Source organism: Streptomyces sp. NPDC058683 (genome assembly GCF_042716195.1).
Classification (GTDB): Bacteria; Actinomycetota; Actinomycetes; order Streptomycetales; family Streptomycetaceae; genus Streptomyces.
Genome location: NZ_JBHXSK010000066.1, coordinates 1 through 54,766, shown reverse-complemented (window position 1 = coordinate 54,766; position 54,766 = coordinate 1). Strand labels below are relative to the sequence as shown.

At 70.8% G+C, this 54,766-nt stretch carries 63 protein-coding genes and 3 pseudogenes; 21 read left to right on the top strand and 45 right to left on the bottom strand.

Translation table 11 applies throughout. The features are described 5' to 3' along the window. Window positions 1-276 precede the first annotated feature (276 nt). On the top strand, window positions 277-759 hold the full coding sequence (locus ACFWXC_RS46340) for a hypothetical protein (protein ID WP_384489124.1): 483 nt from the start codon (window positions 277-279) through the stop codon (window positions 757-759). Between the two features lie 105 nt (window positions 760-864). Here the strand turns inward: ACFWXC_RS46340 and ACFWXC_RS46335 are convergent, their stop codons facing one another. Further along, complete coding sequence (locus tag ACFWXC_RS46335) at window positions 865-1,083, bottom strand: response regulator transcription factor (RefSeq protein ID WP_384489122.1); 219 nt, start codon at window positions 1,081-1,083, stop codon at window positions 865-867. A 657-nt stretch (window positions 1,084-1,740) separates the two neighbouring features. Here ACFWXC_RS46335 and ACFWXC_RS46330 point away from each other — a divergent pair. Continuing rightward, a pseudogene (locus ACFWXC_RS46330) lies at window positions 1,741-1,983 on the top strand (YcaO-like family protein); the annotation flags it as partial. A gap of 1,100 nt (window positions 1,984-3,083) precedes the next feature. After that, a complete protein-coding gene (locus ACFWXC_RS46325; protein ID WP_384489120.1) occupies window positions 3,084-3,980 on the top strand; it encodes a DUF5655 domain-containing protein in 897 nt (298 codons plus the stop codon). 174 nt (window positions 3,981-4,154) lie between these two features. On the opposite strand, the pseudogene ACFWXC_RS46320 reads toward ACFWXC_RS46325, so the two are convergent. From ACFWXC_RS46320 to ACFWXC_RS46305, 4 genes and pseudogenes are all read right to left on the bottom strand, one after another. Next, window positions 4,155-4,382: pseudogene (locus tag ACFWXC_RS46320) on the bottom strand (DUF317 domain-containing protein); the annotation flags it as partial. A gap of 39 nt (window positions 4,383-4,421) precedes the next feature. Further along, window positions 4,422-5,522, bottom strand: a complete 1,101-nt coding sequence (locus ACFWXC_RS46315) for a DUF317 domain-containing protein (protein WP_384489118.1) — start codon at window positions 5,520-5,522, stop codon at window positions 4,422-4,424. Between the two features lie 65 nt (window positions 5,523-5,587). Next, a complete protein-coding gene (locus ACFWXC_RS46310; RefSeq protein ID WP_384489116.1) occupies window positions 5,588-6,706 on the bottom strand; it encodes a DnaB-like helicase N-terminal domain-containing protein in 1,119 nt (372 codons plus the stop codon). Further along, window positions 6,706-7,971: a DNA cytosine methyltransferase gene (locus ACFWXC_RS46305; RefSeq protein WP_384489139.1), complete on the bottom strand. Its 1,266-nt coding sequence runs from the start codon at window positions 7,969-7,971 to the stop codon at window positions 6,706-6,708. The genes ACFWXC_RS46310 and ACFWXC_RS46305 overlap by 1 nt, the downstream gene beginning before the upstream one ends. Before the next feature lie 89 nt (window positions 7,972-8,060). Between ACFWXC_RS46305 and ACFWXC_RS46300 the strand changes: the two genes are divergently transcribed. Beyond that, window positions 8,061-8,336, top strand: a complete 276-nt coding sequence (locus ACFWXC_RS46300) for a hypothetical protein (RefSeq protein WP_384489114.1) — start codon at window positions 8,061-8,063, stop codon at window positions 8,334-8,336. Window positions 8,337-8,486: 150 nt separating this feature from the next. Next, entirely contained in the window at window positions 8,487-9,113 is a 627-nt protein-coding gene (locus tag ACFWXC_RS46295; RefSeq protein WP_384489112.1) for a hypothetical protein, read from the top strand. A gap of 22 nt (window positions 9,114-9,135) precedes the next feature. Here ACFWXC_RS46295 and ACFWXC_RS46290 read toward each other — a convergent pair whose 3' ends face one another. Continuing rightward, entirely contained in the window at window positions 9,136-9,609 is a 474-nt protein-coding gene (locus tag ACFWXC_RS46290; protein WP_384489110.1) for a hypothetical protein, read from the bottom strand. 18 nt (window positions 9,610-9,627) lie between these two features. Between ACFWXC_RS46290 and ACFWXC_RS46285 the strand changes: the two genes are divergently transcribed. Then, window positions 9,628-9,930 (top strand): hypothetical protein, encoded by a 303-nt coding sequence (locus ACFWXC_RS46285; protein ID WP_384489108.1) that lies wholly within the window; start codon window positions 9,628-9,630, stop codon window positions 9,928-9,930. A gap of 9 nt (window positions 9,931-9,939) precedes the next feature. On the opposite strand, the gene ACFWXC_RS46280 is transcribed toward ACFWXC_RS46285, so the two are convergent. From ACFWXC_RS46280 to ACFWXC_RS46145, 28 genes and pseudogenes are all read right to left on the bottom strand, one after another. Beyond that, a complete protein-coding gene (locus ACFWXC_RS46280) occupies window positions 9,940-10,524 on the bottom strand; it encodes a hypothetical protein (RefSeq protein WP_384489106.1) in 585 nt (194 codons plus the stop codon). A 102-nt stretch (window positions 10,525-10,626) separates the two neighbouring features. Next, on the bottom strand, window positions 10,627-11,433 hold the full coding sequence (locus tag ACFWXC_RS46275; protein WP_384489104.1) for a hypothetical protein: 807 nt from the start codon (window positions 11,431-11,433) through the stop codon (window positions 10,627-10,629). A gap of 24 nt (window positions 11,434-11,457) precedes the next feature. Beyond that, window positions 11,458-11,859 carry a DUF317 domain-containing protein gene (locus ACFWXC_RS46270; RefSeq protein ID WP_384489102.1) on the bottom strand — a complete coding sequence of 134 codons (402 nt, stop codon included), beginning with the start codon at window positions 11,857-11,859 and terminating at the stop codon, window positions 11,458-11,460. A gap of 212 nt (window positions 11,860-12,071) precedes the next feature. Continuing rightward, window positions 12,072-12,656, bottom strand: a complete 585-nt coding sequence (locus ACFWXC_RS46265) for a GNAT family N-acetyltransferase (RefSeq protein WP_384489100.1) — start codon at window positions 12,654-12,656, stop codon at window positions 12,072-12,074. A 109-nt stretch (window positions 12,657-12,765) separates the two neighbouring features. Next, window positions 12,766-13,553 (bottom strand): annotated as a pseudogene (gene istB, locus ACFWXC_RS46260) (IS21-like element helper ATPase IstB). Further along, window positions 13,550-15,190, bottom strand: a complete 1,641-nt coding sequence (gene istA, locus ACFWXC_RS46255; protein WP_384489098.1) for an IS21 family transposase — start codon at window positions 15,188-15,190, stop codon at window positions 13,550-13,552. The pseudogene istB and the gene istA overlap by 4 nt, the downstream one beginning before the upstream one ends. 153 nt (window positions 15,191-15,343) lie before the next feature. Next, window positions 15,344-15,733: a DUF317 domain-containing protein gene (locus ACFWXC_RS46250; protein WP_384489096.1), complete on the bottom strand. Its 390-nt coding sequence runs from the start codon at window positions 15,731-15,733 to the stop codon at window positions 15,344-15,346. 867 nt (window positions 15,734-16,600) lie between these two features. Continuing rightward, a complete protein-coding gene (locus ACFWXC_RS46245) occupies window positions 16,601-17,359 on the bottom strand; it encodes a hypothetical protein (RefSeq protein WP_384489094.1) in 759 nt (252 codons plus the stop codon). Then, window positions 17,356-17,892 (bottom strand): hypothetical protein, encoded by a 537-nt coding sequence (locus tag ACFWXC_RS46240; RefSeq protein ID WP_384489092.1) that lies wholly within the window; start codon window positions 17,890-17,892, stop codon window positions 17,356-17,358. Before ACFWXC_RS46240 ends, ACFWXC_RS46245 begins: the two co-directional genes overlap by 4 nt. Window positions 17,893-17,956: 64 nt before the next feature. Next, a complete protein-coding gene (locus tag ACFWXC_RS46235; RefSeq protein ID WP_384489090.1) occupies window positions 17,957-18,448 on the bottom strand; it encodes an XF1762 family protein in 492 nt (163 codons plus the stop codon). Then, window positions 18,445-20,235, bottom strand: coding sequence for a type IV secretory system conjugative DNA transfer family protein (locus tag ACFWXC_RS46230; protein WP_384489088.1), 1,791 nt, complete (start codon window positions 20,233-20,235; stop codon window positions 18,445-18,447). Before ACFWXC_RS46230 ends, ACFWXC_RS46235 begins: the two co-directional genes overlap by 4 nt. A 32-nt stretch (window positions 20,236-20,267) precedes the next feature. Continuing rightward, entirely contained in the window at window positions 20,268-20,912 is a 645-nt protein-coding gene (locus ACFWXC_RS46225; RefSeq protein WP_384489086.1) for a DUF317 domain-containing protein, read from the bottom strand. 135 nt (window positions 20,913-21,047) lie between these two features. Further along, entirely contained in the window at window positions 21,048-21,560 is a 513-nt protein-coding gene (locus tag ACFWXC_RS46220; RefSeq protein WP_384489084.1) for a hypothetical protein, read from the bottom strand. Between the two features lie 77 nt (window positions 21,561-21,637). Continuing rightward, window positions 21,638-22,456 (bottom strand): DUF317 domain-containing protein, encoded by an 819-nt coding sequence (locus ACFWXC_RS46215; protein WP_384489082.1) that lies wholly within the window; start codon window positions 22,454-22,456, stop codon window positions 21,638-21,640. Further along, a complete protein-coding gene (locus tag ACFWXC_RS46210; RefSeq protein WP_384489080.1) occupies window positions 22,447-22,803 on the bottom strand; it encodes a hypothetical protein in 357 nt (118 codons plus the stop codon). Before ACFWXC_RS46210 ends, ACFWXC_RS46215 begins: the two co-directional genes overlap by 10 nt. A gap of 29 nt (window positions 22,804-22,832) precedes the next feature. Further along, entirely contained in the window at window positions 22,833-23,633 is an 801-nt protein-coding gene (locus ACFWXC_RS46205) for a DUF317 domain-containing protein (RefSeq protein WP_384489078.1), read from the bottom strand. Next, a complete protein-coding gene (locus tag ACFWXC_RS46200; protein WP_384489076.1) occupies window positions 23,630-24,013 on the bottom strand; it encodes a hypothetical protein in 384 nt (127 codons plus the stop codon). Before ACFWXC_RS46200 ends, ACFWXC_RS46205 begins: the two co-directional genes overlap by 4 nt. Before the next feature lie 211 nt (window positions 24,014-24,224). Next, window positions 24,225-24,875 (bottom strand): hypothetical protein, encoded by a 651-nt coding sequence (locus ACFWXC_RS46195; RefSeq protein ID WP_384489075.1) that lies wholly within the window; start codon window positions 24,873-24,875, stop codon window positions 24,225-24,227. After that, on the bottom strand, window positions 24,872-25,621 hold the full coding sequence (locus tag ACFWXC_RS46190) for a hypothetical protein (protein WP_384489073.1): 750 nt from the start codon (window positions 25,619-25,621) through the stop codon (window positions 24,872-24,874). Before ACFWXC_RS46190 ends, ACFWXC_RS46195 begins: the two co-directional genes overlap by 4 nt. A gap of 25 nt (window positions 25,622-25,646) precedes the next feature. Continuing rightward, entirely contained in the window at window positions 25,647-26,348 is a 702-nt protein-coding gene (locus ACFWXC_RS46185; RefSeq protein ID WP_384489071.1) for a hypothetical protein, read from the bottom strand. Window positions 26,349-26,396: 48 nt separating this feature from the next. Next, window positions 26,397-26,822 carry a hypothetical protein gene (locus ACFWXC_RS46180; protein WP_384489069.1) on the bottom strand — a complete coding sequence of 142 codons (426 nt, stop codon included), beginning with the start codon at window positions 26,820-26,822 and terminating at the stop codon, window positions 26,397-26,399. A gap of 100 nt (window positions 26,823-26,922) precedes the next feature. Next, window positions 26,923-27,414 (bottom strand): hypothetical protein, encoded by a 492-nt coding sequence (locus tag ACFWXC_RS46175; protein WP_384489067.1) that lies wholly within the window; start codon window positions 27,412-27,414, stop codon window positions 26,923-26,925. A gap of 208 nt (window positions 27,415-27,622) precedes the next feature. Then, window positions 27,623-29,422, bottom strand: coding sequence for a hypothetical protein (locus ACFWXC_RS46170; protein WP_384489065.1), 1,800 nt, complete (start codon window positions 29,420-29,422; stop codon window positions 27,623-27,625). After that, a complete protein-coding gene (locus tag ACFWXC_RS46165; protein WP_384489137.1) occupies window positions 29,419-30,561 on the bottom strand; it encodes an AAA family ATPase in 1,143 nt (380 codons plus the stop codon). Before ACFWXC_RS46165 ends, ACFWXC_RS46170 begins: the two co-directional genes overlap by 4 nt. Before the next feature lie 194 nt (window positions 30,562-30,755). Beyond that, the gene (locus ACFWXC_RS46160; protein WP_016572176.1) at window positions 30,756-30,977 is read right to left on the bottom strand and encodes a hypothetical protein; all 222 of its coding nucleotides are present in this window, start codon (window positions 30,975-30,977) and stop codon (window positions 30,756-30,758) included. 68 nt (window positions 30,978-31,045) lie between these two features. Then, window positions 31,046-31,588 (bottom strand): hypothetical protein, encoded by a 543-nt coding sequence (locus ACFWXC_RS46155; RefSeq protein WP_384489063.1) that lies wholly within the window; start codon window positions 31,586-31,588, stop codon window positions 31,046-31,048. Then, complete coding sequence (locus ACFWXC_RS46150; RefSeq protein WP_384489061.1) at window positions 31,585-32,280, bottom strand: hypothetical protein; 696 nt, start codon at window positions 32,278-32,280, stop codon at window positions 31,585-31,587. The genes ACFWXC_RS46155 and ACFWXC_RS46150 overlap by 4 nt, the downstream gene beginning before the upstream one ends. A gap of 52 nt (window positions 32,281-32,332) precedes the next feature. After that, window positions 32,333-33,091 (bottom strand): hypothetical protein, encoded by a 759-nt coding sequence (locus ACFWXC_RS46145; RefSeq protein ID WP_384489059.1) that lies wholly within the window; start codon window positions 33,089-33,091, stop codon window positions 32,333-32,335. A 160-nt stretch (window positions 33,092-33,251) separates the two neighbouring features. Here ACFWXC_RS46145 and ACFWXC_RS46140 point away from each other — a divergent pair, with 160 nt between their 5' ends. Next, window positions 33,252-33,374 carry a hypothetical protein gene (locus ACFWXC_RS46140; protein ID WP_384489058.1) on the top strand — a complete coding sequence of 41 codons (123 nt, stop codon included), beginning with the start codon at window positions 33,252-33,254 and terminating at the stop codon, window positions 33,372-33,374. Window positions 33,375-33,391: 17 nt separating this feature from the next. Here ACFWXC_RS46140 and ACFWXC_RS46135 read toward each other — a convergent pair whose 3' ends face one another. The 11 genes from ACFWXC_RS46135 to ACFWXC_RS46085 all read right to left on the bottom strand — a co-directional run bounded on the left by ACFWXC_RS46135 (window position 33,392) and on the right by ACFWXC_RS46085 (window position 43,165). Next, window positions 33,392-33,904 (bottom strand): hypothetical protein, encoded by a 513-nt coding sequence (locus ACFWXC_RS46135; protein WP_384489056.1) that lies wholly within the window; start codon window positions 33,902-33,904, stop codon window positions 33,392-33,394. Window positions 33,905-33,960: 56 nt separating this feature from the next. Continuing rightward, entirely contained in the window at window positions 33,961-34,746 is a 786-nt protein-coding gene (locus ACFWXC_RS46130) for a hypothetical protein (RefSeq protein WP_384489054.1), read from the bottom strand. 140 nt (window positions 34,747-34,886) lie between these two features. Next, a complete protein-coding gene (locus ACFWXC_RS46125) occupies window positions 34,887-36,401 on the bottom strand; it encodes a VirB4 family type IV secretion system protein (protein WP_384489052.1) in 1,515 nt (504 codons plus the stop codon). 44 nt (window positions 36,402-36,445) lie between these two features. Beyond that, window positions 36,446-36,805: a hypothetical protein gene (locus ACFWXC_RS46120; RefSeq protein ID WP_384489050.1), complete on the bottom strand. Its 360-nt coding sequence runs from the start codon at window positions 36,803-36,805 to the stop codon at window positions 36,446-36,448. Between the two features lie 24 nt (window positions 36,806-36,829). Further along, complete coding sequence (locus ACFWXC_RS46115; RefSeq protein ID WP_384489048.1) at window positions 36,830-37,300, bottom strand: DUF6238 family protein; 471 nt, start codon at window positions 37,298-37,300, stop codon at window positions 36,830-36,832. Between the two features lie 59 nt (window positions 37,301-37,359). After that, entirely contained in the window at window positions 37,360-38,829 is a 1,470-nt protein-coding gene (locus tag ACFWXC_RS46110; protein WP_384489046.1) for an SCO6880 family protein, read from the bottom strand. A gap of 85 nt (window positions 38,830-38,914) precedes the next feature. After that, window positions 38,915-40,273: an ATP-binding protein gene (locus ACFWXC_RS46105; protein WP_384489045.1), complete on the bottom strand. Its 1,359-nt coding sequence runs from the start codon at window positions 40,271-40,273 to the stop codon at window positions 38,915-38,917. A gap of 36 nt (window positions 40,274-40,309) precedes the next feature. Next, window positions 40,310-40,996: a hypothetical protein gene (locus ACFWXC_RS46100; RefSeq protein ID WP_384489043.1), complete on the bottom strand. Its 687-nt coding sequence runs from the start codon at window positions 40,994-40,996 to the stop codon at window positions 40,310-40,312. Continuing rightward, window positions 40,996-41,304 carry a DUF6112 family protein gene (locus tag ACFWXC_RS46095; protein ID WP_384489041.1) on the bottom strand — a complete coding sequence of 103 codons (309 nt, stop codon included), beginning with the start codon at window positions 41,302-41,304 and terminating at the stop codon, window positions 40,996-40,998. Before ACFWXC_RS46095 ends, ACFWXC_RS46100 begins: the two co-directional genes overlap by 1 nt. Before the next feature lie 243 nt (window positions 41,305-41,547). Next, a complete protein-coding gene (locus ACFWXC_RS46090; protein WP_384489039.1) occupies window positions 41,548-41,916 on the bottom strand; it encodes a hypothetical protein in 369 nt (122 codons plus the stop codon). A 133-nt stretch (window positions 41,917-42,049) separates the two neighbouring features. Then, entirely contained in the window at window positions 42,050-43,165 is a 1,116-nt protein-coding gene (locus ACFWXC_RS46085; protein ID WP_384489037.1) for a C40 family peptidase, read from the bottom strand. A gap of 527 nt (window positions 43,166-43,692) precedes the next feature. Between ACFWXC_RS46085 and ACFWXC_RS46080 the strand changes: the two genes are divergently transcribed. The 14 genes from ACFWXC_RS46080 (at window position 43,693) to ACFWXC_RS46015 (ending at window position 54,615) form a co-directional block, all read left to right on the top strand. Then, complete coding sequence (locus ACFWXC_RS46080) at window positions 43,693-44,448, top strand: DNA-methyltransferase (protein WP_384489035.1); 756 nt, start codon at window positions 43,693-43,695, stop codon at window positions 44,446-44,448. Window positions 44,449-44,698: 250 nt separating this feature from the next. Beyond that, the gene (locus ACFWXC_RS46075; RefSeq protein WP_384489135.1) at window positions 44,699-45,241 is read left to right on the top strand and encodes a DUF4913 domain-containing protein; all 543 of its coding nucleotides are present in this window, start codon (window positions 44,699-44,701) and stop codon (window positions 45,239-45,241) included. Then, a complete protein-coding gene (locus ACFWXC_RS46070; RefSeq protein WP_384489033.1) occupies window positions 45,238-45,723 on the top strand; it encodes a hypothetical protein in 486 nt (161 codons plus the stop codon). Before ACFWXC_RS46075 ends, ACFWXC_RS46070 begins: the two co-directional genes overlap by 4 nt. Before the next feature lie 19 nt (window positions 45,724-45,742). Beyond that, entirely contained in the window at window positions 45,743-46,444 is a 702-nt protein-coding gene (locus ACFWXC_RS46065; protein ID WP_384489031.1) for a hypothetical protein, read from the top strand. A 57-nt stretch (window positions 46,445-46,501) separates the two neighbouring features. Then, a complete protein-coding gene (locus ACFWXC_RS46060; protein ID WP_384489029.1) occupies window positions 46,502-47,212 on the top strand; it encodes a hypothetical protein in 711 nt (236 codons plus the stop codon). Between the two features lie 150 nt (window positions 47,213-47,362). Beyond that, entirely contained in the window at window positions 47,363-47,722 is a 360-nt protein-coding gene (locus ACFWXC_RS46055) for an SH3 domain-containing protein (RefSeq protein WP_384489027.1), read from the top strand. 103 nt (window positions 47,723-47,825) lie between these two features. Beyond that, window positions 47,826-48,296, top strand: coding sequence for a hypothetical protein (locus tag ACFWXC_RS46050; protein WP_384489025.1), 471 nt, complete (start codon window positions 47,826-47,828; stop codon window positions 48,294-48,296). Between the two features lie 23 nt (window positions 48,297-48,319). Then, complete coding sequence (locus tag ACFWXC_RS46045) at window positions 48,320-48,742, top strand: hypothetical protein (protein ID WP_384489133.1); 423 nt, start codon at window positions 48,320-48,322, stop codon at window positions 48,740-48,742. 10 nt (window positions 48,743-48,752) lie between these two features. Continuing rightward, on the top strand, window positions 48,753-49,163 hold the full coding sequence (locus ACFWXC_RS46040; RefSeq protein WP_384489023.1) for a hypothetical protein: 411 nt from the start codon (window positions 48,753-48,755) through the stop codon (window positions 49,161-49,163). A gap of 52 nt (window positions 49,164-49,215) precedes the next feature. Continuing rightward, window positions 49,216-50,064: a winged helix-turn-helix transcriptional regulator gene (locus ACFWXC_RS46035; RefSeq protein ID WP_384489021.1), complete on the top strand. Its 849-nt coding sequence runs from the start codon at window positions 49,216-49,218 to the stop codon at window positions 50,062-50,064. After that, the gene (locus ACFWXC_RS46030) at window positions 50,061-50,576 is read left to right on the top strand and encodes a regulator (RefSeq protein WP_384489019.1); all 516 of its coding nucleotides are present in this window, start codon (window positions 50,061-50,063) and stop codon (window positions 50,574-50,576) included. Before ACFWXC_RS46035 ends, ACFWXC_RS46030 begins: the two co-directional genes overlap by 4 nt. Window positions 50,577-50,668: 92 nt before the next feature. Continuing rightward, window positions 50,669-51,796 carry an MFS transporter gene (locus tag ACFWXC_RS46025; protein ID WP_384489131.1) on the top strand — a complete coding sequence of 376 codons (1,128 nt, stop codon included), beginning with the start codon at window positions 50,669-50,671 and terminating at the stop codon, window positions 51,794-51,796. A gap of 402 nt (window positions 51,797-52,198) precedes the next feature. Continuing rightward, window positions 52,199-53,461: an ATP-grasp domain-containing protein gene (locus ACFWXC_RS46020; RefSeq protein WP_384489017.1), complete on the top strand. Its 1,263-nt coding sequence runs from the start codon at window positions 52,199-52,201 to the stop codon at window positions 53,459-53,461. Beyond that, a complete protein-coding gene (locus ACFWXC_RS46015; RefSeq protein ID WP_384489015.1) occupies window positions 53,458-54,615 on the top strand; it encodes an MFS transporter in 1,158 nt (385 codons plus the stop codon). Before ACFWXC_RS46020 ends, ACFWXC_RS46015 begins: the two co-directional genes overlap by 4 nt. Window positions 54,616-54,766 lie beyond the last annotated feature (151 nt).

The following is a 54,766-nucleotide window of genomic DNA, read 5'->3' as shown; positions in this document are numbered from 1 at the left end:
CGCACGGCTTTCCCCGGAGGTATCCCGCAAGGAGAACTCTTCACGTCGGCGCCACCGTTTCGTCCGCTCGGGGCTGTCCTCGCTCCGACCTCCGCCACGGCGGTCGGAGCCGCAGCCCTTCCGGTGGATCTGCTGTCGTAGTGTCTCTCCTCGGGTGCCGGTGGGACCGCAACACATCGAGGACGCCCCCTCCCGCGACAACGCTTCGACGGAGCAGCGCCTTTCTCCGGCTTTCGAAAACATGTCTGCGTGAGCTGAAGAGTCAAGGAGACACGCATGGCCGCGGCTTCGTCCTTCCAGGACGAACTGGACAGATTCCTGACCGACATTGCGATGTCCTTCGCCACGCACCGCAGCCGAAGTGCCGCCGTCGTCTGGCCGAGGGGCGAAAGCCTGGTGCTCCAGGCCGTCACGGCCTCGCACGGTCGGGCGGAGCCGTCCCGGGACGGCTCCGCCTCCGCCGTCGGACGTCGGCTCGGCGAGCTGCTTGACCGGCAGGTCCAGGTCGGCCTCCGCACCGTGGAGGCCGGGCACGTCGAGGAAGATCAGCACATTACGGCCGATACCTTCGTCGTCATGGTGAAGGGCGTTGTGGAGGTACGGCTCCAGCCTCTCGGCGCCGACTGGCCCGCCGAAGTCACGGAGTTCCATCACCGGCTGCTGGCGGGTCAGGTCCTCTACGCGCCTGCGCAATTCAGCTGTTCGGTGACCGGGCAGCACAGCTCCGCTCTGCTGCTCGAACTGACTCTCGACGCCTGAAACGGAAGCGCCGGCACTGCCCCTCCCGGCGGCCCGATCCATGGCCGTGCGCCGGCCGACACTCCCTCTTGACCAGCGAGGGAGCGCCGACCGTGCGCAGGGCCGTCAGTCGAGGTAGCCCTCCTGCAGCGCCAGGACAACGAGCTGCGTCCGGTTCGCCGTTCCTGTCTTGCCCCGTATGCGGCGCAGATAGGTGTCGACGGTATGGCGACTGATACCGAGCTTATGGGCGATGGCCCAGTCCGTAGCACCTTCCGAGAGAAGGGCCAGGACTTGCCGTTCGCGGGAAGTGAGTGGGGGTGGCGCTGCCTGCGGTCCTGTCATGTCTCGACTCCTCATGTGCGTGAGTTCAGTTGGTCACCCGGGCGATTGCGGATGCGGGTCAGCCGCCCCAGGAGGTGTCGTCGCAAGCGGGAAACTCCGGAGTGCTGACGCAGACTGCCTCACTGGTGGTCCGCTGCGACCGCTCGGACTCGTTGGACTGGGTGGAAACCAGCAGGGCAACGGCGATCAGGGCGGTGACTGTCGCACAGACCCGGACACGCTGTGTGCGAAACAGACGCTTCATGCCACGTTCTCCTGTATCTCGGGCGGTCTGCTGGGGGGCGACCGCCATGTAGGAACGCAGAACAGCGTGTGCCGTCAGAGGGCATCGTGGCGACGGGAGGGAGGCCTCACCTAACTGCATGGCAGCAAGGCGACAATTGGCGATCAACCCCCAATGTCAACAGGTGGTGACAAGTGCGACATCTCGGGGGGTGTTTGATCTAGGGGGATTACCCTTTACCTCCCGGTGGGTTCCTCCCCGGGTGGGTGTTGCCGGACGTCGCGGCGATAGCGCGAGGGGCGCGAGAGGCGGAATAACCGCCTCCGGCATACGGCGTCCGAACCCCCGCCGGGCCGGTCTTCGTCGGGCCAGCCACCTGGAAGGCAGCGTCACATTTAGATGCGGGCTCGGACGGAGACCGTGCGTCCGCGCCCTTCGACGAGAACCGGCCCGGCGAGTAGACCCCGGTCTGGTCGCTCACCGCCGGCCGGCAGCGGCTGCTGCCCACCTCCCTGCTCTACTTCGACCCGAGGGACGCCGACAGGGACGGACTGCGCGCCGATTCAAACGGCAACGCCGCGGGCGGCAGTGTGGAGGACGCCGTCCTCCAGGGCTTCATGGAACTCATCGAACGCCACGCAGTCGCCCTGTGGTGGTACAACCGGGCACGTCGGCCGATCCGGTCGCCGCGCTGATGTTCACGCCGGTAAGTGGGACCGCTACGGCCGCACCGCACCCCGCTGACGTAGTCATCACGCACGATGACACCTTCTTGTCATCACCCAGGAGGCTGTCGTGCCTCCAGCAGTCACGAGAGCGGCGGAGCGTGGATGCTCAGCCCGCCACGAGGTGGACGCGAACAGCACCGCGCGGGTCGCCGGTCGGGGCCGAGGGAGAGATCCTTCGCCTCAGCTAGACGCCACAAGAACTCGTCCGTTCAGAGGCCCCGGTAGCGGCCATTCCCTCCCCGCCGGGCTACGGAGAGAAGCTGGATGAGCACGGCGATTTGCTGAGCAAGGTTGGGATCATCCCCGCGGGTGCGGGGAGCAGCGGTAGGCGAGGAACGGATCCCGCAGCCGGTCGGGAACATCCCCGCGGGCGCGGGGGTGGACCGATGCCCATGCGTGAAGCGATCTTGACCGCCTTGTGTTTCCCGTCGACGCGGGAGTCATCCGCACGTTGCGACGTCCCGCTCGGGGGCAAACTGGCGGGGGCCGCCACCCCTGGCCGCATCGAGCTCCAATATGCCTCTGAGCAGGCACTTTGCTGTTCCGGTGCAGGGCTACGTCTACCGCCTGGATCGGGCCTCATCTGGGTGTTTCTGGCTGTTCCTGACCGCTGTTGGTCACGCGTTGGTCATGCGTTGGTCATGCGACCAACCATCGGCTCGGCCCCTGCGAGCGTTCGCGCCAGAGGGGCCGTCTCGCTTATGAGAAGGCTCGCATGGAGGCCGACCAGCCCGTGGTGCGGGGCTGGGGATGTGAGCGAGTTCCGGTTCAATATCTAGCCCGTCACTAAGCGTCACGTCGCTGATCTGGCGCGCGTGCAGTTCAAATGGGGTCTGGCTCTTCGGGGGCAGGCCCCTTGATTTTTACCGTGCTGGATTCGTGCTGGATGTCTGTGTGGCCCGCTGGCATGCGGGGGTGCTGTGTCTCTGCGACGGTTCATTGACCCACCGCGCGACCGTTCGGCACACGTTCTTCGCAGGCTTGGCGGCCGTTGCGGAAACAAATCTTGGCCCGCTCGACGTTGTCGATCCCCTACGCGGAAACGGGGGGTGGTCAGCTTGAAGTTGTTTCGTACGCACACAACGAGACGCGGCGTGACCGAGGTCACGCCGCGTCTTGCTGAGGTCGAGGCCGATGTGCAGGGCATCGTCGAGGCGCACATGGAGACGCTGCTGGGCGTGCGGTTCCTGGCGAGCGAGTACAGCACTGGACCCGTACACGGGGGCCGGATCGACTCGCTCGGCCTGGATGAGAACGGATCGCCGGTCATCGTCGAGTACAAGCGGGGTGTCGACGCGGGCGTCATCAACCAGGGCCTGTTCTACCTGGCCTGGCTGATGGACCACCGGGCAGAGTTCGAGCACCTGGTCCGCGACCGGCTCGGGGTGACGGCCGCGTCCCAGGTCCTGTGGAGCGGTCCGCGCCTGATCTGCATTGCCGGCGATTTCACCCGCTACGACGTGCATGCCGTGCGCGAGCACCGGCGCTCAATCGACCTGGTCCGCTACCGACTTTTCGGCAGCGACCTGCTCGGGCTTGAGACCGTGGCCTCCGTGAGCGGCGGCATGAAGGTGGCCCGCCGGGCACGGCGCCAGCCAGTTGCCCGGGCAGCGGCCGACGTCCAGGGCGCGGCGATGACGGAGTTGGCGGGCGCGGTCGACGAGGTTCTGCTCGGGCTCGGGGACGGCGTGAACCGCGTGGAGCGCAAGACCTACCGGGCGTATCAGCGGCTGCGGAACTTCGCCTGCATGTGCCCGCCGCAGCGCAGCAAGCTGCTGGTCTACCTGAAGGTCGACCCGAAGGACGTCGACCTCGTTCCGGGTTTTACCCGGGACGTGTCCGGTCTGGGTCACCACGGGACGGGCGACCTGGAGGTCCAGCTCCGTACGCTGAGGGACGTGGAGCGTGCGCAGGATCTGTTCCGGGCGAGCTACGCGGCGGCGTGAACGGCTACCGCTGCACGGCACCTGGCGGATTGCGCTTCGAGTCGTGTCGGTTGTGGGCGGTTCCTTTCGGCGTCCGGGCAGGTGATGGCGGTGGACTATCTATGGTCCGCGGGATCGCCGGTTTGGCCAACCGGCGATCCCAGGCTATGTTGCCCCGCTCGTGCGAGCCGATGATCAGCGTGATCGGCTGGCGGGATGGCCGGTCGTGACCGCCGGAGTCGCCGGCGCACTGGTGGCGAGACGGGTCATGTGCTCGCGGCCTGGCCGGACCTGGCGTGTGCCGGTTCCGTGGGTGAGTTCCTCGGCGAGGTCAGCGAGGAGAGCGGCCGGGGTGTAGACGGAGGCCCGGATGGCCCAAGTGGTGTTGTTGACGTCGCTGCCGGCCCAGATGGTCCAGGTGTCGAGGGGGCTGTTGGGGTTCTGGGCGGCGAAGGCGTCGAACTATACTCCGGCGTCCTCGGAGGGATTCGTCCACCGGATCCAGCGTCCGTCGACGGTATGCGTCCAGCCGGCGTCCGTGAGGGGTTTGGTGGCGGCGGTGACGGTCTTGTCGGTGATGGGGCTGCCGAGGGCGGTGTCCGAGGCGTCGCCGTCGGCGAGATGGGTGAGCAGGGTCTGGAGTACGGGTTCGGGTGTGGTTCCGGTCGCGGTGAGATGCCACATGCGCTCGGACACGGGTGTCTCGTAGGCGGCCACGGTCCAGGCGGTGTCGCGGGGGCCGGCTTCGTGCACCCGCTCGATCCGAAGGGTCTGGTCCTCGTGGATGGCGTGGGTGGTGTGGTCGGACCAGGTGCGCCACTTCTCCCAGTCGCCGTGGCAGTCGAGGAACGCGTCGAGGAGCGCGTCGTGGTCGCCGGCATCGGCCAGGTAGACGGGGACGGTCTCCGGCTCCGTCAGCGAGGGTTGGGATTTGGCCGTGGTGACGTCGAAGACGGAGCGCGCTGCGATGGCGGCGTGCTCGGTGTCGGTCAGGGGTGCCGGTCCGGGGCGCATCTCGGCCGCGTGGACCTTCTCGAAGACCGCCAGCGCCTGGGCGGGTGAGTCGAAGGTGTCGGCGACCTGACGCAGGTGGTCCTCGCCGTGCAGGTAGACGGACTTGCCGCCCGGGTGGAGGTAGGTGCCGACCGCGACGGTGGTGTGGCCGTCGTGGGCGTGTGCGTGTACGAGGAGGTAGCCGTGGCGGATGTCGTCGTGGATTTTCTGCGCCTGGTTGGAGATCTCGCGGATTTCGCTGCGGGTGCACCACGGCATCGGGTAGTCCGGCCAGGTCCATTCCTCGTCGATGGCTTCCTGGAGCCGCGGAGTGATCTCGACGGTGATGCCTTCGGCGGTCAGGTGCTTGGCTGCGTCGTCGGCCCAGTAGGGCTCCTCGTGATCGATGCGGGCCAGGACCAGGACGTTGGTGGCGGCGACGCTCCAGTCGGCAGCCTGCAGAGCCACGGCGGCGACGTGGGCTTGGCTGCCGGTCAGGAGGGCCTGCACGGCGCTCGGGTGAGTGGGGTGGGTGTCGAGGCGGACGTGGGCGTCGATGGCGGGAGTCACGTGGGGGTCTCGTCTGTTCTGTCGGTGGCCGTGCCTTCGGGTCCGGCCACCGGCGTACTCGGGAGCTATCGGGTTGCTCGTGTGGACCGGGCGGCGTGCGCGACCGTGGTGGTCGGCGGGCCGGCGCGGGTGGTGGGCGCGGGTTGCTGCCGCTGTGGCGGGGTGGCTGCGGTGGCGTGCTGCCAGCGGGTGCGGACGGCGGAGATGTCGGCGAGGGAGCGGCGGGCGCCGACGACGAGCTGGAACGGGGTGTTCGCCGGGTCGCCGGCGTATGCCTCGATGCGTCGGCCGGTGTGCTCGGCGACAGCCAGGAGAGAGCGCTGCAGGGCGCGCTCGCCCCAGTGCTCCACGGAACCAGCCGGTTCGGCCAGCATGCGGAGCACCTCGCCGGGGTTGCTTGCGTCGTCGAGCAGGCCGCGCTGCTGGGCTTCCCACAGGACCGTGACCGGGTCGATGGGCTCGCGGCGGCGGGCCAGGGCGGTCAGGCACTGCCACAGGCCGACGTGCAAGGGCAGGGTGAAGTCGTCCGGGAGCAGCCACCGGACGGACTCGATGTCGGCGGGGTAGGCGGTAGCGGTCGCGAGCAGCAGCTGCTCTTCCTCCACCGCCTCCGTGCACTCGGCCGGAACGGGCGGCGAAGGTGCCCCGGCCCGGGGCAGCACGCCTGAGCGGGGCGGGAAGCGGGCTGCGATGTCGTCCACGACCGCGGCGAGCGCGCCGGCCTCGGCGAGCACCGTCTGGACAGGGTGCGGGAGGGAGGCATTGTGGATGGTCTGGACGAGGCGTTCGGCGGCGGCCTGCAGGCGGCGGCGGGCGTGTTCGGCCTCGACCATCCGTGCGTAAGCCGCTGCGTGGCGGGGCCAAGGGCAGACCTGGACGAAGGCGTGCAGGTCGGAGGCGGTCAGTCCGCGTGCCTGCTCGCGTGTTCTGGCGAGCACACGCGCGAGCCACGTGGTGTTCGTCGCGTGCTCGGCCGGGTCGGGCGGCTGCAGGGTGCTGATCGCGGCGAACACGGCGGCGTGCGCGGCGGTGGAGAAGGAGTCGGCGGCGATGCCGGTCACGTCGCCGAGACGGTGCGGATCGAGGAGGAGGGCCCCGAGGAGGGCCTGCTCGACGTGGAACACCGGCTGCGGCCGTGCGCTGGTGTAGAGGTCGTCTTCGTCGGGTTCGGGGGTGTGGGACATCAGGCGGCGAGAGTGAAGTCGTCGGGGTTGAGGCGGGCGCCGAGGTGCGGGGCGAGGAGGTGGCTGGCGAGCAGCGGCGGTACGGCGTTGCCGATCTGCGAGAACTGCTGGCCCTTGTTGCCCGCCCAGGGGTAGTCGGCGGGGAAGGTCTGCAGGAGGCCGGCCTCGCGGGCGGTGATCCGGATCGGCTCCGGCACCGCCAGTGCGTCCGTGTCCTTGGTCGGAGGCGAAGTAGCTTCGGCAACCCAGGTGCACTCGTTGGCCCGGTGCCCGAAGAACAGCGTGCCTGCCGGCTCGGACAGCGGACGGACGGTGGCGTTGGCCTGGTTGTTGCTGCGCAGGGACCAGGACCAGCCGTGGGCCTGGGCCGTGAACGCAGTCGCCGGAAGGCCGGCAGCCCGGTTCTGGCGGGTGCCGTGCCGGGCCGCCCATCCGGCGCCTTCTCGACGGGACTGCAGGATCACCGGCCGGGGCATCCAGGTGCCGCGCTCCCGGGCCTCGGAGAGCGTCTTGCGGGAGCCCGACGGGAACGGCTCGGGTCCGCCGCCGGGCCCGCCGCCGGCGCAGACGGTAGGAACGGGCCGGTCGGTCGCGCCCCACCCCAGGGCCTCGGCCATGCTGACCCAACGGGCGCGGCCCGGCCCGAACAGCGACTCCGGCTCGGCGACTTGAGAATGCGTGGGCGTGGGAGGCTGCGCCGTACGAATCCGGGAGGCCAGCAGGATCGCCCGCCTCCTGGTCTGGGGGACGCCGAAGTCGGCGGCGTTGAGGATCCCGCACCAGACGGAGAACCCCCACCCGCGCAGGACGGCCGCGTACTGCTTCCACAGGGGCAGGACGTCGGGGACCTCTTCCATCACCACCCACTCGGGCTCACCCACGGCGTTGAGGGCGTACAGGTAGCGCATCGGCTCGGCGGCCAGCAGCGAGCGAGCGTCCGCGCAGGCCGTAAGGAGTCGTTCACGTGTGTCGCGTCCGGCGGCGAGGTCGGCGACGGCCTGGTGGACGAGCGGCTGGTCGACGAGCCCGAGCCGCTTGCCGGCCATCGACCATGCCTGGCACGGAGGGGAGGCGATCAGCCCGATCACCCGTCCCGAGAAGACCCCCACCGGGTAGGCGGCGACATCGGTGCGGATCGTCAACTGACCAGCCGCGGTCCGGGTCTTGCAGGCCCACTCATCCCATTCCAGGCCCACGTCGCGCGCGCCGAGGACGGTGAGGGCGTGGCCCCAGCCGCCGGGGCCGGCGAACAGGTCGAGGACGATCCGTCTCACGTGGCGAGCCCGAAGTCGTCCTGCACCGGCTCTGTTTCGGCTCCGCGACAGGCCCAGGGGGAGCAGCCGTCGACCACTCTGTGCTCCAGCTCCTCCACGACGGCTGCCTGGTCGTCGAGTTCCTGCCGGCGGGCGGCCCACTCGGCGGCGGTGACGTGGTCGATGGGTGCGTGGTCGAGCGGGACACGGGAGCGGTGCAGGAACGCCTGCCCGAGCAGCCTGTTCCCGGAAGCGTTCGCGCGGGCGTTGCCCTGGCGGATCGCCGCGTCGAAAGCGACGGCATCCGCCCATTCCTCCGGGCTGGTATCCCGGATATGGCGCCACTGTGCGTTTCCGTGAAAGGGGCAAGTTATTGAGAATTGAGACAGGGCTGTGACCTTTCGATTGGAGGACGATGGACCTTGGTGATGGGCGATGAAGAGCAGCAGGTAGGAGACGCCTCAGGTGCAGGCAAGGGACGTCTCTTGCCCCTTCAGTTCAGGCAGCCAGATCGGTAGCGTGTGGTCGTGAGGGAGCACCCATACGACGCGGCTGACATCAAGGTTCTGGAGTTCGACGACGCAGTGCGCAAGCGGGTGGGCATGTACTTCGGGGTGGCTCGTGGAGATTCGAGGCTGCCGACCCACGTGCTGTGTGCCGTGGCGCGCCACGCGCTTCATCCGGCAACAAGGGTTGCTGCGGAGCACACGCTGCGCGCTGTCGTTGAGATCACTGGTGATCTCAGCTTCACCATGGTTATGGACCAGCCTCATGCTTGGGACGGCTCGGATACTCCCGCCCTGGGTTACTTCGACTCTCTCTTGGGTCCTGAGTGGTGGCTGTTGGCAGCCGCGGCGGCGCTGTCTGAGCGGGTCACGGTCGAGATGTGGTCCGCAGGACGTGGCTTTGGCCAGGACCTCGTTGGTACTCGCCCACTCTCTGGTCCCCAGGAATTCGATTCGCCGGAAGGCAGCGGCACGAAGGTGGCCTTCGCTTTCGACCCGACGCATGTCGGTCCGGACTTTGTCCTCCCCACGGATCTTGAGAACCTCGACCTGCATGGCCCGCACTGCTCAGCGCCTGCCGGCTCCGGACATGTGCTGATCCGGGATCTCCGCCACGCTTCGGCTGGGCAGGAAGTTATGCACCGTTAGCTGTGCTTCCGGTTGGGCGGCGTTATTTGTTGGACTGCTTTCCCTGCATCGTCCCGCGCCCTTTTTTTGGTATTTCTGTGTCTTCTGTGCCGGTGCTCATGCGTCGGCTGGCCGTGCCCATGAGCTCGGTGAGCGGGATGAAAGCGGCGTCGGCCCCCCGTTCCGTGGGCGTAGGGCCAGCCGGGGTTGGAATGTCGGCGAGTCGTTGTGCGAGGGCCGTGACGGCGTCGCGGTCGCCTTCGAGGGCTTCACGTTCGTCGTCGGTCAGGTCGAGCTGTTCGAGCATCTGCTCGATACCGCCCTTGACCTTGAGGAGCTGGCCGCGGGTGGACTCTTTGGGGACGTAGAACGGGCAGCGTGCGCAGGCCAGTCGGTGGGGGCACTTGGCGAAGAAGTCGTAGCTGCAGCAGCCCTCGCCCAGGTCGTAGTACTTCCAGGGCTGTTCTCCGCCGGCGGCGGCGCCGGTGAGGATGGACTCGCGGTTACTGTCTGGCAAGGGACTGGGGAGGGATGCGTGGGGGAGACAGCCACATACGAGGTCTGGCGTGGCGACACCTTGATCGGCGCGCTGTGGGACGTGAGCATCGATCAACCGTGGTTTCTCTGCCGCTTCGTGCCAGGAGCAGGCTGGGATGAGCTCGGTCCGCTCTTCGCCGCTCAGGAGGAGGCGCGACGTCAGCACTTTCCTGAGCACCTGATTGGGGCGATTGCCGCCGTGCGAGATCTCGGGGTGGAACTGCGGCCTGTGGCGGGTGGTGAGCTGATTCGCCCCTGGATGATCTATCTCAGCGAGGGGCGAGCCAGCTTTCGGTACTGACTCTCCTCGTCAGCTCCTGTGTCGGCGTGGAGTCGGGATGCCAAGGTCAACGGACGGTCGCTGGGTTCGGCGTTGTGTTTCGTCGCGCTTGGAGCGGAGGAAGGTGAGGGTGAGGTCGATGCCTTCGGTCTCGCCGACCCAGCCCTCGGCTTCGGCGCGTGCTCGACGGTCCAGGAGGTCGGCCTCCAGTTCCACGAGGCGGGCAGCATCTTGGGGTTGACGTGGAGCATCGGGCAGCGGATGCAGGCGTGCTCGTGTTGGCAGGGGGTCCCGTAGGGGCGCCCGCAGGAGCCGAAAGTGCAGGTCTGGTGCGCCTGCCGGCTGGCCGGGACTCCGGCGGGTCGCCCAGGCCAGGTCGACGAGGTCGTGGGTGTGGGCCAGGAGCCTGTACATCGCGATGCCGGCACGCTCGCGTACGTCCCGCGTGGTGTCCGGTGGCAGCAGGTAGAGCGTGCGGTCCAGGTGTTCACGGGGGAGCAAGCCGGCCGTGGTGAGCAGCCGGTGGGCGTCGCGGATGTGGCGGTTGAGGATGACGAAGGTGTGCCCGTCGTCGGTGGACCCGATGAATACGTCGGGGACGTCCAGAATTGACACGGTGGCCCGGGAGATTCGGCGAGCGGAGCGGGGAGGGACGGCAGTGGACTCGCGGAGACGGACGGAAAGGGGGCCCGCAGCAGGGCGGGAAGCGAGACAAGATCAACGGGTGGCGGCGCGTGTTGCCTTGGCGCTCAGGCTGGTGGAGGGCCGGGCAGCGGTGAGGGCAGGGGCCCGTGGCCGGCCGAAGGCGGCCGCCAGGCCCTGACAGCCGTCAGCGGTGAGGCGGACGCGTTCGGCCTGGAGCCGGAGCGGACAGGGTTCGCGTGACACCAGACCGCGGCCCTCCAGTGACCGGATGGTGCTGATGGAGACACGCAGGTCGTCGCTGCGGAGGTACGGCTTGCCGCCCGCGATCGTCACCTTGCCCTGGGCGACGGCGCGCAGCGCGGCCTCCTGAGCGTAGGAAAGCGTCGGCGGCTGGTGCGTGGGGCGAGCGCCCTGGCGGCGCCGTTCGGTGACGAACACCTCGGCGGTCGTGAAGGCATCGGGGGCGCCGAGCGCCGTCAGGTTGCGTACCAGGGCGAGGCGGCTTCCGGCCTCTCCCACGGCCTGCTGGTAGGTCAGCAGCGGGCCCCCGTCCGGCAGCGGGATTCCGGCGCGGGCAAGGTCGAGGATGTCCACTGCGTCGAGGAGATGGCCAGATGCGTCCGTGGTGAGCTGGGCGAGCTGTTTCACCCGCGCGTAAACGGTGTAGATCGCGGGGCTGTGATGCATCGACTGCGCGTTGAGGATGTCCACGATATGCAGGGCCGAATCGGCGAGGTGCTGGGTGGAGTCGACCTGTTGGGTGAGTGCCGTGGTGGGGCTGGAGTCGGTCAGCCGGATCCGGGTCAGGGCGTCGTTGTGTCGGGTGAAGTCACAGGCCAGGAGCAGGAGGTGCTCGGCCGGTGCGGTCGGATGGTTCATCGGGGGGTCTCGTTCGGCGGCGGGTCAGCGGCGGCGGACGGCGAGGTTGATCTGGGCGTCGGCGTGGTCGACGTGTGGATTCACGGTGGAGGGGCGCACGGCGGTGATGAGCACGTCGTCCAGGTCCTGCACGAGGTAGGGGAGGTCACGGAAGGTGCGCTCGACGGGCGTGGTCGTCGCTAGGTGAGTGAAGAACTGGGCGATGACCTCCTCGGGGGTCTCCTGGGTGAAGGAGGCGCCCCAGTGGGTGTCGAAGCCGTCGTACACGTGGTGCCGGAAGCGCCACGGGGTCTGTTGTGCCGGGGTGTGCTGCAGGTGGCAGTGACCATCGGGCGAGGTGAAGACGCCGCCGCCCTCATGGCGCCTGGCTAGGGCGACGTTCAGCGGCCCCACCAAAGCGACTCCAACTGGCTCCAGCTCACGCATGATTCGTGAAGATCAGGCGTCGTGAAGTGGCTCCGGAGGGCGGTTTGATCTGGGACCACCGGGCGGCTGATCAGGACGCCGGCACCCAGTAACGATGCTTCTCTCCGGCCCTGTCAACGAACTGGCCGCCGGTCGTTTCGATCACGCGGTGGGAGTAGGCGGTGTTCATCTCATCGCAGGCCAAGGGGAACTGCGGGATGGATCGGGAAGCCTCAGTCTCCTCGGATGCGGGCATGCAGATGCATGTCGTGCCGGCCATCGTCATGCACGGCGGCGCTGCGTTTGGTGCCTTCCAGGAGGTAGCCGGACTTGGTGGCGACCCTGCACGAGGCGTGGTTGCGGGTGGAGTGGTCCAGCTCCAGACGGTGGAAGCCGATCTCGTTCAGGGCCCAGGCTGTGAGGGCATCGAGGCCGTGCGAGGCGACACCGGCGCCGCGGGCTGCCGGGAGTACCCAGTAGGCCATGCCGGCTATGCCGTCGTCGAAGTCCAGGCCGCGTAGCGCCAGCCGGCCGAGTACCTCGTCGCCGTCGCGGGTGATCGCCCAGTGGCCGCCCTTCTCGTGTTTCCAGTCCTGGCGGTATGCGTCGAACCATTCCCGGACCTGGGCTTCGGAGCAGGGCCGCCGCGTGTGCCAGCGGCGGATCTCATCATCCTGGTAAGCAGACAGGAACGCTGGCACGTCGGCTTCTTCCCAGGGGCGCAACAGCAAGCCGCCGGTGGCGGGGAGCACGGGTTGGGGGGAGCCACCGAGCAAACCGGAGGCAATGACGGGCGGCGTCGACAGAGCGCGAGTCATGCACCATGATCACCCGACGCCGACCACACACGTCAACAATGAGCCGGTCGCCAACGCGTCACGACCGCCACGGCGGCTCGCCAGACCCTGCGGACTCGTGCGCTGGACGCTACTTGATCCCGTTGGTCTTGTTCGCTTTGGTGCGGGCCAGGCGGTAGGACTCCGTTCCGGTCTCGATCAGGGTGGCGTTGAAGGTGAGCCGGTCGACGATGGCCGCGCAGAGCCGGGGGTCGGTGAAGGTCTTGGACCAGCCAGTGAACGCCTCGTTGGAGGCGATCGCGATGCTGTTTTTCTCCTCCCGCTCGGTCAGAACCTGGAAAAGCATCTCGGCGCCGCGGCGGTCGAGTTCGAGGTAGCCGAGTTCGTCGATTTCGAGCAGATCGACGCGTCCGTAGCGGGCGATGGTCTTGCCGAGCTGCTTGTCGTCGGCGGCTTCGACGAGTTCGTTCACCAGGCTGGCTGCGGTGGTGTAGCGGACGCGGTAGCCGGCCATGGCGGCTGCGGTGCCCAGGCCAATGAGCAGGTGGGACTTGCCGGTTCCGGAGTCCCCGATCAGACAGAGCGGGTAGCCCTTGGTGATCCAGTCGCAGGTGGCGAGGTTGTGGATCACGGCCGGGTCGACGTTGGGGTTGGCGCGGTAGTCGAAGTCGCGCAGGGACTTCTCGCGCGGGAAGTGGGCGGCGCGGATGCGGCGTTCGGCCCGACGGCGGTCGCGGTCCTCGCACTCGGCCATCAGCAGCTCGGCGAGAAAGCCTGCGTAGGACAGGCCCTCGCGTTCGGCGCGGGCGAGGTGTCGGCGGCCTGGGCTCGCATGGTGGGCAGCCGGAGCATGCGGCAGGCGGTGTCGATCGCGGCGTCGGACGCCTGGGCGGTCAGGGCGTGATGAGCGGCAGTCATGAGGAGTCCTTCCGGCGCAGGTGGAGCAGTTCGTCCCACTGCTCCAGGCGGGGCAGGGGGCGGGCGTCTTCGGGCAGGGGCCTGGCCAGGCGGTGCGCGGTGAGGTGGCTGACCTGCGGCAGCTGCGGGTCGGCAGGCTCCGGCCGATGGGGGGTTGCCGGAGCGGCGGTGACGGTGGGGGCCCGGCCATCGGCCTGTGCGGACTTGCGGGCCTCCAGAGCCACCACGTCCTCGCTGCAGGTGCCCAGCTTGAGCGCGGCGCGAAGGCCCGCAATCACGTTGGCGTGCTGCTGATGGCGGTGCAGGAGCAGGATCCTGACCAGGGCTTTCGTTCCGTCAATCTCGCCGAGCCGCTGCTTGGCCAGAGCCCAGAACGCCTCGTGCTCGGCGGTGAAGGTGCCCTCGGCGCGGGCCTGATGCAGCGCCTCGGAACGGTCCAGCGCGCCGGGCTTGCGCAGCAGCACCTCCAGGTAGTGGTCCAGGACCAGGTGCTCCAGGCCCCGGCCGGCGAGCCGGACATGGCGGGCGATTTCGCGGCGGCCCTCGAAGACGACCAGCATGTCGCCGGTCAGGTGGACGGTGACCTTGCGGTCGATGAACCGGACCGGGACGGAGTAGGAGCACATCTTGACGGTGATCCGGCTGTAGCGGTCGACCCGTGGCTGGAAGGTCATCGCCGTCTCGAACGGCTCCGGCGGCAGAGGCAGCAGGTGCGGCGCCTCACGGGTGAAGTCCTGTCCGATGGTGCGGATCCGGGAGCCGATGCGGCGCTCCAGCTCTCGCTGTTCGAACCCGGCGATCTGCCCGTTGAGGTCCTCCAGCGTGTCCACTCGTGGGACCGGGGTGAGGTAGTTGCGGCGGAAGTAGCCCACCTGCCCCTCCACTCCGCCCTTCTCATGGGCGCCGCGCAGTCCCGGCTCGCAGTAGAACGCGGTGAACCCGTAGAACTCGCGCAGCGCGGTCCACTTCGGGTTTTCCTCCCGCAGCCGGCTGCGGAACATCACCTTGCTGACCGCCGGGGTGAGATTGTCGTAGCGGACCTGCCCGGCCGGCACCCCTCCCAGCACAGACAGGGCGTGCACGTGGCCCTCGAAGAACGCCTGCTGCCCGCATGAGCGCGAGAGCCGGTGCACCGCCCGGCCCGAGTAGGCCAGCCGGAACGCGAACAGGAAGCACTTCACCCGCTCCCCGGCCAGGTCGACCCACACCTCCCCGAAGTCCACCTCCGCATCCGCGCCTGGCGCGTTGTGCCGGATCAAGTAGCCCTCGGCCGCGACCCCACCCTCTTCGGCGATCGCCCGGCGGCGGGCGGTGACGAAATCACGCACCGTCGTGTAGGGCAGGGTGACGCCGAACTCCTCCTCCAGCCGCGTACCGATCCGCTTGGCGGTGTGCCGCTGCTTGCGCGGCGCTTCAAGGTCGGCGCGGAGCCACTGGTCGACCGTCTTCTTGTACGGCTCCATCCGCGGCGAGGTCCGTACCGGCCGCTTCCGCGGCTTCGGCACCGGCGAGGCCAGCGCCTCCCGCACCAGACGACGGTGCACCCCGTACTTCTTCGACAACGCCCGGATCGACAGCCCCCGCTGCCAGCTGTCACGGCGAATCCGGTCAAACAACTCCTGCTTGGACAAGGACATCCACAGCACCCACCCTCGGCGGACCACAACCACCGTGGCACCGCAAGACCCGAGGTGGGGCCACTTCGCCTCGCCACAACCCCTCAGTACCCCCAAACGCCCCTCCCACTGGAGCCAGTTGGAGTCGCCTTGGTGGGGCCGGTGAACGTCGCCCTAGCCATGGCGCCAGTGGTTCAGGTCGGCGATCTCGGTGAGCGCGCTGGTCGTGAGCGGGATCCGGTCGGCGTGACGGAAATCGCCTGCCAGTTGGGGCAGTACCTGGGTGACGGCGGCGATGGCCTCGATCGGGGTCTGCCGCGTGAACCGGGCCTCCCAGAACGGCTCGTGGTGCGCGATGGACCACCACTGCCCGTGTGTGTGGCGGGAGCCGAAGGTCACGAACAGGCTGGTGACGGTGATGCGTCCGGCCGCACGGTCGTGTTCGCCCGGCCAGCCGAACAGGTGGATCAGCGGACCGATCGCGTCGGCGAGCCGGTCGATTCCGGCGCCTGCCAGATGGCGTGGTGAGACCAGGACGCGGTCCTTGGGCGCGAAGTGCGTCACCGGCGTGCGCCGCGCACCGCAGAAGGCGTGGAGGAGGCCCGAGCGGGCTGGCCGCAGCTGTGGGGCGCGGCCTGGCCAGAGCCTGGTGTCCCAGCCTGGTGACGGTGATCTTCTGCCCGCGCGACAGCCGGGTGCTCATGTCCCGGCCGACGAGCCCGCGCTTGTTCAGGGCCCGGAAGGTGGCGATCGAGATACGGGTGCCGTCCGCGGTCGCCACACGGATCACGCCCGGCCCTCGCCGCGCCCCCTCGTACAGCATTCCGTTGCCGCGAGCGAGGGACTTGAGGGCGTCGTACTGGGTGCCGGTCAGAGCGGGGACGGCAGCCTCCTGGGCCGAGTCCGTTGTGTCGCGGGCGGCGCGGAAGGCATGGGCGATGGCGGTGGCGACGGAGTGGCATCCGGTCGCGCTCAGGTCGAGCTGGTGGCAGGCGTCGGCGAGGAGCCCGGTCATCTTCGGGAGGGCCTCGGTATGGCGAGCGGTGCGCGCCGAGGCGTCGTCCGCGGGATAGCCGTCGAACGGCGCCCCGTCGTAGGGGTTGGCGAACAGCGCGCCGGCGAGGTCGTTACCGGCCACGGTGGAGGCGACCGCGACCGAGGCCAGGCACTCCAGGCTGGAGCGGCTCCCTGCGACGAGGGTGTAGGTGCTGGAGCCGAGCGTGCTCAGACGCACGAGGACAGCGGCTGTCAGCTCCTGGGCCTTGAGTAGGAGAGGGCTGATCTGACATAGCGCGTCGGTGCCGGGGGTGTAGGAGACGTCCCTGACGCGGGTGTGCAGGGCATCAAAGTCATCGGCCAGCGAGTGGAGTTGTCGTCCTTGTTCTGCCAGGTCGAGCGGGGGCATGGCGCAGTGTGGCTCCGGAGGGTCGGTCAGCGGGTTCGAGTGGCTGCCTTCGCGGCGGCGGGGACGGACGCCGGGGTTGTACGGGGCGTCCTGGCGGTGGGCGGGCGGCTGATCGCGGCGGCCAGGGCAGTGGTGCCGGCGGCCGTGAGGCGGACGCGGTCCTGCAGCGATCCGCCGATGTGGGCGGAGGGCGCGGACGTGGGGACGCGTTCGGCCAGGCCGTCCGCTTCCAGCGCCCGCAGCGTGCCGATCAGCACGCGCTCGTCCCGGTAGTGGACGTACTGCCGGCCCAGGGAGTTGGTGGCCACGACGTTCCCGCAGCCGATCTCCCACAAGGCGGTGTGCTGCGTGCTGGTCAGTGGATGCTCCGGAGCGTCAGGGGTGCTCCCACGGCGGTGTCGGACCTCGAAGGCGAGGGTGTCCGCGCAGCTCATCGCCGCTTCGGGTGCCAATGCGGTCAGCATGCGTGCCGTGGGGAGCTGCTGGTCTGCGGAGGCGTTGCTCAGGAAGGCGAGCTGCTGGAGGCGGAGCACCGCGTCCGACAGGTCGTGGCTGCGGAAGAGGCGTTCGTCGGTGACTGCCTTGATGGCGGAGCAGGTCGCGGCGGCGAGGCGCTGCGCGGAGCCCGCGTGGGCGTCGGGGTCCGGCGATGGCCCGGAGCGCAGGAGCCGGTCGAGCATGTCGTTGTGCTGCACGTACTGGTCGGCGAGCAGCAGCAGCCGCTCGACCGGAGTCGGCGGGGCGGCCACGTCGAACAGGAGGCCCTCGTCGGGCGGTGTCGTCATGCTCGCCGCCGGACCGTCGGGGGGTGCCGCGGGGCCGGGGCCGACGGCTTCGCATGGGCTTGCGGTGAGCCGCGGTGCAGGACCTGAGGGCGCGTCGCGACGGAAGCGAGGCGGCGGGACAACTGCTGCGCCACGGTGCGATAGGTGGTCGCGGCGCGTCGCATCTCCTCACCAGCACGGCGAAGTTGATCGGCGCTGGCCGCGGGAGTGGGGTCGGCGTCCTCGGACAGCAGGATCTCGGTGCGGTGATGGATGGCGAGGTTGCACAGTGTCGCGGCGAGCGAGATCTGGGCGCAGGCGCCGGCCAAGTGCGCCAGGGACTCGGCGCCGCCCTCCATCGCGGGGAACTGGCTGACCGCCAGGTCGTGGACCTGGCGCGTGCACTCCACGGCCAACTCGTGCACGCGCAGGCTGAGGGGCGCGATCTCGCGGACAGGCTTGGCGATCTCGCCCTTTCGGATACGTCTGGTCTCGGCGGACAACTCCTTCAGAGTGGGGGAGACCTCGGCGAGCAGGCGGGTGTGTTCGGTCAAGTCGACGATGAGCAGGGCTACTCCGATCCGGACGGTCGCGCTGGGAGACCGGTTCAGGGGTCTGTCAGTTGCTGGGCAGGTTGTCTGCCGACGTCTGATCAGGGGCTTGCCACAGGAAGCGGGCGACGTGGTCGTTGCCGTGGCCGGTCCGGGGCCGGGAGGGGGTGTGCCATCCGGCCCGGGGCGGGCGGCGGGCGATCAGGCGCCAGCCGGCGCCGCGCAAGGACGCGCCGCTCTCGCCTTCCTGGGTGAAGGTGATCAGGCGCCGGTACCCGAGGGCCTTCGCCGCACGCCACGATGCGCCGTAGAGCAGGGAGTTGGCGTTGCGTGCGCCGTCGCTGGCGGTCCGGGTGACTTCGAGGGTGGCGCCGTCGTCGAGGTGGCGGGCGACAGGCCGGCCGACGACGGCGACGGCGCGCAGGATGCCCCTCTCGTCGGCGGCACCGACGGCGAAGATCTGCCCTGCGGGCGGCGGGTGGTGACGGTGCCAGGTCCGCACGAACTCCTTCGCCTGGCGTGAGCGGACCGGCACCAGATGCAGCGGGGTCTCGCTCACGCGGCCTTCTGGAAGTCGGACTGCGTGGGCGTGTGCTTCGCGACGGCGCGGGCGGTGATCGCCTGCGACGCGCGGGCGGACGCCGCGGAAAGTTCCTGCGCGCCGGGCTCCCGGTACCACGGCCGCAGGTCGAGCATGGCGGCGCGCATGCCGGTGGCGAAGCAGAGCGCGGTTCCCTTGGGGAGGGCGCGGATCGCGTCGGCGGGCAGGATTCTTTCCTGCCGCATCGACACCGACGTGCTCTTGCCGGACTCCGAGTGCGACGTGGACGTGGTCTCCACGTCGTGGTCGCCGATCAGGCGGGACAGCTTGTCGGCGAAGTCCGGGTCGTCGATGCCGCTGCCGATCACCTTGACGGTCGAGGCGGACCACATGGCGTCCATGCCCGCGTCTCCCCACACCTTCTGGCCCTGACGGTAGGACTGGAGGATGGTGATCGGGATGATCCCGCGGCTGCCGAGGTGGGAGTACAGGTCCGGGAGGTCCGAGATTTTGCACACGTTGGCGGCCTCGTCGAGGATCGCCAGCATCGGTGGGTCGAGGCGTCCGCCGGCGCGTTCGGCCTGGGCGGTCGCGGCCCGCATCACCGAGTCCGCGCACGCGGCGATCAGTGCCGAGGCTCCGCCTCCGCCGTCCTTGCTGAGCAGGAACAGCGTGTCGGTGGACGTGACGAACTCGGCGGGCCGGAATTCCGGCACGTCCTTCTGCGGGGTCACCCACGCGGCGATCTCCGCGTTCAGGAGGGCGGAGGCGTACTGCCGGGCGGTCTCGTAGATGCCGTCCCTAGTCTCAGGTGGTCCCTCGACCGTGCCCTTGAGCTGGGCGGCGACGGCGGTGAACTGGTGGTCGCGCAGGATGTCGAGCGGGGCGCGGTCGGCGGGGAAAGCGAGCCACTGCATGATGTCGGTGATCGGGCGCTCGTCGAGCGCCGCGGCCAGCAGCAGTTGAGACAGGATGTTGCTGCCGGCCTTCGACCAGAAGTCGCCCTGCTGGGAGGCGTCCACGGAGGCGGCGAGGAAGTGTCCGGCGAGCCGGTTCGCCCCGTCCAAGGTTGTCGCGGAGGCGAGGGGGTTCCACCACATCTCGCGGGCCGCGTGCGCGATCTGCTGCGGGTCCATGGTCCACACCGTCCCCGCCCGGGCCCGTGCCTCGTAGGCGGTGGTGAAGGCGTCGCCGGCGGCCTTGTTCGACGTCAGCAGGACCGGGCCTGGCGCGCCGAGCATGGAGGGGATGGCGAGCGAGGTGGTCTTGCCGGACCGGGGTGCCATGATCGCGACGGCGACGTCCTCGAACCCCATGCGCACCTCATGCCGGCTGGCCTGCAGGTTGCCGAGGAGGATGCCGGTGTCCTTCGCGGCGATGTGCTTGGTGTCCTTCAGGCTGGGGCGCAGGGAGCGGGCTTTGTCGGTGATCGCCTTGGCCATCAGCGGCTCGATGTCCCGGGCCTTGGCCATGTCGGTGATCTTCTTCCGGCCGCCGCTTCGGTTCCTGTGCCGGGCCGACAGGACGCCCGCCCCCGCCCCGAGGGCGAGGAACAGGAGAACGGGGACGATGCGGGCGCCGATCAGCAGGGACGTTTCGCCTGCGGCGGGCCAGACCTGCTCGGGATGGAGCAGGGCGTTGGTCGGCTGGTACGGGGCCCAGTTGGTGCCGGTGAGGTAGGCGGTGATGTTGCCGGACAGCCAGGCCAGGTGGGACAGGGGGATGACGACGGCGAGCACGCCGAGCAGGAGGCGCAAGGCGAGGTCGTATCCGTCGGTGTTGCTGCTGGAGGAGGGAGGGCGCAAGGGCTATGTGCTTCCGGGCGGGGAAAAGTGGGTCAGCGGCTGCGGCCGTGCCGGGGCGGCGCCTGCCGTGAGGGGACCGGTGCCGTCGGCGTGGGGGTGTGCCGGGCAGCGAGGGAGTGGACGCGATCTTCCAGTGCGCTGGCGATGTACGCGGCGAGCACGCTGGTGGTCTTGCGGGTGACGACGGCCGGGTCGAGGGTCGGCAGATGGCGCCCGTTGTCGGTGCGGTGCACGGGCTTCGGGTCGGCGAGCGCGGCGGTGAACGCGGCGACGAGGCGCGGCGGGGCGTAGGCGCCGAAGCGGGCCTCCCAGACCCGCTGGTGAAGGCCGAGGGTGACGGTGGTGGACCAGGCTCCCGGCTCAGCCGGTGTTCGCAGCCGCTCGACGTACGCCGTCTTGTCGGGGGACGCGAGGCCGTTGTCGCCGTACGGTGACCAGCCGGCCTGGTGGAGCGCTCCGTACGGGTCGCACGGCGCGTCGGCGGCTGGGGCCGCATCGGCGAGGGCGTCGGTGACGGCGGCGATCAGTTCGACGGGGGTGCGGGCGCCGAAGCGCGCGTACCAGGCAGGACGGTTCGGCTCGGCGGCGTGGTGCAGGGTCCACCACGGGTCGTCGGGGTTGGGTTCCAGGCGCAGGAGGGCCTTCTGGCCGGGGCTGGAGAGCAGGACGCGCGGCATCAGGGGGTCGTCGCCGTAACTCCATCCGCAGGCGCGGTGGAGGGGGACGGTGATCCAGGCGGGGTCGTCCCCCGCCGGCGAGGTGGCGCGGGGTGATGAAGTCGACCTCGACGGTCTCGGGAGCCGGGGGCATCGTCACGTCCGTGCCGCGGTGCGCCGGGCGGGTGCGAGGGCCGGGGTGGGGGCCAGGGGCGAAGGGGCCTTGCGGGCTGCGGTGTTGATTTCCCGGAGCGCCTTGCCGTGGGTGGCCCAGTCGTCGAGGTAGGTCCACGATTCGGCGTGATGTTCGGTGAGGGCGTCGTCGAAGTCCGGCGTGCCGGGCTTGGCGGTGGCAGGGAGGGTGTCCCGGGTGGTCAGCCACTGCGCGTGCAGTTCGTCGAGGCGGTCGAGGGCCGTGTGCAGGACGCCCAACTGGTAGACCCAGCGGCTCTGCACGGTGTTCTCCGGTAGCTGGGTCAGCTGTGTCTCGGCCGTGGCCAGCAGGTGCCGGGTGCCGTAGCGGACCGTCTCGAACGCCTCGGCGGTGTCGGCGTCGCGCTGGCTCGCGCGTATGCCGTAGGCGAGGTCGTCATGGGGCCAGCCGTCGAGATCAGTGTGCTCGTCGGAGTAGATGTCCCAGGCGTCACGGATCTTCTTGCTGTCGCGCACGTAGTGGTCGAGGCGGCGCAGAAGGTCGCGGTGTGCGTCGTGGTCGAAGAGGGAGATGGGCGGGGTGTCCTTCCAGGTCAGCGGCGCGCCGGTGTCCGGGTGGCGTCTGTGGCAGGGGGCGTGGCGGACCGGCTGTGCTGGCGCCGGGCGGCGCCCGCCCGGGCCCGGATCGCGTCAAGCCGGGCGGTGTGTGTCTCGACCACCTGCTTGGGGGTGAGCGGGCTGGGCTCCTGGACGACGCTGTAGTGGGCGGTGCGATCGTGCATGCCGCGCTGCAGGGGGCTGGGGTCGGCGAGCGCGGTGACGAAGGCGTTGACCAGTGGCCGGGGTGTGCGGACGGCGAACCGGGCCTCCCACAGGCGGGGACCGAAGCGACCTCGATCGGGATCGCGCACCTCTATGTGCCAGGACACCTCGGAGTCGTCGCGCTCCTCGGCACGCCGTTCAACGCGGCACGTTCCGTCCGGCGAACTGGCCGCGCCCTGGGCATCGATGAGCCAGCCCACGGCGTCGAGCACGTCCAAAGGGGTGGTGTCTGCCGGGGGCGGCGAGGTGACGAGGGCGTCGGTGAGTCCGCAGATGATCTCGGCAGGGGCGAGTTCGCCGAAGTAGGCGTACCAGCCGTGTTCGTTGTCCGTGGGTTCCGCCCACAGCCGCCACCAAGCGAACATGCCGGCTCCCGGATCGAAGCCGATGCTGTAGCGGTGGTCGGGGCTGGTGAGCACCATCTCGGGGCTGAGTGGGTCGGAGGTGCGCTGCCATCCGGCGACGGCCAGCCCGTGGGTGATGTGCCGTGCGTCGCCGGGACCGGCGAGATGGCGGGGGCTGGTGTCGAAGGGGATCTGCCAGGCGTGTTTGTCGGCGAAGGCGGCGAGTTGTCGTTCGCTCAGCGGCACGGGCGGGACTCCTGCTCGCTTGCCGGTGAACTGCCGTACAGGTCGCGGAGATCGTCCAGCACGTAGTGGAGGGTGTGCTGGTCGGTCAGTTCCCACGCGGCCGTGCGCAGCTCGGTGATCAGGAGGTCGCCCTGCGGGCTGCGCGGTGTGTCCGGGTTCTCCTGTACGGCGCGGGCGAGGGCGCGCAGCGTGTCGGCGAACTGGACGGGCAGGCCCGTGTACTCGTCGAGGAGGGGCTCGACGAGGGCGAGGGCCTCTGCGGGGTCGGGGTTCTCCCGCAGGTAGTCGGTGAGGTCCGCGAGCGTTTCGGTCAGGGTACGGATGGTGTCCGGGGTGAGTGCGGGCATCGGGCTCCTGGGGGTTGGAGGTGTCGTGGTCAGCGGCGGGTGCGGGCGCCGCCGGCCGTGGTGTAGGGACGGGCGCTGGTGCGCGGCCGGGCGCTCTGCGTGCCGCTGCGGGCCCAGGTGGCGGCTCGGGCGGCGGTGATGCGGGCCTGCTGCCATGCGCTGAGCTGGGAGGGCTTCACGGACACCGACCAGGTGCGGATCTGGGCGCTCGCCGGGACGCGTCCGCGCGGGCGCATCACGGGGTCCGGGCTGGCGAGTTCCGTGGCGAAGGCTTGCACCAGGTGCATCGGGGTGTTCGGCGTGAAACTGGCCGTCCAGCCGTTGCCCTGCTGGTCCTGCGCTCCGGTCCACCACATCGTGGCCCCGTCAGGGCTGTGCCAGTACTGCATGGACGCGGTGCCGTCGGGGCTCGTCGCCGTGTAGTCCTGGCCCTCGAAGCGCGTGTGCCAGTGCCGTTCCTGCAGCGGGGCCCAGACGTTGGGGGCGTGGGCGGAGCGGGGGCGGGTGAGGGTGTCGGTCATACCGGCGACGATCTCCACCGGGGTCTGCTGGCCCAGGTGGGCGGACCACTCGCCGTTTGCCCCGTCCGCCCGGCCGTGGATGGTCCATCCGCCGGGGAGGATGTAGGGGTCGTAGGCGATGCGCACGGTGCGGTCCGGGCGCTCCATGCGTAGGGGGCCGCCCCTCTTGGACGTGTCCCGCCAGCCGGAGGCACGCAGGAACTCCGAGACGTGCCGGACGTCGCCGCCGGCCAGGGCGCGGGGCTGGACGAGGTAATGCTGCTCGGCCTGCTCACCGGAGCCCCGGTCCTGCCACTGCTTCCTCTTCACCTGTGACGCCGTACGACGAGCGGTACGGGTGCTGGGGGCTTCGCCACCGTGGCGGCGGGCTGGGTGCCGGCGCGCCGAAGGGTGTCCTTGTGTTCGTCCAGGTCGAGGCTGATGTCGCCGAGTTCGTTCGAGGCGCGGCCCAGGGCGAGCCACACCTCCGCGGGGAGTGCGCCTAGCTCTGCCTGGTTCTTGGCGAACATGCTGCCGGTGGCGACGAGGTGGGTGACGCCGCCGAGGACTCCGTTGTCCGGGTCGAGGACGCGGGCGATGACCTGGGCGGCCTGGGGCGGGGGAAGCTGAGAGAGGTGGTCGGCGAGCTGGCCGAGCTGGCGGGTGATCTCGTCGGCCAGTCTCACTGGGTAGGGGGCGGGGTGGGACATGCTCCTCCGGGTGGGTTGACAGCCGTTGGTCGTGACGCGGTCCGACGCGCTGTGTCTCGGCGAGGACGTCCTCCGCCCGGCGGAGAGGTGCGGTCGGGGCCGGCCGGAATGCAGGCGCGCAGGTAACGGCGGAAGAGGGCCGTGGCGAGTCGGGGCTTGAGCCGGTTGCTGATCGGCGGGGGTGTGCGGGGTACGGCGGGCTTCTCCGGGGTCAACGGCGACGGGATGCCGCGGGCTGGGCGCGGCCCGGCGGTGGTGAGGCAGTGCCCGGCTGCTGCGCAGGGCGTGCGGCGTGGTTGCGGGCGTGGAGGATGTCCCGCGCGGCCACGCTCAGGGAGTCGGTGATCCTTCCGAGTCGCGCGATGGGATCGGGCTCCCCGGCGGGCACGGCTCCCGAGAAGCCGCTGGCGGTGATCCAGGCGTGGACGACGACCTCTCTGGCGAGGGGCAGCAGCCCGTGGACGGGGGCAGCGACCTCGGTCAGGACCTCGGCCACCTCGCTGCCGGGTGTGGCGGCTGCGGCGCGCTCGGCGAGCCCGGCCAGGTAGCGCAGGGCGGCCTCACGTTCACCGTCCGGTGCGACCAGCATGTTCAGCGTGGGGTCGAGGTGGACGCTGTGCCCGGCGGCGAGCAGGGCGTGCGAGGCTGCGGTCGCCTTCAGTCGCTGCTGCTCGACGGGCAGGCCGTGGGGAAGCCGGTGATAGTCCCCGCGCGGTCCGGGAGCGGAGAGGAAGCCGCCCGTTCGCTGAAGGATGTCCGCGGCCTTTTCGGTGCCGCCGATGGCCACGACCAGGTCGGTGCGGGGGTCCTTGGTGATGGTGACGTACTCCAGCACCCAGAAGTCGGGCTCCGTCTGTTTCACCGAGACCGGGTGGCCGGCGTACGGGGACCGGCCGGGACGGGCGCCACGGACGCGGGCGCGGCGGTGGGCGCGGTGCGGCCTGCGGGATGCTGCAGTGCCGTGCCGATGCCGAGCGCGTCGAGGGACGGGCCGATCTCGCGCAGGGCGCGGGCTTGGGCCTGGGTGTCGTCGCCACGCAGCCGGTAGATGCCGCTCTGCGGGTCCCGGACGAAGCCGTGGGATGTGAGGACCGCGCTGGCGCGGTCGTCGGCGGGGGCGGTGGCGATGCTGCCGTCCGTCTGCCAGGTCAGGACGACCCGGTCCGGCTGCGAGGGCTGGATGCCGCCCAGGGCGTTGTGGCGGACCTGGGCAAGGGCAGCGTCGTAGCGGCTGAGCAGGTCGCCGGCGACCTGCTCGGCGCTGAGGAACGGGTCATCGGCCAGGGCGATGCCGTTGGGCTCGGGAACGGCGAGGAACGCAACGTCCGGCAGGGCGGCCGGGGCGACGGCGGCGATGAGGAAGCCGTCGCGCTCGTCGTACCGGTCGAGGAGGACGAGCTGGGCGCCGTCGGGCCGGCTCAGGAGGGCGGCCTGCTGCAGGGGGTGCTCGGCGAGACAGGCGGCGACCAAGTCCAGGTCCCATATGCGGTCGGCGAGGTCGTCCTTGGCGTCCGGCTCCAGGTAGGAGCTGGTCCAGGTGTCGGGGAGTTCACCGGCGAGGACGTCGGCGTACGAGGCGAGGCGTTCGGAGGTGTCGTGGTCGTGCATGGTGTCCTTGGGCAGTTGCAGGGGGTCAGCGGCGCAGGCGGGTGGCACTGACGGGCGGTGGTGCCGGGGCCGGCAGTGCACGTGGCGGTGGTGGGCAGGCGCACACCGCGGAGCGTTCGGTCTCGTGGTCGGGAACCTGTTCGGTGCAGGCCCGGCGGCCGGGGTGAGGGGTGTACCGGTCGGCCAGCCGCTCGCGGGTGTGTGCGAGGTCGGAGCGGATGACGCGTATGTATTCGTCGGCGAGGTAGCGCAGGCGCCGGGCGGTGTAGGGATCGGCCGGGTTGCCGAGGCCGTCGAAGAACTCCGCCAGGGCGCCAAGGGTGTCATCCAGCCCGGCGAGGACGCCGTCGTGAGGCGCCGTGAGTTCGGTGAGGATGGCGGCTGCGTCGTCGGTGTCGGTGGCTTCCCGGAGACGCTCGGCGAGGTGGGAGACCGAGGCGCCGAGGGTGGGATAGCGGACGGGTCGGGAATCGGAGTGGAAGAGAGGGTCGCAGTCGACGTGGTATCCGGCTGCCCGCAGGCGTGCGACGGCGTTGGTGGCGAGTCGGGCCTCGTCGTCTTTGGCGAGGGCGGCGGGGGCCCGGTGGTAGGTCTCGTGGAGGCGGACGACGGCGATGAAGCCCGCGCGCTGGAGGATGCTGTGTGCCTCGGAGTCGCCGCCCCGGGCGAGGAGTTCGTCGGAGTGCGGGTCGCGGCGGATGTCCAGGAAGCGGTCAGTACGGGGCAAGGAGTCGTTTCTCCTACGGAGAGCGTTGGGCGTTGTACTGGCCGGCGATCACCGGCCGCTTCGGATGTCGGCGATGTGCACGAGCTGGCCCAGGGCGGTGGTGGTGTACCAGCCGCAGTCGATCAGCTCGTCGCGGCCGGCGAACCGTGCCAGGAGCGTCTCCTCCATGGCCCGCAGGTGGATCAGGCAGTCCGGGCAGCGGCGCGTCAGGTGTACGAGGTAGCGGGGGTGAGCGGTGACGTAGGACTGGGCGCCGCCGGTCGCATCCCGCAGCCGCCACCCGTCCTCGTCGGTCGGGGTGTGCCAGGACGGGGCCACGACGCCCATCGCGTCACCCCACAGTTCGCCGCCGGCCACCCCCTTCAGGACGACGACGGTGTCACCGGCCTGGAAGTGGGCGTGGGTGATGTCCCGGTCGGGTGTGAGCGGGTCGGGCGTCGGCGCGAACGCCGAGGTGGGCGGGGGCTGGGACATGAGTTCCTTCCACGCGATTGCTTGGCGGGGTGAGAACATCAATGGTCCGGAGGAACGCCGGTTTGGCTAACCGGCGTTCCCCGGCTATGTTGCCCCGCCGTCAGCGGAAAGGATTCTCCGTCCCGCGGTCCGCCTCACCCGCTGCGTCGAGGAGTTCGAGCAGGTCAGTGCCGCCGGCGTCGCGCTGATCGATCCACCATCCGGCACGGGTGACGGCGCGGGCCTTCTCCTCCAGCTCCGCCCAGTCCGCCTCGTCCCACGTGCCCTCTACGACGAGCGCGGTGTACGCGGCCGTCATCAGCTGGTGGCGGGACCGCTCACCCCAGTCCAGGGCCCTCTCCGAGCCCTCCAGCTGTGGCATGCCGAACTGCTGCGCCCACGCGACGGCCGCTTCCTGCTCCTCGGCCCGCTTGCGAGCGAGCCACTCCTGCTTGGACTCGGAGTCGGCGTCGTGCGCTGCCTTCCAGCAGTCGGTGCAGTCCTTCGACGCGAGCCAGCGGGCGAAACCCGCCCGCTGGTCAGCAGGACGATGCGACAGATCGTGATCCACGCTGTGGGAGCAGGCGTGCTTCACGGTCCAGTGCGTACGCACCCCCGGGGAATTCCGTTTGATGGGCGTTACGTTCGAGGTCGGGCTGCTGGTCTGGGGCTTCAAATCGAGTGCATTTCGTTGGCGGTTGGGGTGGTGGCCTGCGTCGTTGCGGAGGGTCGTGCATCAGATGCACGCTTCATGCGGCCGGCGGAGGTGGTCTGGAGTGCTTGGCGGTGGTCTCGGGGACGCTTCCGCCTTCTGCGTCGTCTCAGCGTGTCCTGCGGATGGCGTCTGTGGCCGCCGTGGCGATGGCGACGGGAGCGCTGGAGGGCTGGGGCAGGTGCAGCAAGGTGGTCCCCGGCAAGTGGTGGGACTCCGCGGTGAGGGTGAGCTGGAGTACGGCGCAGCCGGCGGTCGTGAGCTGCTTGACACGGGTGACGGCTTGAGCGGTTTCGTCGCTGCCGTACCGGGCGTCGGTGACGATCACGAGGAGGCGGCCGGCGCCGGGGCGGCTGAGTTCGAGGCCGTGGTCGAGTGCGTCGATGGCGTCGCCGAGGTTGTGGTGGCCGCCGTTGGCATCGAACGTCGTCACGCGCTCTGGTGCTCGGTGGGTGGGTCGGGTCAATGCGGTCAGGTGCATGTCGTAGGCGATGGTGGCGGTAAGGGAGTCGGGGTCGGTCAGGGCTGCTGCGCGTGCCATGATCCAGGCGGCGGACGCGACGGGCGCGCAGGCGGCACGCATGGAGCCGGAGACGTCGACGGCGATACCCACACGCAGCGGTGGGGTGGGGGAGTTCCGGCGGCGGGTGTGGGTGAACGGTTCCGTGGTGGGGACCGACCCGGCCGCGCGCTGGGCGTCGCGGGCGAGGGCCGCGCGCATGTTGAGGCGGCCGGGCGGGGTGGGGCTGGTGGTCCGCTCCTCGGTCCGCTCGCGGTAGGCGGCGGCACGCAGGGCGCGGCTCAGGCGCGCGGCGGCACTCTGTTCGGCGGCGGTGGGCCTGCGGGTGCCGGTGACCGGGTTGCCGTAGGGCGCAGGTGTGCCGTCGGGGGTGACGGTGGTGCCACGGGCGTTGAAGACCGACTTGGCGGTGGCGGCGGCTTTGCGTCGCTGGCCGGCCCGCTGGGCGCGGTCCTGTGCCTGCGCCTTGGACTGCGCGGCCATGGCGTTGGTCGCTGCGGCCTGTGCCGCGAGGTCGGCGGCGTCGGTGGCTGCCGTGCTGTCCATGACGACCCCCACGGCGCCGGACAGCAGGTCGGTGAGGTTCTCCGGCACGGGCAGGGCGGGGGCCGCGGTGTCCAGAGCGTCGCACCATTGTTGAGCGTGCGCGAGCATGGTCGTGGCGTCGTGGTCGGCGCACTGGTGGGCTGCGGTCCAGATGCGGGTGAGGGTGGCCAGCAGGTCTGCGCCCAGCACCTTTTCGCACAGATCGGCGACGGCCCGGGTCTCGCCGGCGTCCAGGATGCCGACGTCACGGCGGCCGAGGATCAGGGCCGCCACGGCGGCGGCGTGCTCGATGCCCTGGAGGGTGGGGTGGGCGATGTCGGGCATGACCAGGGTTCGGGCACTGGTGCGCAGGTACGTGCGGTCCGTGGGCCGCGTGATCAGGTGTGCGCCTTCGACACGGCTCTCCTCCAACAGGAGCGCGGCCTCGACGACACGGGGGTCCGCTCCGGCAGGCTGTGTCCAGACGGAGTGGGCCGCGTGCGCGGCCTCGTGGACGAACACTCCCCAGGCGGCGGGATACCGGTCCTCGTCGCCCACGATCCGCGGACTGATCTCGTGGGGCTGGAGGGGGGCGAACAGGCCGGCGTCGAACTCGACCTCGCCCAGAGTGGGGAAGAACGCGGCCGGTGCGCCGCTGCGCGTGCCGGGGCGGCAGGTGACGAGGAGGTCCTGGCGGCCGGAGAGGGCGACCAGCCGATCGCCGAGTTCGGCTCCCACGCGCAGCCACGCGTCCGGGGAGGAACGGGGTTGCGCGGGCGGGGCTCCGTCGTCGTCCCATCGCGCGAGGTCGGCGTCGTCGTCCGGCGCGGTGGCGGGGGACTGGACGTGGTGGTGGGCGCTCATCGCGAGCGGCCCCGGTGCGCGGAGCCGGTGCTGCCCGGGGGCTGCCGGACGGCCGAGGCGGAGAGCTGCTTGCCGAGGGTGAGGGGAGCGACCTCCTTGACGCTGGCAGCCTTGATGACGGCAGCGGCGACGGCGTCGCGATCCTCCACAGGAGCGATGCCGACGAGGTTCGCGAGCGCGGCCTTGGTGCCGAGGACGGCCTCGGTCTTCTGGTAGCTGAGCAGCTCTCGCAGTTGGGGGGCCCAGCCCAGCTCGCCGAGTTCGACCTGGTGGGCGAGGTGTCGGGCGACCCGGACAACCCGTGCATCGATCCTCAGCGCCAGGGCGAGGTCATAGTCCGTGCCGATCTGGATCTGCACGCTGAACCGGCTCGCGAGCGCCTCCGTCAACACCGCGCCGTGGACGCCGGGATTGTGGCCCGCCACCACGTAGAAGCCCGGCTCGGCCTTGATGGTCTCGCCCTTGTGGGCCTTGACCTGGATCTGCCTGCGCCCGTCCATCGCGGGATACAGCGCCGCCAGGACCTTCGGTGAGATCAAGGTGGCATCGTCGATCAGCAGGGCGCGGCCCTCGGTCATCGCGGTGACCAGCGGACCGTACTGGAAGACGTAGGCTCCCGCGTCGTCCTGCGTGTACTCGCCGATCAAGTCGCCGACCGTGGTGTCGCCGTCACCGGCGACGGTGAGCAGGTCCGGGAACGCCGCCTCGACCAGACTCGTCTTGCCGGTGCCCGGAGGGCCGTAGAGCAGCACCGGCACGTCGGCGTCGCGCAGGCGATTCAGCGCCTCGACGTCGGGCAGATCGGCCAGCTCCCGGGGGTGGTAGAGCTGGCCCCCCGCGCGGCGGATCGGGCCGGTCTGCCTGGGCGTGGTTGCGGCGGGAATGGTCGTGCGGGCCGTGGCCGCCTGGGCGCGGGGAGAGTGGGTGCCCGGTGGGCTGATCACAGCGGTCTGCGCGGCTGCGGCGGTTTTCGCGTTCGCGCGGAACTCCGGTTGTCCGGTTCCGCTTTGTCCGGCCTCGCCGCGTCGCACCAGGGTGAGGGCGGCGTTGCGGACGGCGCCGTGGGAGTGGCCCAGCTGCCTGGCCATGTCCCCGATGGTGAGCGTGTCCGCCGGCCGGTCGGCCAGCAGTCGGGCCACCTTGGCCCGTAGTTCACCGCCCTTGGTGCGCGCTGGACTGGTAGGCGGTCCGGGTGTGGTCAAAACGAGGGTCCTTCAACAGGTGCGGGTGCGGGTTGGGTTGGCGATGCGCCGGAGAGGCTGGCCGCTCTCGGAGCGGATCACGGACTGTGCCGACATCGGCGACCGGGCCCACCGGGGCGTACCGTCGGCGCTCACCGGCCGACCGAGGGCTCGGTCCAGGTGCAGGGGATGGCCGGCGACGAGCAGCTCGCTGGCTGCCGAGCAGGCCCGTGCGTCCGCTCCGTACCGGGTTCCGTCGCTCGGCAGGCGCAGCCTGGCGTCTCTTCGAAGCCGGCCTGGAGCAGGATCCGCCGGGCGGCGGCGTTGTAGCCGGTGGTGGTGATCTCGCCGGTGATGGTGTGCCGGATCGTCATGAACGGCTCTGCTGGTGCTTCGGGCAAGGCGGATCTCCTATCGGTGGCGGCAGTTGATGCCGGGGGTGTCAGGGACGGCGGCGTGAGGGTTGGATGCCGCCGGCGTCAGCGGCCCGGCTGTGCTGTCCGACGACGGATGTAGAGGAGGGTCCCGAGGTCTGCTCCGGCCCGGCGAGCGGGCTGGTGACGGCCTCAAGCGCACAGTGGAGGCTGCGCAGGGCGGCGGCGTGGCCGAGCGTGACGGCCAGCTGGCTCTCGACGGGGGCGGCGGTGCCCGGGCGGGGCGTGAGCCGGTGGGCGTCGGCGAGGCCGCTCAACGCCGTACTCAGATGAGTGGCCGCGCGGTTGCTGTGTGCGAGAGCGGCGGCCAGCTGGCCCAGGTACGCGCGTCCCGCGCTGGTTGCCGCGAGGGGGCTGTCGGCGGTCTGGCGCAGATCCGCGACGAGACCGGAGAACAGGTTGTACACGGTGACCAGCTGTTGCAGCACGGGCACGAGTGCCGCCTGCGCGCTGCCGGTCTGCGGCGGGACCAGGCTCGCGGGAGCAGTTGTGATGCGGCGCTGCCAGGTGTTCAGGCGGCTGCGGACGAACTCGTCGTCGGTCGGAGTCATCGCCGTTGCCCCCTGCGCGGTGCGGCGGGGGCGTGGGGCGGGTAGGTGCGCGGGCCGTCGGGTGAGGGGATGGTGATGTGGAAGCCCTGGAGCCGGAGGCGGTGCACGCTGATGATCAGCTGGCGCCGGGCCGCCGTGTCGGTGAGAGAGTCCGGAAGGTGGCATTCACCGGTAGCCGGGTCGAGCAGGAACCCGCCGCGGACGAGCAGTTCGCTGACGGCGCCGAGGTAGCCGGTGCGGATCCGCGGGCGCCGGCGCTCGTCGAGGGCGACGTGGACCTGGAGGTGCCCGGGACTGCTGCGCCGGATCGCAGTGGGCGCAGCGAGGCGGTAGCCGGTCAACAGCCGCCGGCGCAGCCTGGCCGCGGCGCGGACGGGGTCGGCAGGGACGGCGATTCCACGCGGGGCGCGCAGGCCCGTCACGTGCTGGTGGCTGGTATTGGCGGGCAGCATCGGCAGCGCCAGGTACTCGCCCAGGCGATGGGGGCGGGGCATGACGTACAGCTGCAGGCCCCAGTGGTGGGTGAGCACGCTGCGCTGGATGCTGTCCGTGCCGAACGAGGCGTACGGCAGGGGGCCGCTGTCCCAGATCCGGTCGCTGGCCGGGTCGGTGGCGATGGGCACCGCGGCCGGGTCGGGCTGCCAGCCGGGCAGACGGTCGGCGAGCGCGCGGGTGAACTCCGTTATGTGCAAGGGCGATTCCTCAACCAGCGAGGCGTTGGGGTAACAGGTCGCGTCGGGGCGGTCAGGCATGGGCGTCGGTACGCCGGCAGGTGTAGCCGATCAGTGTCGACTTGCCCGGCGTGGTCGGGACGGTGGCAGCGTCGGAGCAGGTGAACGTGTAGGTGAAGAAGGGGGAGTTGGTGGTGCCGAGCCAGGCACGGTCGTCCTTGCCGGGGATGATCTCCAGCCCCGGGGCGACGGCGTCGCGCTGGGTGTGCGTGTGGGAGAAGACGACGAGGGCCTGGCCGTCGGTGGTCTTGAGCGCGTAGCTGTCGGGGTACTGGGTGGCGTCCAGAGCGAAGCGGGTGGTGCCGCGGGTACCGAACTTGGTGCCGGTCTCGTCGTGGACCTTGATCTGGCGGGCGGACGCCTGGGAGGAGTCGAAGACCTTCTTGCCGCTGATGTCGCCGCCGGTGGCGAAGTTGTCGCCGACGGCGGTGCGCAGCACGTCGACGGGGGCGGCCACGTTCTGGGCGGAGGTGGCGTCCACGGCGGTGGCGTAGCCCTGGCCGTCCAGGGCGATCTCCGGCAGCTTCTTGGGGTCGTCGAGGTCGACGGCGGCGACCATCTCCCACCGCTTCGCCTTCGCCTGCTTAGCCATGACCATCACGCGGGTGTACTGCTTCTTCTTGCCGCTGCGGCTGACGGCGACGAACCACCTGGGCTGGCCGGCGCTGACGCGGGGAATGTAGACGTCGGTGGCGTCCAGGTCGTACGACCAGGGCTTGTACGTCTCGCGGTCGGCCTTGGGCAGGCCCTCGTTCTCCTTGTAGTCCGCCACCGACTGCGCGTACAGCGGGCCGTCCTCGACGGTGTCGAGGATGCTGCGGCTGGAGTGCGCGTTGGCCTCGTTGTTGATCTTGGAGTAGCGGGCGATCTGGGCGAGGGCCTCCTTCTTCGTCAGCGCCGGCTCGGCGGTCGGGGCCGGGGAGGTGGTGCGGGTGGCCTTGGCTGGGGTGCTCGTGGCGGAGGAGGTGGTGCTGCACGCGGACGCGGTGAGCGCGACGGACAGAGCGGTGAGCAGGACAGCGGCCTGGCGGGCGGTGGTGTGCGACGGGATGTGAGTGCTCCAGGGGCGGGGTCAGCGGGAACGGGAAGGGGGAGCGGCTGCTGCGACCGACGGCGAGGGCACGGTCGCGGCCGGTGGGGTGCGGGTGTCGGCGGCAGTGCGCAGGCGCTTCGCGGCGCGGGCGAGGTGGATGCGGCTGTCGCAGAGGCGGTCCACGAGCCGTTGCTGCTCGATGGCGGTCGCCCGGGTACGGGCAGGGCCGGGGGCCTGGTGGGCGAGGTCGGCGAGCTGGCCGAGGTGGTGGACGGCGGCGCCGAGGGCGGCGAGCGCGAGCCCGGCGGGTGCGGCGGCACTCGCGAGCGCGAGGGTCGTACGGCGCACCGTGGCCGTGGGCCGGGTCGGGTAGCTGGTGGCGGCCCGGTGACGGAATGCGCTCTCGCCGGCCAGGAAAGCCAGCAGGCGGGTCAGGTGGCGGACTTCGTCGTCCAGGATGTCGCTCAGCGCCGGATCAGGGTGGATCTGGTCGGGAAGCGGAAGCTGGTCGGAGACGGCGTTGAACTTGTCGGCTATGTCGTGCAGCAGCATCCGTTGGTCGGGATCGGACGCGGACAGCGGTAACTCCTTGAAGCCGAGGCGGTGTTCTACCGCCGGGCGGCGGACTTCAACGCGGTGGCCACCTGAGTCCTGCTCGCGGCTGCCGGTGCCGCTGTGGGAGGCGGAAGGGGTGCGGCACGGCGGAAGTTGACCCCGATTCCCTGGAGTGTGAGCTTCTGGGCTGCGAGTTGGACCAGCAGGGCGCGCTCCGTGTCGCTGTAGGAGGCTGGCAGCACGAAGGCGAACTCGTATGGCCGGTACTGGAAGTGGCAGCCGAACAGCGTCGTGCGCGCTTCTTCGGGTACCGCGTCGTATGGTGCGCCCACCACGCCGTCCGGGTACCAGACGAGTGTGAGGGTTTGCGCGACCTCGGGCGCGGGCTGGCGGTGCGGCGGTTCGGGCTGGGCGAGGGCGCTGTCGCGGACCGCGGCCAGGGCGGCCCGGTAGCGGGGCAGGAGGCGGCGGGTGACATGGGCGGCGGCGCGGACGGCGTTGCTGGGGACGGCGATGCCGTTCGGCTCCCGCACCGGGGAGATCTGATGGGGCCTGAAGCCCTGGGGTTCCAGCGGGGCCACCACGAACTGATGGCGGTAGCGGGGCCGGTCGGTGACGTAGAGCTGCTGTCCGGCGGGGCCGTGCAGGACGGCGTCATGGCCCAGGGCGTACTGGCTGACGATGTAGTCGACATGGCCGACGTCCCAGAGCCGTTCGATGGTGGGGAACTGGTCCTCGAAGGAGCGGTACCGGTGGTACTGGCTCGTCCACGGGCCAGGCAGGCGTTCGGCGAGGGCGGCGGCGAAGAGGGACAGCGAGGTCGGGCGGGGTGCGGGCATCGGTTCCTGAGGTGCTGCGGCGGGTGTCCCGGGCGCGCACGATGAAGTGCAGTGTGCCGTCCTGAGCGACGGCGAAGGAGCGCAGGGGCTCGGTCGGACTGGGCTGTTCAACGTTGGTCACGGGGTTTCCGTTCGGGTTTTCAGCGCAGCCGAGCGTCGGTGTCGAAGAGCGACAGCTCGTGCGGATGGAGAAGATGCTGGACGATGAAAGATCGTCCGGCGACCTTCCACAGGCCGCGCCCCCGGTTGAGATGGGCGAGCGCGTCGCTCTCCACCGAGGTGAGGCCCAGCAGGGTTGCTGCGGCGTGGAGTTGGTCGCTCTCCTGCCGGTAGATGATGCGGGTGGAGCAGTCGGCGAGGAGCCCTTCGGCGAGGGCGCGTCCGCGGGATCCGGCGTCGCCGGCGGTGAGCAGGTCGGACAGCCGGTGGATGACCATGAGGTTGGCGATGCCCAGGCCGCGGCTGAGTTTCCACTGGGACTGCATGCGCTGCAGCAGGCCGGGGTGGCGCATCAGGCGCCACGCCTCGTCGTAGACGATCCATCTCCGACCCCCGTTCGGATCGGACAGGGCGGATTCCATCCAGGCGGACGCGCAGGTCATGGCGAGGACGAGTGCGGTGTCGTCGCCGGCGCCGCCCAGGCGGGACAAGTCGATGGTGAGCATCGAAGAGGTGGGATCGAACGTGACGGTGCTCGGGGCGTCGAACATCCCGGCCAGGTCGCCGTGGACGAGGCGGCGCATGGCATGGGCGAGGTCGCGGGAGGCGTCGCCGAGGCGGCCGGACATGACGCCGCCGGCCGCGTCGAGTTCGTCCGGGTTGTTGAGGGTGGCGGCGATGTCGCCGAGCAGCGGGGTGCGCCCGGTGGCCGCGGCACGGGTGACGACGGCGTCGAGGGCGACGTCGAGGCCGGTGTGCTCCATCGGCAGCAGGTCCCGCCCGAGGACGGTGCGGGCCAGCGAGCCGAGCAGCAGCAGACGCCGCTTGCGGATCTCGCCCGCCCAGTCCGTCTCGGAGACCGACGGCGGTCGCGGGGCTGCGTCCAGCGGGTTCAGCCGCCCCGGCAGCCCCGGCCCGAGCGCGATGGAGGTGCCGCCCAACGCTTGTGCCACGGGCGTCCATTCGCCCTTGGGGTCGCACGGGACATAGACCCGGTAGCCGAAGGCGACCGACCGCAGCGCGAAGGACTTGGCCAGCGCCGACTTCCCCTGCCCGATCACCCCGGCCAGCAGCACGTTGGGGTTGGTAAAGCCCTCCACCTTGCCGTACAAGGCGAACGGGTCGAAGCAGAAGGAGGCTTCGGCGTGGACGTCGCGCCCGATGTAGATGCCCTCGGCACCGAGGCCGCCTTCGGCGAGGAACGGGTACGCCCCGCTCGCGGTGGCGGTGGTCATGCGATGGGCGGGCAGCTTGAGCCTGCTGTGGCGGGCGGACGCGGGGCCGGGCCGCCCGGATGGCGGGAAGAGGGGCGCCGGCATCGCCTGTTCCTCGACGGCTGCGCCCCTGGCGTGGGCGGTTGCTTCGGCGCGTGCTTTAGCGGCGGCCTCGGCGAGCTGTCGGCGGGCGGCTTTACGGGCGGAGCGGTCGGTGTGGTGCGGGGTGAACAGGGGGCTGGCGCTGGCGCGGCGGGCACGGCGCGCGGGCCGGTGGCTCATGACGGGGCGGCTCTCACGGGGCAGCATGCTGGGGCGGGACGGGGTCAGACGACCGGCGAGGCGGTGAACAGAATCGGAGCCCGAAAGCTCTTGCCGTCGCCCGACCAGTCCACCTGGATGTAGCCGTCGGCGAGGTAACGGTACGGGCCCGCCTTGTACTTGAAGGTGCCGGTCGAGTACGAGCCGTTGCCGTTGCTGCTGCTGTGTTCGAGCGCGTGCTCCAGGCCGGTGTAGGCGCCGGACTTCACGACGGGGTCTCTGCCGCTGACGCTCTTCTTGGTCTGGAGCTGGAACTTGGCCTTGTTGAAGGTCAGGGTGGAGCGGTTCTTCGCTGTGTACGGTTCGTCCCAGTACACGGTGGCGGTGGCGTGGATGTAGCCGCCGGAGCGCTTCGGGGCGCGCATGCAGGGCCTTTCGGTGGTGCGGGGTTACCGGCTGCAGGTGGTGGTGTGGCCGTGCAGCGGGGTGTTGAGATCGCTCGGGGTGGTTTTGCGTCGGACGGCGTGACCTGCGGCGAGGTGGCGCTGGCAGATGGTCAGGACGGGCGGCCCCTCGGGCAGCCGCTCGGGGCGGCAGCTCGTGTCCGTCACGGGTTCGTCTGCGGTGGGCAAGAGGTGGAAGGCGTCGTGTACCGCGGCGGCGGCCTGGAACAGCCGGGTGTGCGCGGTGGCCAGATGTCGGCCGGCGGCGGGGTGCGGGGGCCGGGTGGTCTCGGCGAGCTGGTCGAGCAGGTGGTGCAGCGCGGTGAGATGGGCGTGCAGCACGTCGAGGTGCGCGCGGTCCGCGGGTGAAGCGGTGTGCTGGGTGCGAGGGGCGAGGGCGCGGGCGTGGTGGCGGATGCCGGCGCTGGCGGCCCGCAGGTACGGGTACGCGTCGCCGAGGGGAAGAGCGGAGGTCAAAGGGGGAGGAGTTCCTTCCTGCCGCGGTGGCAGGATGTCGGCCGGCACCGGGGCGGGGCTTACAGGGCCGAGCGGGCGAGAGGGAGGGCGCCGAGCGTGAAGGCGTCGGGCTGCTGGTAGTAGAGCCTTCTAAGATCGACCTGGGCGGTGACGGCGGCGGTCTCGATCTGTGCGCACGCGGCATCCAGGAGCGCGTCGGTTGCGGCGGACACGGTGAGCAGACCGGTCAGCGCGATGTCCGCGTGCCCGGCGATCAGCTGCCGTTCGCGGGTCTTCACGTCGGCGTATTCGACGGAGTCGGCTTCGGAGTCGACCTGCCCGCGGCGTGAGCGCTCGTTGGCGTCGGCGATGATCGCCGCCTTCTTGCGCTGCACGTCGCGCATCGCGGACTCGAGTCCCTGCGGCACGTAGATAAGGGAGAGGGCACGGCGGACCTCGGCGGTGAACATCAGGCCGTGCAGGAACCCGGCGCTCGTTTCGGTGCGGGGCCAGTCCTCGACCCAGTAGGTGGCGTGCCGGGCGGTATCGGTGGCGAGCCGGTCGTACTCCTCGACCTGGACCACGGGCCCGGCGGCGGCCGGATCGGCTTCCGCGCGGCCGGCGGGAGACCACTGCTGCAGCGCGGACAGAGCTCTGGGGTCGTAGGCGGTGCGGATGACGGCGGCGATCTCCCGTGCGGTCAGCCAGCCGGTCACTGTCAGGCCGGCGCTGCGCGCGGCCTGGGCGATGGCCGAGGTGGTCTGCTCCATCACCGTGAAGGCGCCGGGCAGTCCACCGCCGGCCTGGTGGATCAGCCGCCGGGCGGCCTTGAGGTCGAGAGAGATCGCCAGATACGTCTCGTGCGGGGCGGCGGCCGGACCCGCAGAGGCGACCAGTTCGGAGTACACCTGCCCGGCGACCGGGGTTTCGGGGCGGCCGTGGTGGGCCCAGTGCCGGGCGAGGGTGTCGCCGCTGTCGGGCACGGTGCGCTCCAGGACCTGCACGGTGGCAACGTGCCCGGTACGGGCGATGCCCGCCAATGCCCGGCCCCACCCTGCGACGTTGTGGTTCTGACTCGCTGGGGCCAGGAGCGCGAACGCGCGTGAGGTGACGCGAGCGACGGCGGTGAGGGTCTGACGGTGCGGGTCGTGCACGGCGGCGGCCCCGTTGGCGGAGTCGCCGGGCGTGACCACCTTCAATGAGGCAGCGGTGCCGGGCAGGTGCAGGATGCCGTCCTGGCGGGGCCGGGAGACGGGCCGGGCCAGCCACAGACTCTGGCCGGTGCGGCGGCGGTGGGCGTAGCGGGCGACGATCGGCGCCCAGTCGATCAGGGAACGTCCGTTGCGGCGCACCGCCACCAGCGCGGCGACGACGGCCCAGACGGGGGTCAGGACGAGCGCGCCGAGCAGCCCGGTGGTCACCACCGTGATCAGGAGCAGCGCCAACGCCGCGGACACGAGCGCGAGTTGGGGGAAGGAGAGGCCCAGGAGGATACCGCGCCGGGAGCGGTGCGGGAATTTGACCGTGATCGGGGAAGGGAGTTCAGACAAGGAGCCGGTTTCTGGTGGAGCGCGGGGCCGGGACGGCACCCCCCGAGGGGGCGGTGCGGGGTGCCGTCCCGGGGCGGAGGGCGGGTCAGAGGCCGGTGGGCGAAGGCGGCTGCGTGCCGGTCCCGGTCGAGCTGTTGGAGTTCGGGGGCGGGGCGCCCTGCGGCGGCGGAGCCGTGGTCGGCGGAGAGGACTGCCATCCACCCGTCTGGCTGGCCGCGGTGCCGGACCCGGAGACGCCTGGGCTGGAGATTCCGCCCACCTGGCTGCCGGTGTCGTCAGCGACATGCGTCGGCGGGGGCTGCACGGCCTTCTCCAGACCGCTCTTGGTCTCCTCGCTGCCGGACGACGATGTTCCGGAGCTGCTGCCTTCGGTGCCGGCGCTCGGCGTGGGGTGGGAGGCGATGTCCCCCGGGAAGCCGCCGGGGACGGCGTCCGGACCTTGCGGTGCGACGCCCGCTCCGGCCGCGGCTCCGCCTGTGCCGGCGGTGGCGACCGCGGCGGCGGCCTTGCGTCCGGCACGTTCGGCATGCTGACGGGCCATCTGCGCACCGGCACCACCGGAGCGGTGCAGCGACTCAGCGTCGGAGCCCTCGGACGCGGCCCAGTGCACGAACTTGAAGGTCGCGTAGGGGCACAGCAGGACCAGCGCCATGATGACGATGCCGGCCATGACGTCGGCGAGGGCGGCGATGCCGTCCTTGGCCTCTGTCTTGCCCATCGCCGCGATCCCGAGCACGAAGATCACGGTCATCAGGAGCTTGGAGACGACGAGGGTGGCGGTGGCTTCGATCCAACCCTTGCGCCAGCGCCGGGCGGCTTCCCAGCCGCCGCCGGCTCCGGCGAAGACGGCGAGGGTGACCATGACGAGGATGCCGACCTTGCGGGCCACCATCACGCACCAGTAGAGGATGGCGCCGATCGCGGCGCCGATGCCGACGAAGACGGTCAGGAGCCAGCCCAGGCCGGACAGGGAGGCGATCTGTCCCACCTTGACGATGCGCCGCACCGCCGTGGCGATGTCGAGGTTGGCGGCTTTGAGGAGTCCGTCGGAGAGGGCGTCGACGACTTCGATGGCGACGGTGGTGAAGGCGATCGCGGTGAACGCGAACAGCACGCCGGTGGCGGTGCCGGTGAATGCCTGAGTGAGGGCCTGGCCGTCGCGGCGGATCGCGGCGCGTACCAGCTGGGCGCAGAACGTGCCGACCAGCATGATCAGGCCGATGGGGAGGATCATCTCGTAGTTGTCGCGGAACCACGTCGCATTTAGGTCGACCTGGGTGGTGGTGTTCACTGCGTCGGCGGCCAGGTCGGCTGCGGCGGCGGCGAGTTCGCCCGCGCTCTTGGCCATCCAGTTGCCGATGGCCGTGCCGGGGTCGGAGGCGAAGTCGACGGCGTCGCCGACGGCGCAGAGTTTGTCCGCGAGGGGAAGGTCGCAGAAGCCCAAAGGGGAGTCCCTCCTTTCTCAGGTGGGCTGGAGGCGTCAGGGCACGACGCTCGGGGCGATGGCGACCAGGGAGCAGTCCGCGTTGGGGCGGCACTGCACGGCGAGGGTGATGGAGCGGTCCTCGGCTCCGGCTCCGCCCTTCTTCCAGGTGATCTGCTGCTTGCCGGTGACGGTGACGGCGTAGATGTACGCCTGGGTGATCGCCGACGGGTCATCCGCCAGTGCTTCCTTGAACGCCGAGGGGTAGTGGGCCTCGGTGACGGTGGCGGTGGCGTACTGGTTCTGGTCGGCCATCCGCGACCACAGCACCGGATCCGGCACCTGTGCGGCGATCGAGGACCAGTCCGCGTACTTGGTCTCCGACGTCAGCCACGCCCGCATCCCGGCGAGCTGCTCATCGCGGCTGGTGGTGCGGGTGTCGTACGACCACAGCAGAGCGGCGGCGGCCTTGGCGAAGGCGACCAGGTCCGCCAGATGCGGAGGCTTCGCCACCGAACCGGCCCCGGCCGAGGCCGACGGACCGGCGGACGCGGCGGTGCTGCTCCTCGGCCCGGAGGACGGAGCGGCGGCCTGGTTGTCTCCGGCTGTGGTGCGCCCGGAGAGCAGGGCGACGGCGGTGGCGAGGGCCAGCAGGACGGCCAGGCCGATCGCGATGGCGGTGACGCGCTGCCGGGTGGACCAGCCGAGACCGTAGCCGGACAGGGAGAGGGGTAGTTTCGGCATCAGTGGACCTGCGACCCCAGGGCGGAGAAGAACGCCACGATCCCGTTGGCGGCGCCGAGGCCGAGGGCGGCGCCGGCCGCGATGACGGCGCCCTTCTTGCCGTTGGCCTCGGCCTGGTGGCCGCCGGTGTGGTGGCCCCAGGCCCACACGCCGAGGGAGACGGCGAGCGCGCCGACGACGGCGACGATCGCGAAAAGGTTGATCGAGTTGACGACGTTCTTCAACACCGCGAGGCCGGGAAGCCCGCCGCCGGAGGGTGTGATGCCGGGGTCGTAGGCCAGGTACTGCACGGTTGAGAGCAGGTGCAACAAGGCTCCTAGGGCACGCCGGAACCGGCGCGCGGGGGATCACGGAAAGAGAGGAAGGACGAGGCGACTGCCTGGAGACGGACGGCCGACCAGCAAGGCGGAAGACAGCCGGCCCGGTCGGCATCCGCGCGCGGGGGGAGCGGACACGGAAGGCGTCGCGCCGAAGCGGGTGGCGAGGCCGTGTATCGGGCACTGCTGCCGACGGCGCTGTGGCTCAGACTCCGAACAGGCCGTCGGGGTGCGCTACTTCGGGATCGGCGGCTTCGGCGCCGGGTTGGTCTTGTACGGGTTCGCGCAGTTGTAGATCATGTAACCGCGGCCGATCTTCTTGCCGTCCGACTTCCGGGTAACGGTGCCGCGGGTGTACCAGGTCTTCTCGGACTTCTTGTAGACCCACTGGTCGTAGACGACCTTGTCGTGGCGGTAGCCGATGCCCAAGACCGTGGCCGTCTTCGACGGGGCCTTGCGTACCTTGACGGCGCTACAGCTGATGGTGGTGGTGCTGGTGTCGTACGCCTGCGCCGCGGTAGCGGTGGCCAGGCCACCGGCGGCGACGGCCAGGCCCAGGGAGGCTGCCGCGAGGGCACGCTGGGTGCGATGGCGGGTTATCAAGTAGACGCTCCGAACTGTCAGGAAAGGGGAATAGGGAGCAGGACGGCGTGTCCTGCGGGGGCCTATCCGCGGAGGTGCGGAACAGGCCCAGGGGATATCCGGGTTAGGAGTCCCGCCGAGCCCCGGCCGGGGGTCAGATGACCCGGCGGGCGGCGAGGATGTCCCAGTCCGCGAGGGGCGTGATGCGCACTGGTTTTCCAGTTCTTGGTGCCTCGATCGCGAGTCCCGAGCCGATGTACATGCCGACGTGTTCGGGGCGGGCTGCACTGCCGCGGGAGAAGATCAGGTCGCCCGGCTGAAGGTGCTTGACGGAAACGGCCTTGCCCTCGTTGATCTGCGTGTACGTGGTGCGGGTGAGGGTGATGCCGGCGTGCTTGTACGCCTGCTGGGTCAGCGAACTGCAGTCGCAGCGGCCCATCGGGTCGGGGCCGTGCGGCGCGGTGCAGGTGCCGCCCCACTGGTACATCGTGCCGAGCTGCGCCATCGCCCAGGCGATCGCCTTGCGCGCCTTCGGATCGGCGTCCTTGGGGATCGAGTAGCCCCTCGGCACCGACCCTTCCGGGATGGTGCCGTACCCCGAGCCGTTCTCCGTCGCCGCGCAGGACGTAGCGCTGGAGGCGGTGTCCGTCTCACTGGTGTCCTGGCCGGCGTCGGGGAACGTCGCCGCGATCGCCTTCTGCAAGGCGGTCGCCAGCTCCTCCCACTGCGCGTAGGCGTCGGGGTATGCCGAGCGCTGGACCGCCTGGGCGGCCTGGGCGACGGTCAGCTGCTGCCAGCCGTCCACCGCGAGCAGATGCTTGTAGAACTGGGCGGAGGCGTAGACGGGGTCGCGGATCTGAGTGGCGGTGCCCCAGCCCTGGCTGGGGCGTTGCTGGAAGAGCCCAAGGCTGTCGCGGTCACCGGAGCTCAGGTTGCGCAGCCGCGATTCCTGCATCACGGTGGCGAGCGCGATGATCTGCCCCTTCTTCGGCACGTTCAGGCTGATCCCGGTGGCCACGATCGTGCGGGCGTTGGGGATCTGCTCCTCGGGCAGGGACAGCCCCTCGACACGGACGGTCTTGGCGTCCGCGCCGTTGAGGATCTTGGTGACCTGCTCGACGACGGCGTCGGTATCGACGTCGCCCACGCACGTGAGGGAGGAGTAGGTGCTCTGGACGGCCTCGCTGCTGGTGGCCATCAGCATGGCCGTGCCGGCGAGGAGGAGAGGGGAGAGGACGAAGACGCCGATGCCGGCGGCCACGCCCTTCAACCGGCGGAGCCTCCCCGTCGGCGGTCGCGGTCCGGGGGCCTGGGCAGGGGCGGGTAACGAGGCGTCATCAAGGGTCCTTGGGATGCGGTGTCCGGCGTGCCGCGTGCGCGTGGCGTCGTGGAAGGGGGCGCGGCGGCCGGGGTGGGCGATCGAGTGCGTCGGCTGGGCGCAGGCGAGTTGCCGCTCGCTCGGCGGGGCCGAAAGGCGCTAGGTGCGCCGGGGCAGGGGGAACCTCCAGGAGGCAAAGAGGAGAGAGCCAGCGGCGGTGTGCGCCGGGCGGTTCAAAAACAGTAGGCCCGAATCGGCCGTTGACCAAAAAGTCTGCGGGAGGTGCCGGATTCCGGCCCCTCAGGTGGGCACTTCTTGGTCGTCGGCCGATTCGCCTCTACAGTTTTAGGACTCCCTCGCCCTCCCCGGTCTGCGGCCTCGGGCTTCTGCATGCCCGTATTCGGCTCCGCAGGGACGTCCTGTGCGAGGCGGTCATTCCCTGCGCATGCGCATTCACCGACCCGAATCGGGGCTCCTCTTTGCCTTTTTCCCTGCATCAGGGCGACGCCTTGAGCGTCCTTTCCAAGCTTCCGGACGACTGCGTCGATTCCGTGATCACCGATCCGCCCTACAACTCGGGCGGGCGGACCGCGAAGGAACGCACGAGCCGGTCGGCCAAGCAGAAGTACACATCCGCCGACGCCCAGCACACGCTGCCGGACTTCACCGGCGAGAACATGGACCAGCGCTCCTACGGGTTCTGGCTGACGCAGATCATGACCGAGGCGCACCGGCTGACCAAGGTCGGCGGTACTGCGCTGCTGTTCACCGACTGGCGGCAGCTGCCCGTCACGACGGATGCGATCCAGGCGGCCGGCTGGCTGTGGCGCGGCGTGCTGGCCTGGCACAAGCCGCAGGCCCGCCCGCAGAAGGGGCGCTTCACGCAGAACTGCGAGTTCGTCGTCTGGGCCTCGAAGGGGCCGATCGACGGCTCGGCCAACCCGGTCTACCTGCCGGGCATGTACTCGGCCTCGCAGCCGTCCGGTTCGGTCCGGCGGCACATCACGCAAAAGCCCGTCGAGGTGATGCGCGAGCTGGTCAAGATCTGTCCCGACGGCGGCACGGTGCTCGACTTCTGCGCCGGTTCGGGGTCTACGGGGGTCGCCGCGCTCCTCGAAGGCCGGGACTTTGTCGGCGTGGAGAAGACCGAGCAGTACGCCGCCGTGGCGGCCGACCGGCTCACCGGGACCCTCCGCGAGACCCTCACCCAGGACGACCTGATCCTCACCGCCTGACCTGTCAACAGGGTTCATTCCAGCGAGAGTTGGCGACTTTCGCAGTTCCAGGCCGATTTCCCGGGCGGACCTCGCCCTTCCTGCGAGTCGGCCTGTTCGTCACCGCTAGGCGTGTCCTGCCATTCCCACGGCCGAGGAGGCCATTGCTTTCATGCCTGAATCCGTAGAACCCCTGGATGAGAGGGAGTTGGAACCGGTCCGCCTTCCCGACTCCCAGTTGGAGGGAATCGAGGCCAGTGTGCGCAGGCTGATGGAGGAGTCGGCGCAGCAGGCCCGCCAGCTCGACCATCTCGCCGCCGCCCCGGCACCCGGCGGATCGCCGTTCGCCGCCTTCGGCCTGCCGGGCTTCGGAGGACCGCCCCCGGAGCCGCGTCCCATCCTGGAACTGGAGGGCGAGGCGTACGAAGACGAGCTGGACGCCCTGTCGGACTGGGTGGACGACTGGCTCCTGCCCGTCTACGGGGCCGAGGTCACCACGGCCGCGCCCTGGTGCCCGCAGTGGCAGGAACATCAGGACGTCGTCGCTTGGCTGCACGCCCTGTGGATGGCCTACCAGCAGCACAAGGATCCCGAAGCGGGCCTGTCCGGCATGGCGGTGTGGCACCGGGACTTCCTCACCCACACCATCGCCGCCGTCCGCGCGCCCGCCGGACCTTTGTCGGCCTGCATGACCTCCCCGGAGAGGCCCGCGCACCGGATCCTTCCCGGCCCGCCCCCGTCCGCACGCCCGCCGAAGACGACCACGCAGCCCGAGCCACCGGACTCCGGCGAACCGTACGAGCTGACGGCATGAGCGGGGGACAGCCACGGTCGGTCTTCGGTCTGAGCTTCGATCCCCGCGCCCTGACCGATCTGCTCCGGGCCCCCAGCGACATCCGCGACCTCACCCTGGCCTACCTGCAGGACGTCGTGAACGGCCAGCACTTCGGGCCGCGGCTGACGGGCGACCTGGAGGGCTACCGCAAGCTGGTCGTGGACGCCCGCAAGGACTGGCGGGTCGTCTACGGCCTGCGGTCGGCCCCGGAGGGCGCGGTGCACCAACGGGAGATCTATGTGGTGGCCGTGAGGCCCCGGGCCGGCAACGACGTCTACGACGAGGTCGGGCGGCGCCTGGGCATGTCGCGCCGCCCGCTGAGCGCGCGCACGCATGCGGCGCGCTCCAGGCCACCGCAGCTCGCGGCCCGGGGCCCTGTCCCGAGGCCCGGTCCCCTGCCCTCCGCGATGCCGGGTCTGCCCCGTGCTGCGCAGAGCCCCTCGCACCGTCACATCCTCTGAGTACCTGGAGTTCCCACCCATGCCCCGTGAACCCGCGTCGGCAGCAGACCGGCGCGCGTTGTCCTCGCTCGATTCCCGGATCGAGGCCGCCACCGGTCACGACGTCGACACCCTGTGGGCCCACCGCGACCGCGGCGTCCTCGACGAACCGCACATCGACCTGGTCGACCGGCACCGTGAGCTGGTCCAGGCCGAGACGGGCGTGACGTTCTACCGAACCCTCCTGAGCCGTCTGTCCAGCGGCGAGTTCCCGATCGACGCCGCCTTGTTCCTCCGGATCGACCGCACCGTGGCCCAGCTGCGGGACGCGGCCGGTGTCCGGGATGCCGCCGTGCGACGGGTGCTCGCAGCGCTGGAGCCGATCGAGGCCGCCGCCCGCACGGTTCCCGGAGCGGCGGCAGAGTCGATCTCAACTGCCGATCAGGCGGCCCTGCTGGCCATCGCCGGTGGCGCCAAGCTCTATGAGCACCTCCTGACTGGCCGTCTCGCGGTCACCGCGGCTTCCGGCGCCCGCATCCCCTACGCCGAACTGCAGCGCCTGGTATCTGGCGGTCTGGTGTCCGTCGACACGAGCCACCCCGTCCACGCCAGACAGCCCGTCAGCCTCACCGGCGCCGGCCGGGCCGCACTCGCCGCCGGACGCCGTCCCCCGTCAGCCGGGGCACAGACGGTGGCGACGCGGCCCGGAAAGTGGCCGTCCACCCCAGCACCCCGGCGCTGACTGACCACCGAAAGGGTCTTGTTGCCCTCCTCTGCACCACCGCCTGCCCCGGGCGGCATGCCTGAAGTCGACTTCGACGTGGACGAACTCGACGCCGATGAACGGATCTCCCGCGACTTCTACCGGCAGGTCCAGGTCAACGAGGACATGCTCGTCCCGCTCGCCGAGCACCACACCGCCGGCCGTGAGCACAGCTACTACGTCCTGTTCGACCGCACCGCCACCTTGGGCCACCCCGGCGTCCCCCGGTACATCGCCGTCCACCTGCACCGGCACCACGAACGCCAAACGTTCGACTTCGAGAAGGCCCCGCTGCCGCTGCCCTCGATGGCGCAGTCCTGGCTGATCCACCGCGGCTGTCCCGCCGACGCCATCACCCTCGACCCCGAGCAGGGGCCGCCTGCGGCGGATGAGGCGACGCGGGCGCTGGAACGACGCCTCGCGGGCGACGGCGACCACTACGCACTCGGCTACTCCTACACCCGCGACGACCCGGACGACATGGTCACCGTCGTCGTCCTGCGCGCCCTGGACGAGCGAGCCGCCTCTCCGTTCCGCGTCGTGGTCGAGGAGGTCGACTCCGGCGCCTGGACGCACACCCTGCGCGAGGGCGCCTTCACCACGGTCGAGGGAGCCCTGACGTGGTGCGACGACCGGCTCACCGGCACGGCCGGCCCCCTCCCGTCGGTCCGGCCGGCCACGTCAGCGACCCGCCCGTCACTCCCGCCCACGGCCCCTATTCCGCGTTCGCTGGGCAAATCGCGTTGATTAACAACGTCGACTGGCGCGGCGCAACATAGCCGACGATCGCCGGTTGGCCAAACCGGCGATTCTCCGGACTCTATTTACGGCCGACGGGACAACAACCCCGGCCGATTCTCTCCACCCCCTTCTTTTCTGCTCGGAGGTTTCTTCCGCATGCGTTCCACCCGAATGGGGATATCCGCAGCCGTGCTCGGGGCGCTCGCTCTGCCGGTCGCGTCGGCTTCGGCGGCCACCGCAGCCCCGGTATCAGTTGCCACGGTGCTGCCCGCATCGTCCTGCACCAGCAACCCGTACCTGCCGTGGGCCATCCACGGCACCAGCGCCGTGACCATCCGCTCGAAGGCCACGACCGCGTCCACGGCCGTCGGCATCCTCTACAAGTCGCACGCGTTCACGGTGCACAAGACCGCCAAGGGTGCGAAGTGGGTGTACGTCACCGACAAGACCACCAAGGCCAGTGGCTGGGTGTCCGGCACGTACGTGTACCGCGACGTCCGCACGTGCCTCGACTGACGGCACTCGGCAGCAACCGGACGCTTTATAAGCCGAGTTGGCCACTTTTCGCATTCTCACGCCTATGGGGGCCGATAGGCCCCTGCCGTGAAGGAGTTCTTTCTTGTCCGACGAGATATCCGACGGCACGGTCGATGTCGTGGACGTGCTCACCGAACAGATCGAAGCCCGTTTCGGACTCAGCATGGAGCAGTTGAAGGCCGCCGTCGCCGCAGCACCGGCTGCCAATCCTGACGCCACCGACATCGTCCGGTGGCACGGGCTTCTCCTGGAATCCCAGACGGTCCTCGACCGTGCGGAGCACGACCTCATGGTCGCGCTGGAGACCCAGCCCGACCCTGTCGCCGACCCGACACTTGCCCTGGTCCGCCGTGTCGAAGCCGCCGTGGTCGCGCGCGACGGGCGGGCCCAGACGCTGCGGTGGTACCTGGATCCGACGGCCCCGGGCAAGCAGGGCCTTGCCGCCGAACGGCTCGCCCGCCTCCGCGTCAACCGCCGGGGTCCGGCCGTGCCGACCAGCGCCCCGCCCCGTCCGGCCAATGCGCCGCAGGCCGCACAGGGCGTGACACGGTGAGCACCCGACGCAAGCCCAGCTCTATGGACGCCCGCCTGCATCAGGTCTTCGACGCTCCGGTCGACGACCTGCACGAGATGGCGGTACGGCCGGATGCCTCCCCGGCCCTGACCCGCGCGTTGGAGCTGCGGTCCTTCCTCGCCCTGGCCGAGGAACAGGTCGCCCGAGTCCGTGCCCGCGTGCACGACGCCGCGGCGGCCGATCGCGACATGGGCGAGCTGTCTCCCGAATCACTCCGGTTTGACGCCGAGTGGCTTCAGGCGGCACTCGACGCCCGCGACGGTTACCGCGCCGCGATCGACACCCTGCTGCGCACCATGCCGTCGACCGGCCACCGCCCCCGGCCCGTCCACACGGCACAACCCCGGATCACCACCGCCCCCTCCACGGCAGTAGCTGCCCCGGCACCGCAGCGTGCCGGGGCAGCCCGGGCCCGGCAACCGTGAAAGCCCCCGATTGCCCCACCTGACGTCCACCGACATCGCCGGACGCATCGAGGACCTGTACGGCGCCCCGCTCGCCGATCTCGCCACCCACGCGCAGAACCTGCCGCCCGGCATGCTCTCCGCTCTCCTCGGCCTGCACCACGGCCTCGCCCTCGCCGAGCAGAGCATCGCCATCCACCGGGACCGGCTCGCCCAACTCGTCGATGGCGAGCAGCAGATCGGCACACACGAGGTCTCGCACGTTCTCGACTGCGCCCGCCGGCTCGCGGAAGCGGTCGCCATCCGCGACGTCCAAGCCGCGACGGGACTGGCCGTACTCCAGAGCCTGGGGCGGGTCACCGCCCCCGAGCCGTCCCCGGCGCCCGCGCCCGCCATGCCCGCGCCTCCCGCGGTGGCGGCTAGCGCTGCTCCGAGCCGCTGACCCCTTCACGGGCATTCCCCATTCTTTTCTTCCTCCCCCAGGAGTTGCTCCCTTGGCCCTCACCGGTCTGCCTCCCGATGCCGACACCGACATCGCCCGGGTCTCCCAGGCCCTCGCCATGATCACTCCGCGCTGGAACGCACGGGTCCTGCTCGCCCTCGACGCGCAGCCGCTGCGCTACAAGGAACTCGCGCGCAAGGTGTCCTGGCTGCTCAACGGCCAACTGCATCTCAAGCTGCGGCAGTTGTGCGATGCCGGACTTGTCCAGCGCACCGAGCACACGACCCGTCACGTCACGTACGGCCACACCGACCGGGCCGCCGCGCTGCTGCCGGTCCTGCCGCTGATCGTCACCTGGGCCGAGAAGAACCTGGAGAAGCCGGAGAGGCCGCTGCCCGCGATCGAGCAGATCGAGGACGGCCTCACCCTCCTGACCCGGCGGCACGCCGTCGCGCTGCTGTGGGTGCTGAAGGTCCGTGGGGAGAGCAGCGGCCGGACGCTGGCCCGGATGGTCATGCCCGACAGCGACTGGACCAACGTCTACCCGCCGCTGCGCCAGCTCGTCGCCGACGGCCTGGTCGACACCAACGGCAGCGGGCACCCCTACCGGCTGTCCGCCGCCGGCGACGCTCTCGGGCCCGTCCTGGGCGCACTGTCCGCATGGTCCGCAGGGCAACCCCTGCGGCAGGCCGCACACCACCCGGTCTGGGGACGGCCGGACGCCCCGCCCGCCGCGCAGAAGTGGGTCAGCAACCCGTCGCGGCTTCCCGCCCCGACCACCACGCCCGCACCGACCACCCGCCACAGCCCCTCCCCGGCCTTGCAGCACGGCGGCCTCTTCTCACACGCCACCCCCGCCCGCCCGACGGCGGCCCTTCCGGCGGGAGGACCGCGCCGATGACCACCCTCTCCACGACCGATGTCCAGCACGCGCACGCGGTCCTGTCCTCGCCGACCCTGATCCGCCTGATCACCGAGATCGACGACAACGGCCCCATCCCGCCCCGCGCGCTGACCCGTACCCTCGCCGACGTCCTTGAGGACCGCCTGCGGCACAGCGCCGACCAGGCCCGCGTGCTCGGTCTCGTCCACGTGCAGCCCGGCGCCGGCCTCAGCCTGACCGCCTTGGGCGAGGAACTGGCCGACGTGTACGACGCGCTGGCTCGCTGGGCTCGCCGCCACAAGCGTCCGGCGCCGGTCTGCGACTTCACCAGCCGGATCCAGCACACCCTCGCGCTCCTCACACAGCCACCGGCACGCCCCTCGCGCAGCGGACCCCCTCGGCGTGCCGAAGTTGTCCCGGCCAACTCGGTGGCAGACGCGGACTTCGCCCGGCTGCGCCGCCTCCTGGAGGAGTGGCTGCACACCAATCCGCAAGTCTTCGGGGCCGCCGAGCCCGAGACAGCCGCGTGAGAGCAGGCTGCGCTCTGCAGGTCCGCCGCCCCGCCTCGCCCCTGGTGCGCGGGGTCTACCTGCCCCGGAGCGCCGACGGCGCCGCGTTGGCCATGGCCACCTACGGCATTCCGCTCATCGTGGTGGCGACGACGGGGTCGGCGACGCTGACCGGACTGGCCTTCGCCATGGAGTGGCTGCCGCGGCTCGGCGCGTTCACGGTGGCCGGCACCCTCGTCGACCGTCACGGAATCGCCCGCGTCTTCCGTACCGCCTGCGTCCTCCGGGCCTTGGTCGTCCTGGTGGCCGCGCTCCTGCTGGCCGTGCACAGTAGGGGAGGTGCGGCGGTGGTGACGGTGATGACGCTCGCCCCGCTGACCGGCTTCCTCACGGAGTTCAGCTATGTCGCGGCGGAGAGCGCAGGCGGCGAGGCGAGCCGGACGGCCGGTGCCCGGGCACACCGGGTGCAGTCCGTGCTGCTGGGGATCGACCAGACGGCCATGCTTGCCGGGCCCCTGGCGGCGGGCCTGCTGCTGGAACACGGCGGACCGGCCGTCATGCTCGGCACGCTCGCCGCGTTCTCCGTCCTCGCTGCCGTCCTCGCCCCCAGCCACCGGCCCCTGGCGAGGGGTGTGGTGAGCAGCAAGGGCGGACTGCGGACCGGCTGGCGCACCCTGCGGGAACTTCCCGCTCTCGCCTGGCTGGTCGGCGGCCTGGTCGTCTCCAATACGGCCGTCGCCCTGCTCCAGGCGGCGCTGCCGGTCATCGTGGTCAGCGAACTGGGACGCTCCAGCGCCCAGGCCGGACTCATCTGGTCCGCCGCGGCCCTCGTCTCCCTGCTCGCCATTGCCGCCGCCCGCCGGGCGATCGACCGGTGGGGCCTGTGGCCGGTCGGCGCTTCCGCCGCCGCGATCGCCGCCGGAGCGACCCTCGCCATCGCCCACACCCATACCTACCGCGGATACCTCGTGCTCATCGCCGTCCTGATGGCCGGCGAGGGCGGCCTCACCGTCGTGCTGCGCACCCTGCGCTCACGTCTCATCCCACCCGACGTGTTCGCCAGCACCCTCGCCGTGACGATCCTGCTGCTTCTGCTGCCCTTCCCCGTCGCGGGACTGCTCGTCGCCGCCGTCCCAGCCGCCCAGCTCGGGCACGCCATCACCGCCGCCGCCCTCCTGCAGGCCCTCGGCCTGACGACCGCCTTCGCCCGGCTGCGCACCCTCCCCGCCCGATCCGCCTGACCTCCCGCTACGAGAGGCCCCCTCGCCGCACATGCCCACCACCATCCAGGACGGACTTCCCGGCCTTGGCCTCCCGCCCCGGGACGGACCTTCCATCACCGACCAGTTCCGCGCGTTCGACACCCGGCACCCCTGGGTCTACCGCGCCCTGGAGCAGCTCGTCGCCGAACGCCTCGGCCAAGGGGCGACCCGGGTCGGGATGAAGGCACTGTTCGAGGCCCTGCGCTGGCGCCACCCCCACGGCGTCAAGGGCCTCAACAACAACTACACGGCCCTGTACGCACGCCAGTTGATCGCCGCGCACCCGCACTGGGCCCGTGCGATCGAGACGCGCCGCCGACGCAGCCCGCGAACCCCTCACCGCCCCACCGACCGCCATCCAGATCATCGAGGAGCCTGTTCTTGTCCGACCGCCCCACCGTCCTGGTCGTCGCAGCCGATCGGGAAGCCGAGGGATACCGCGGCACCTGCCTTGAGTCCGTGGCCGCCGCCTACGACGTCGTCCTCATCACCGGCGAGGAGCCCTCGTGGGAAGTGCCCTACATCCGCGACTGCGTGGTCGTCGCGGACCCGACCGACCCGGCCGCGCTGTCGGCGGCCGGCCGGGTGCTGGCCGAGCGCCACGGGCTGGCCGGGGTGTTCACCTGGACCGAGTGGTGTCTCGTCCCGGTCGCCCGCCTCGCCCGCCAGCTCGGCCTGCCCACCACGGGTCCGGAGGTGATGCAGGCGTGCCGCAACAAGGCCACCGCCCGCACCCTGTTCGCCCGGCACGGTGTCCCCTCCGCCGCCTCCGTCAGCGTCCGCAGCCTCCAGGAGGCGAAGGACGCCGCCGTGCGGATCGGCTACCCGGTCGTCCTCAAGCCCGCCGCACACGCGGCCAGCATCGGAGTCATCCGGGCCGATACCCCCGAACAGCTCTGCGTAGCCTACGAGTTCGCGAACAGGGCGGCCGGGCTGGGACGCGAGAGCCGCAGCGTGCTGGTCGAGGAGTACCTCGACGGTCCCGAGGTCTCCGTCGAGTGCGTCACCTACCGCGGCGAGACCACCGCGGTCGCCGTCACCCGCAAGACGGTCGGGATGCCGCCGTTCTTCGAAGAGACGGCGCACTCGGTCGACGCGGCCGACCCCCTGCTCGCCACGGTGGCACCCGCCGCGCGGGCGGCGATCCGCGCGCTCGGGATCACCGACGGCGTCAGCCACGTCGAGATACGCCTGGTCGACGGCCGCCCCCGCCTCATCGAGGTCAACGGCCGCATCGCCGGCGACATGATCAGCCGCCTGGTGAACCTCGCCACCGGCATCGACCTGCCGCGGGCCGCCGCCGACATCGCCTGCGACCGCGCCCCCGACCTCACCCCCACCCGCGCCTCGGCCGCCGCGATCCGCCTCCTCTACACGGACACCTCCGGCACCCTCGACCGCCTGGCGGACGAGGGCGACCGGCCGGCGTGGCTGGAGCGCATCCACTTCCAGCACCACGTCGGCGACGCCCTGCTGCTGCCCGCCGACGGGGGCGACATGTTCACCGCCCGCATCGGCTACCTGATCACCACCGGGCCCACCGCCGAAGCGGCGCAGAGCCGCGCCGAACAGGCCCTCGACAGCCTCGACATCCACATCACACCCCGCAGCCCCGGTGCGCTTGCCGATGGTCGGGGCGCATGAGCCAGCCGACTGCCCCGGCCCGCCGCGAGCGGATTGTGCTCACCGGCTACTTCCTGGGACTCGGCGCGGTGATGGCTCTTTGGGGTGCACGGATGCCCGCCGTCCAGCACGCCTCCGACCTGAGCACCGCACGCCTGTCCTTGGTGCTGCTGGCCGCCGCCCTCGGCATGGTCGCCGGCCTTACCACCGGCGGGCGGCTCGCCCGGCCCCAGCGGCTGCCCGCCCTCACGATCTGCGGCGGTGCCGGCCTCGCCGGATGCCTCGCCGTCCTGGGCCAGTGCACCACCCTCACCTCGCTGATCCTTGCTGCGCTGGCATACGGAGCCGCGCACGGCAGCCTCGACGTCGCCCTCAACACCGCGGCAGTGCGATGCCAGAACGCCATCGGCGGGCCCATCATGGCGTCCCTGCACGCTGCCTACTCCGGCGGCGCCCTCGCCGGTGCCGGCCTCGCCGCCGCGACGGCCCGGATGCCGCACACCACCCTCTTCCTGGTGACCGGCCTGGTCCTGACCGCCACCGTGTTCTCTACCGCATCACGCACCCGCGCTCTGACCGGGACCGGGCAACCGGCGGTGCTCACCGGGCGCGGAGCCGACGACGGTGGCCAAGGGTTGCCGGCAGCGAAGCTGTGGCTGCTGGGCGCCCTGGCCGCCGCGATCCTGCTCGGTGAGGGAGCGGCAGCCGACTGGGCCGCCGTCCACCTGCACAGCCTGCACGCCACAACAGCGGTCAGCGCCACGGCGTTCGCCCTCTACAGCGCCGCCATGCTGGGCGGACGGCTGACAGGCGACAAGCTCACCGCCGCCGTCGGCGTCCCCACCGTGGTCCGCGCCGGCGCGCTGCTGGCCGCGGCCGGGCTGGCCACCGGCGCGTCGGCCGCCAGCGTGCCGCTCGCCCTGGCCGGGTGGGCCCTCTTCGGCCTCGGGCTGTCCACCACCATCCCCTCGCTCATCACCGCCGCCGGCGCCGGCGGCCCCACAGCGGTGGCCACGGTCTCCGTCACCGGCTACCTCGGCCTGCTCGCCGGTCCCGCCCTCATCGGCACCCTCGCATCCGCCACGTCCCTGTCCACGGCCCTGTTGCTGCCTGCCCTGCTTGCAGCGGCCGTCGCCACCCTCGCCCACCGTGCCCTGGAGACTCCCGACCCTTGACCCGCACCACCAACGCACACCCCGGTCCCGACGCCGCGGTCCTCGACTACAACGGTTAGTACTCCAGTGCGGTTTCGTGATCTATCCAGCAGGTTCGTCGGCGGATCGTCGTTGGTAGTGGCGGTGTCGGGCTGTTGCCTGGTGGCGTCTG

What these genes read in the sequence shown, in the direction of transcription:
- ACFWXC_RS46135 (WP_384489056.1), bottom strand. Translation starts at nt 33,904, where the DNA reads ATGCTGCTGCACGACATAGCCGACAAGTTCAACGCCGTCTCCGACCAG.
- ACFWXC_RS46100 (WP_384489043.1), bottom strand. Translation starts at nt 40,996, where the DNA reads ATGCCGAAACTACCCCTCTCCCTGTCCGGCTACGGTCTCGGCTGGTCC.
- istA (WP_384489098.1), bottom strand. Translation starts at nt 15,190, where the DNA reads ATGTCCTTGTCCAAGCAGGAGTTGTTTGACCGGATTCGCCGTGACAGC.
- ACFWXC_RS46265 (WP_384489100.1), bottom strand. Translation starts at nt 12,656, where the DNA reads ATGACTCGCGCTCTGTCGACGCCGCCCGTCATTGCCTCCGGTTTGCTC.
- ACFWXC_RS46270 (WP_384489102.1), bottom strand. Translation starts at nt 11,859, where the DNA reads ATGCGTGAGCTGGAGCCAGTTGGAGTCGCTTTGGTGGGGCCGCTGAAC.
- ACFWXC_RS46245 (WP_384489094.1), bottom strand. Translation starts at nt 17,359, where the DNA reads ATGACGACACCGCCCGACGAGGGCCTCCTGTTCGACGTGGCCGCCCCG.
- ACFWXC_RS46015 (WP_384489015.1), top strand. Translation starts at nt 53,458, where the DNA reads ATGAGCCAGCCGACTGCCCCGGCCCGCCGCGAGCGGATTGTGCTCACC.
- ACFWXC_RS46025 (WP_384489131.1), top strand. Translation starts at nt 50,669, where the DNA reads ATGGCCACCTACGGCATTCCGCTCATCGTGGTGGCGACGACGGGGTCG.
- ACFWXC_RS46170 (WP_384489065.1), bottom strand. Translation starts at nt 29,422, where the DNA reads ATGAGCGCCCACCACCACGTCCAGTCCCCCGCCACCGCGCCGGACGAC.
- ACFWXC_RS46030 (WP_384489019.1), top strand. Translation starts at nt 50,061, where the DNA reads ATGACCACCCTCTCCACGACCGATGTCCAGCACGCGCACGCGGTCCTG.
- ACFWXC_RS46310 (WP_384489116.1), bottom strand. Translation starts at nt 6,706, where the DNA reads ATGTCCCACACCCCCGAACCCGACGAAGACGACCTCTACACCAGCGCA.
- ACFWXC_RS46210 (WP_384489080.1), bottom strand. Translation starts at nt 22,803, where the DNA reads ATGCCCGCACTCACCCCGGACACCATCCGTACCCTGACCGAAACGCTC.
- ACFWXC_RS46125 (WP_384489052.1), bottom strand. Translation starts at nt 36,401, where the DNA reads ATGAGCCACCGGCCCGCGCGCCGTGCCCGCCGCGCCAGCGCCAGCCCC.
- ACFWXC_RS46275 (WP_384489104.1), bottom strand. Translation starts at nt 11,433, where the DNA reads ATGAACCATCCGACCGCACCGGCCGAGCACCTCCTGCTCCTGGCCTGT.
- ACFWXC_RS46120 (WP_384489050.1), bottom strand. Translation starts at nt 36,805, where the DNA reads ATGCGCGCCCCGAAGCGCTCCGGCGGCTACATCCACGCCACCGCCACC.
- ACFWXC_RS46130 (WP_384489054.1), bottom strand. Translation starts at nt 34,746, where the DNA reads ATGCCCGCACCCCGCCCGACCTCGCTGTCCCTCTTCGCCGCCGCCCTC.
- ACFWXC_RS46060 (WP_384489029.1), top strand. Translation starts at nt 46,502, where the DNA reads ATGCCTGAAGTCGACTTCGACGTGGACGAACTCGACGCCGATGAACGG.
- ACFWXC_RS46190 (WP_384489073.1), bottom strand. Translation starts at nt 25,621, where the DNA reads ATGCACGACCACGACACCTCCGAACGCCTCGCCTCGTACGCCGACGTC.
- ACFWXC_RS46045 (WP_384489133.1), top strand. Translation starts at nt 48,320, where the DNA reads ATGGACGCCCGCCTGCATCAGGTCTTCGACGCTCCGGTCGACGACCTG.
- ACFWXC_RS46160 (WP_016572176.1), bottom strand. Translation starts at nt 30,977, where the DNA reads ATGACGATCCGGCACACCATCACCGGCGAGATCACCACCACCGGCTAC.
- ACFWXC_RS46180 (WP_384489069.1), bottom strand. Translation starts at nt 26,822, where the DNA reads ATGTCCCAGCCCCCGCCCACCTCGGCGTTCGCGCCGACGCCCGACCCG.
- ACFWXC_RS46335 (WP_384489122.1), bottom strand. Translation starts at nt 1,083, where the DNA reads ATGACAGGACCGCAGGCAGCGCCACCCCCACTCACTTCCCGCGAACGG.
- ACFWXC_RS46065 (WP_384489031.1), top strand. Translation starts at nt 45,743, where the DNA reads ATGCCCCGTGAACCCGCGTCGGCAGCAGACCGGCGCGCGTTGTCCTCG.
- ACFWXC_RS46055 (WP_384489027.1), top strand. Translation starts at nt 47,363, where the DNA reads ATGCGTTCCACCCGAATGGGGATATCCGCAGCCGTGCTCGGGGCGCTC.
- ACFWXC_RS46075 (WP_384489135.1), top strand. Translation starts at nt 44,699, where the DNA reads ATGGAGGAGTCGGCGCAGCAGGCCCGCCAGCTCGACCATCTCGCCGCC.
- ACFWXC_RS46070 (WP_384489033.1), top strand. Translation starts at nt 45,238, where the DNA reads ATGAGCGGGGGACAGCCACGGTCGGTCTTCGGTCTGAGCTTCGATCCC.
- ACFWXC_RS46200 (WP_384489076.1), bottom strand. Translation starts at nt 24,013, where the DNA reads ATGTCCCACCCCGCCCCCTACCCAGTGAGACTGGCCGACGAGATCACC.
- ACFWXC_RS46155 (WP_384489063.1), bottom strand. Translation starts at nt 31,588, where the DNA reads ATGACTCCGACCGACGACGAGTTCGTCCGCAGCCGCCTGAACACCTGG.
- ACFWXC_RS46340 (WP_384489124.1), top strand. Translation starts at nt 277, where the DNA reads ATGGCCGCGGCTTCGTCCTTCCAGGACGAACTGGACAGATTCCTGACC.
- ACFWXC_RS46225 (WP_384489086.1), bottom strand. Translation starts at nt 20,912, where the DNA reads ATGCCGCGCGTCCTGCTCTCCAGCCCCGGCCAGAAGGCCCTCCTGCGC.